We start from the raw sequence: 57671 nt of genomic DNA, 5'->3' as shown, positions 1-57671 counted from the left end.
GCGGCCCAGCGGTTCCCCGGCATCCGGCGACAGCACCAGCGTCACCGTGGCGGTCTCGCCCGGCATCAGCGGATCGAGGATCTCGGGCGAGACGAAGTCGATCCAGCCGAGCGGCGGGATGTCGACGCTGATCGGGTTCGACACGGTCGCGCCGCTGTTGGTCACCTCGAAGCTGACGAAGGTCTGCTCCTCGCGGATCGCGAAGGCGCGGACCGAGGACTGGACGATCTCGATGTCGGCGAGCGACACCACCGGGTCGATGCGCACGTTCAGGAGCGCCGAGGCGCCCTCGTCCGAGGTCACCTGCACCTGCATGTCGTCGAAGGCCAACGGCGTGCCCTCCGGCACGGAGACGGTCAGCTCCAGCTCGATGCTGCCATCGCCTGCCAGATCGGCGCTGTCCAGCGAGACCGCGCCGCTCCAGGCGGCCGGAAGGTCCAGCAGCGTGGCCTCCAGCCCGGTGAGGTCGAACTCGCCGAAATTCTCCAGCGTGAAGGAGAAGGTGCCGCTGGTCCCCTCGATGACCTCCAGCGTCCTGAAATTGTCGGCCCGGTCGAAGCCCATGCCGTAGACCGCGACCGTGTCGTCGGGGATCGGCGCCTCGGTCGGATCGTCGGGATGGCGCGCGGTCAGGCTCAGCAGCCCCGCCTCGCCCGACAGGGTCGCGAAGGTCGCGGACCAGTAGCCGTCGACATCGGTCAGCACCGTCGCCGTGCGGGCGAAGCCGCCGATTTCCGCGACGATCTTCACCACCGCATAGGGCTCGCCCTCGTTGGTGACGTAATCCACGGCCTGCCCGCGCAAGAGGAAGCCCTGCCCGGTCACCGCCTCTGTCACGTCGAGCGACGGATCGGCGATGGACACCGCGGTCAGCGTCGAGGTGTAGGCCGGCAGCAGCGCGCCCGGATCGCGGCTGGCGCCCACATTGTCGGTCTCGTCGGTCTCGATCTGCGCGTTCTTCGCATCGACATCGACCAGCAGGTAGTAGTCGCCCGGCACGCCCGGCATCTTCACCGTCGCGGTCTTCTCGTACCATTCGCCGGTGTCGAGCTGGCCCGAGAAGCTCAGCTCGCGCAGGAAGATGTCGTCCTCGTCCAGCACCTGGTCGGCGGACAGGTACAGCCGGTCGACCCAGTTCTTCCCGGCCGCCGTGGCGCCGCCCTCGTTGTCGACGCGGTAGCTGACCGACAGCCATTGCGAGGTCCGCCCGCCCGCGAAGGCGCCCGCCGCCGCCACCAGGTTCGGCGCGCCGTCGGTGCTCTCGACCGTGATCGCCGCCGTTGCCTCCGCCGTGCCGCCATTGCCGTCATCGACCGTGTAGGCGAAGCTGTCCGTCGCGGTCTGGCCGAAGACCAGCGCGTCGAAGGCCCCGTTCGGATCGTAGGAGAACGTCCCGTCAGCGTTCATCGTCAGCAGCGCGCCCGAGGGCAGCTCGATCGCAGTCCCGGGCGTGAAGGCCGCGCCGCCGATTTCGGTGACCTCCAGCGCGTCGCCGTCGATATCGGTGTCGTTGGCCAGCACGGCACCCTCCAGCACCGCGTTCTCGAAGGTCTCGAACGTGTCGTCGCGCGGCGCGGGATCGTCATTGACGCCCGAGACCGTGACGAAGACGCCCGCTGTGTCGGTGCCGCCGAAGGGATCGGAGACAGTGTAGTTGAACGTGTCGAGCCTCGTGCCGCCCGCGCGGATGCCGTCCAGCGCCCCCGAAGGGTCGTAGGTGAAGGTCCCGTCCGGGTTCATCGTCACCACCGCGCCGGAGACCAGCGTCACCGGCCCGTCGGCGATCGGCCGGCCCTCGACATGGGTGACCTGCAGCAGTTCGCCGTCGCTGTCGCTGTCGGTGCCCGCGCCGGTATCGTCGGTCAGGACATTGCCCGCGACGGCGCTTTCCTCGTCCGTGGCATAGGCATTGTCGGTGGCGACCGGGTCGGCGCCCTTGCCGGTGATGGTGATGACCACCGTGGCATCCTCGCCCGCCGCGCCGTCCCAGGCGGTGTAGGAGAAGCTGTCGGCCGCCTCCTCGCCCGGGGCCAGCCCGTCGAAGGCGCCGTTCGGATCGTAGCTGTAGCTGCCGTCAGCATTGACCGTGACCAGCGCGCCGGAGGCCAGCGCGACCGGGCTGCCGACCGCCTCCCCGCCGACGGCCGAGACGGTCAGCGCATCGCCATCCGGGTCGGTGTCGTTGTCCAGGACAATGCCGGTGGCCAGCGTGTTCTCGAACGCCGCGCCGGTATCATCCACGGGCGCCGGGGCGTCATTCGCGCCCTGCACGGTGATCCGCAGGATCGCGGTCGAGGCCGCGCCGGAGGGGTCCTCGATGGTGTAGGAGAACAGGTCCGATGCGCTTTCGGTCGATTTCAGCGTCTCGAAGGCGCCGTTGGGATCATAGGCGAAAGTGCCGTCCGCGTTCATCGTCAGCAGCGCGCCGGAGCCCAGAAGCACGGGCGTACCCGGCGTGTAATCCAGCCCGTTGACCTTGGTCACGGCCAGTGCATGGCCCTCGGCATCGCTGTCCGTGCCGTTGCCGTTATCGGCGGTCACGTCGCCGGACAGGACCGTGTCCTCGCCGGTCTGCACCTGGTCGTCGCGTGCCACGGGCGCGTCGTTGACGCCTGCAATCTGCATCGTGACGGTGGCCGTGTCCGTGCCGCCCGCCCCGTCCGAGACCTCGTATTCGAAGCTGTCGCTTCCGCTTTCTCCCTCGCCCAGGTCCTCGAAGGCGCCGTTCGGGTCATAGAACATCGCCCCGCCGGTCAGCACGGTCAGCAGCGCGCCGGAGGGCAGCGTGACCTGCACGCCGACATCCGCCGCTTCGCCGTTCACCGCCGAGACGTGCAGCGGATCGCCGTCCGGATCGCTGTCCGCCGTCGCGCCGCCGAGCCCCTGGATCAGGTTCGCCTGGACCGCCGCATCCTCGTCCGTCGCCACCGTGTCGTCGGTGGCCACCGGCGGCGCGCCGTTGCCGGTGACCCGGACGGTCACGGTCGCGGTGCTCTCCAGCCCGCCGCTGTCGCGCAGCGTATAGGCGAAGGTCACGTCCCGGGTGGAATTCGCGGGCAGGTCGAAATCGCCGTCGGTGTCGAAGCTCAGCGCTCCGGCCGCCGTCAGCGTGATCCGGCCGCCGCCTGGCAGGTCGTAGGGCACGCCCACCAGCGCGGCATTGCCGTCCACCGCGACGACGGTCAGCGTGTCCGCCCCGCCGATCGTGTCGGGATCGCTGTCCGCGCCGCGGCCGTTGTCGGCCAGCACTGAGCCCGAGAAACTGCCGGTTTCCGAAACGCCGAACGCGTCGTCCCGCGCGTCGGGCGCGTCGTTGCGCCCGGAGACCTGAAGGTACACGGTCGCGGTGGAGCCGAGCCCCGCCGCGTCCTCGATCCGGTAGGCGAAGCTGTCGGTGCGGGCGGTGCCGAGACGCAGCGCGTTCCAGCCCTCGGTCGGGTCGTAGGAGAAGGTGCCGTCGGCATTGACGGTCAGCGAAGCGCCCGACGCCAGCAGGATCGTGCCGCCCACTGCCGCGGCCGAGCCGTTGACCCGCGCCACCCGGATCGTGTCGCCGTCATCGGGATCGCTGTCTCGGCCCTGTCCGGTATCGTCGAGGATCACGTTGCCCGAGATCGCGGCATCCTCGTTCCCCGCATAGTCGTTGCGCCGCGCCGCCGGGGCGCCGTTCTCGCCGGTCACGGTGACAGTCGCCACCGCCTCGTCGAAGCCGCCCTGGCCGTCCTCGATCCGGTATCCGAAGCTGACATCCTCGCTGCCGCCGCCCGGCAGCGCGCCGAAGGCGCCATTCGGGTCGAACTCGTAGTCGCCGTTCGATTGCACCCGGACCCGCGCGCCCGAAGCCAGCGCGGTCCACTGTCCGACATTGGCAGCCAGGCCCTCGACCCGCGTCACCGCGATCGGGTCGCCGTCGGGATCGCTGTCAGGTCCCGAACCGTTGTCGAGGAAGAGGTTCCCGGAAAGCAGCGCCGAGGCCGCGGTCGTCGACGCGTCGTCCTGCGCCACCGGCGCCGCGTTGGTGCCGCCGACATTGACGGTCACCGTCGCTCCCGCCGTGCCGCCGCGCCCGTCGGAGACGACATAGCCGAAGCTGTCGCTGCCGTCGCCGGCGAAGGCGCCGTTGGTGTCGTAGGTGAAGGCGCCGTCCGCGGTCATGAAGACCGTGGCGCCCGACACGAGCGTGATCAGCGAGCCGGTCGCGGCATTGACCGTCTGGCCCTCGACCGAGATCACCGAGAGCGTGTTGCCGTCATCGGGATCGGTGTCGGCCCCGCCGGCATCCGGCACGCCGGCGATGACATTGCCGCTGGCCTGGCTGTCGGCCTGCACCTCGATCGCGTCGTCCCTGGGCTCCGGCCGGTCGTTCTGGCCGTCGACATGGACATAAGAGGTCACCGAGGCGCTGGCGCCATCGGAATCCGTCACCGTGTAGGCGAAGCTCTCGGTCGCGCTCTGCCAGTCGGCCAGCGACTCGTAGGCGCCCGCAGCATCCATCGCGATCGAGCCGTCTGCCAGCACCGTGATCTGCAGCCCCGCGCCAATCGTCACGGCCTGCCCGACATTGGCCGCCACCCCGTTCACCGCCGTGACCGTGAAGGCGTCCCCGCCCGGGTCGCTGTCGATGCCGTAGCCGTTGTTCAGGAACAGGTTGGCCGTCGCGGTGCCGTCCTCGGAAACGGTCAGGGTGTCCCGCCGCGGCACCGGCGCCGCGTTCTCGACGGTCACCTCGTAGCTGTCGGTTTCCTGCGAATTCGGCTGGCCGGCATTGTCGTTCACGGTCACCGAGACGGTGTAGCTGCCTTCGGCCGCGTAGGCATGGGACGGCAGGGAGGGCGTCTTCGAGGACGAGCTGTAGCTCGTCACCGGCGCGCCGTCGCCCCAGTCGACCGTATAGCTGTAGAGGTCGCTGTCGGGATCGGCGAGCACGATGCCCGGCCGCACCGCGGTTCCTTCGGTCACCGTCGTGTCGTTGAGCGCCGCCATCCCCGGCGCATCGTTGACCGGGGTCAGGTCGATGGTCGCCGTGGCCTGGCCGGAATAGCTGATCCCGTCGGACGCGAAGAACAGGAAGGCGTCCTCGCCGTCGAAATCCGCCTGCGGCGTGTAGACCAGCAGCCCGGCATCGAGCTGGCTGCGGGCGATCACCTGATCGGCCGCGACGGCAGCCCCGCCCAGCGTCAGCGCGCCGAAGCTCGGCAGCGAGGCGATGCGGATCTCGGCCAACGCCTGTCCGTCGGGATCGTCGAAGCCCGCGTCGAAGGCGTCGAGCCCCAGCACCTGGGCCTGGTCCTCGGGCCCGGAGAAGGCCGCGCCCGCCACCGGGGCGGCATTGCCGTAGACCTGGTAGAACACGCCCCAGCTGCTGCCGTCGCCGGGATTGCCGTCGCCGACCTCGGAGGCCCAGGCAACGGCGAAGCCGCCATCGGCAAGCGCCGCGATCGCGGGCTGCATCTGGTTGCCGCGGGTCTCGGAATTCACCAGGAAATTGCCGTCCAGCCGCGCGCCCGTGGCGTCGTATTGCTGGGCGAAGATGCCGGAATAGTCGTAGCTGCTGCCGGTCTCGGCATAGGGATGCTGGTCGCGCCAGGCGATGACGAATCCGCCGGTATCCAGCGCCGCGGCGAAGGCATGGTCCTGCGAGTTGGCCAACTGGTCGTTGACGCGGAACTCCGCCCCTGCAGGCGCGCCGTTCGCCCCGTAGAGCTGGGCATAGATGCCGGTGCCGCTGCCGTCCTGTGCCTGCGACTGCCAGGTGACGACGAAGCCGCCGCCCTTCAGCCCGGTGACCGCCGCGCCGTTCTGGGTCGAGGCGGTTTCCGTGTTCGCCCGGAACGAGGCCGGACCCGCCGCCGGATTGCCGGCCTGGTCGAGCAGCGTGCCGTCGCCCGCCACGCGCTGGAGGTACACGTCGCCGCCGTCGACGTCGGCAGAGGCGAAGGCCACGACGAATTCGCCGGTGGGCGCGAAATCCCCGTCCCTGAGCGCCGCGGCGCTCCAGCTGCGCTGGTCGTTCGCCACCGGTCCGCTGACGCGGAACTGGCCGCCATCCTTGGTGCCGTCCGCGTTGTAGAGCTGCGCCTCGACCGCGTAGCCGCTGCCGTCGCCGACGTCGGAATTGGCGTTCCAGACGACTGCGAAGCGGCCGCCGCCGAGCGCGACGATCTCCGGCGTGTCCTCGTTGCCGGAATTGACCGTGTTGACCTGCACCGGCGCGCCGCCGATGGGCTGCACCACTTCCGCCTCGGTCTCCAGGCCCGGATCGACGGTCACCACCTCGAAGCGGCGCAGGAACACGTCGTCCTGCGGCCCGCCGGTGGTGCCCGAGCGGTCCTCCCAGACCACGCCGAAGCTCATGCCGCCGAGCGCGGCGAGGCGCGGATAGACCTGGTCGGCCGTGGTCTGGCCCTCGGACACGTGGAACTCGCCGCCGATCCTCTCGCCCTCGGCCGAGAAGCGCTGGCCGTAGATCCCCCAGCCCGAGCCGTCCTGGGTGTAGGAATGCCAGGCCATGACGAAGGAGCCGTCCTCCAGCACTGCCATTTCCGGCTCGTACTGGCTGTTCGACGCGAAGGTGTTGGCCTGCCGTTCGCCCAGGACCGGCGCCGCGCCGTCGGGCGTCGGGTTCACCGTCACCTCGATCAGCACCGGATCGGCCATGCCGCCGTCCCCGTCGGTCAGCGAGACCCGCACCGTGCGGGTGCCGATCGGATCGTCGGAGATGTTGCGGTAGGTCAGCGCCTCGACCACCTTCTCCACCGCCTGGGCATCCGCCATCGCGTTGAAGCGGATCTCCAGCGGCTGGCCGCCGGTGCCGGGACTCTCGATCTGGCCGATGACCGTGCCGCCGACGGAGACGTCGCCGCCCGAGACCGCGACCCCGCCGCGGGCCGCCAGCCCGAACTGGTCCTGCGCGCCGTTGTCGGGCGCATTGATCTGGAACTGGTAGGCCGAGACCAGGTCGACCGAGACCACGGTCAGCAGCCCGCCGCCGAAATCGGCGCTGTCGGTGTCGGAGACCGCCGCCGCGCCGTCGATGTCCAGCAGCTGCGGCGCGGTGTTCACAAGCGACTCGTCGAAGGCCAGCGCGGAGGGCAGGCCCTCCAGCAGCGGATCGTCCTGGCTCGCGGCGCTGCCGCCGATCACCCGGGCATAGATGTCGTAATCCGTGCCGTTCACGTAGGAGGCGAAGGCGGCCACATAGGCATCGCCGTCCAGCGCGGCCAGCGCCACGTCGAGCTGGGTCGACGAGGTGCCGTCATGCAGCCGCTTCGCGCCGTCGGTCCGCGATCCGTCCGCCGCGTAATGCTGCGCCCAGACGTCCCAGCCGTCGCCGCCCGAACCGGAGCGCCAGGCGATGACGAAGCTGCCGTCACCGAGCGCGGTCACGTCCGGGTCGAGCTGCTGGCCCGCCGTGTAGTCGTTGACCCGGAAGGCATCGCCCTCGGGCGTGCCCGAGGCGCCGAGGATGCGCGCATAGACGCCTTCGTTCGACCCGTCCTCGCCCTGCGAAACCCAGGTGGCGACCAGGCGCCCGTCAGCCAGCGCGGCGATCGCGGGATCGTCCTGCGCGCCGGTCGCGACCTGGTTGACCTGCGCCGGACCCGCGCCCAGCTCGGTGCCGGTGCTGTCGAAGCGCTGCAGGAAGACGCCCCAGGACCCGTCGGTCGCGTCGGCGGTCTCCGCCCCGGCCGGAGCCTGCGACTGGTAGACCAGCGCGAAGCCGCCGCCCGCGGTGGCGCTGACGTCCGGAAGCCGGTGCGACGCGGTGCCGGTGGCTTCGCTCGACAGCATCCGCTCGGGACCGCGGAAGCTGCCGTCGGCCTCGATCTGCTGGCCGTAGATGCGGGGGCTGCCGGTCACAGGGTCGATGCCGCTCCAGACCACGACGAGACTGCCGTCCTCGAGACGCGCGATCTGCGGCTGGTCCTGCGCGCCCGAGGTGGTGCCGTTGACCCGCGTCTCGCCGCCGGTTGCGCTGCCGTCGGCGCCGTAGAGCTGAACGAAGATCCCGTCGCCCGAACCGTCGAGCCCGTTCAGGTCGGTCCAGACCACGGCGAAGCCGCCGCCCGCCAAGCCTGCCACCTGCGGTTCGTTCTGGCTGCCGGGAATCGTGGTGTTGACCTGGAACTCGGTGCCCAGCGGCACCCCGTCGGCGCCGTAGCGCTGGCCGAAGATGCCATGGGCATTCTCGCCCGGATTGTCCTGCTGGAGGGAGCGCCAGACCACGACATAGCCGGTGGCCGGATCGCCCTCCGCCATGCGCAGGGCCGCGACATCCGGCAGGCGCTGATCGTTCGGCGTGAAGCTGTTGGCCAGCATCTCCGGATCGGCGAACGGCGCGAGGTCGTCCCCGGGCGCCACCGTCACGGCCAGGTTGACCGTGGGCATCACCCCGCCGGCGCCGTCGCTGACCGTCAGGCCGAGCACGCGGCTGGCCAGCGGATCGTCGCTGGAATTGGCGTAGCCGAGCGCCTCGATCAGCGCCTCCACGCCCGCTCGGGTGGCATTGCCGTTCAGCGCGACCGAAAGCGGCCGACCCGCCTGTCCGTCCTCGCTGGTCGAAACGGTGCCGATCTGCAGCCCGCCGAACAGCACCGCATCGCCCGAGACCGCGATCTCTCCGCCCGGCACGATGCCCAGCACGTCCTGGCTCTGGTCGTCCGGCGCGGCATAGGCATCGACATGGGCATTGCCGGTCAGCCGCTCCAGCCGCAGCTCGCCGCCCGCGAAGACCGCGGTGTCGGCATCCGACAGCGAGACCGCCGGAGCCAGCAGCACCAGCCCGGCATTGACCTCCGCTTCCCCGAAGGCGACGTCCGCCACGCCGGTCAGCACCGGCGCCATGGACAGCGCGGCAGCACCGCCCGGCATGAAATCGCGGGCATAGACGCCGTAATCGCTGCCGTCCTGGCCGCTCGATGACCAGACCGCTCGGAAGCCGCCGCCGGGAAGGGCGACGATTTCCGGCCCGTTTTGCGTGTAGTTCGGGGCCTCGTTGACCAGGAAGGGCCCGTCGATCCGGCTGCCGTCGCCGGCATAGAGCTGGCCCTGGATCGACTGGCCGTTGCCGCCGGGTTCCGGAGCCGACGCGTCGTGCCAGATCACCGCGAAGGTGCCGTCCTCCAGCACCGCGACCTTCGGGTCGGATTGCTGGCCCGAGGTCACGCCGTTGACGCGGAACTCCTCGCTGGCCGGGCTGCCGTCGCGCGCGAAGATCCGCGCGAAGACGCCGTAGCTGCTGCCGTCATTCGCCGACTGGTCCTCCCAGACCACGACGAAGCGGCCGTCGGAGAAGGTCGCCACGTCGGGCCGGGTCTGCGTGCCCGCGACCGTCACGTTCGCCGCGATCTGGACGGTTTCGGGCACCGAGCCGGAGACCCCGTCCACCGGCGCATAGACCCGCGCCCAGACGCTCCAGCCCGAGCCGTCGCCCTGCCCTGCCGCCGTCGCCGCCGAGGCCCAGGCGACCACCGTGCCGCCATCGGCGAATCCCGCGATCCGCGGCAGGTACTGGTCGCTGTCGGCATCCTGGCTCACCCGCTGCTCGGGCGAGATTGCGGTGCCGTCATTGGCGAAGCTCGCCATGTAGGTGCCGTAGCCGCTGCCGTCCTGGTAGCGGCTCGCCCAGGCCACCGAGAAGCCGCCGGGGATCTGCGCGACCGCCGGGTGCAGCTGGTAGTCCGAGGTCTCGGCATTCACCGTGAAGGCAGGGCCCGAGGCCAGCCCGTCGGAGCCGTAGATCTGCGCCTGCACCGAGCTGGCCGAGCCGTCCGACGCCGCGTTGTCGTCGCGCCAGGCGATGACGAAGCCGCCATTGTCGAGCCCGGCCGCCATCGGATTGTACTGGCTGGCCCCGGCCAGGGTGTTGACCAGGAACTCGCCGCCGACCTTGGCGCCCGCCGCGTCGTAGCGCTGCGCATAGACGCCGAAGGCGCCGTCGGGCGTGTCCTGCGAGACCGAGCGCCAGGTCACCACCGTCCCGCCGCCGGCGAGCGCGGCGACATGCGCCTCGTGCTGCTCTCCGGCGGTGAAGGCGTTGACCCGCTGTTCCGGCCCGGCGGCCTGCAGGCCGCTGTCGGTTGCGGGCGACACCGAGATCGAGAAGGGCAGCGGCCCGGTGGAGCCGCCCGCCCCGTCATTGAGGATCAGCTCGGCCAGCCGCTGCCCGGCCGGATCGTCCGAGCCGTTGGCATAGCCGACCGCCTCGATCAGCGCCTCGACCGCGGCCCGGTCCGCCCCGGCCCCCAGCGCGATGCGGAGGTCTGCGCCGTCCTGGCCGTCGCCGAGGATCGTGCCGATCGCCGTGGCGCCGAAGAACACTTGGGGCCCGGAGACCGAGATGCCGCCGCGCGCGAGGACCGAGAAGCTGTCCTGCCGCCCGTCATCCTGCGGGCCGAGTCCCTCCAGGTTGCCGACCGCCTCAACCACCGAAACGACCAGCATGCCGCCGTCGAACATGGCGCTGTCGGGATCGGCCAGATCGAGCGCGCCGAACAGCGCCTGCGGTCCGGCATTGACCTCTTCCTCGCCGAAGGCCGCGTCCGCCACGCCTGCAACCAGAGGATCTGCGGACAGGCCCGCGCCGGTCGGGTCGCCGAACACCCTGAACCCGGTGGCGTCGTTGGCGCCGTCGCCGGCCGGGTTGGCACTGCCCTCCTCGCGCCAGCTGACCGCGAAGGCGTCATTGCCGAGCGCCACGATGTCCCAAAGGTACTGCTGGCTGCCGGCGCCGTCATGGGCGCGGAACTCGTCCGAGGTGGCGCTGCCATCGGCGGCATAGGTCTTTAGGATGACGTCGTAATTGCTGTCGGTCTGGTAGTTGGAGTTCCAGCCGACGACGAAGCCGCCGCCCGAAAGCGCGGTGACGACCGGCGCGTATTCGGTGGAATAGTCGAAGTCGTTGACCAGGAATTCCTCCGCCACGACCGTGCCGTCGGGCTGCAGGAGCGCGGCATGGATGCCGGAGCCGCTGCCATTGCCGGCATCGGACCGCCAGACGACGACGATGTTGCCATCCGCCAGCACCGCCACCGAGGGTTCGTGCTGGTTGCCGGCCGCGAAGCTGTTCACGGTCGTCTCGGTCGGGGTCAGGTCGGTCCCGTCGGGCGCGAACATGCGCATCTGGATCGAATAGCCGTCGCCGTCGCCGGCCGCGGTGCCGCTGGTATGGCTGAACCAGACCGCCACCACGTTGCCGCCGGCGAGCGTCGCAAGATGGGGCTGCTCCTGGTGGCTCTCGGTCTCGGCATTGATGCCGAACTCGCCGCCCGCAGGCTGGCCCGCACCGTCGAAGACCCGTCCCGCGATGCCGTAGCCGCTGCCGTCGGCAGTCCAGCTGCGCCAGGCGGCGAAGACCCCGCCATCCTGCAGCGACGTCAGTTCCAGCTGGTCGCGCGTGGAGTTGGCATGCTGCTCGACCTGGACCTGGCCGCCCTCGGCGGCGCCGTCCGCGGCGAAGGTCCTGAGCTGCAGGTTGTCGTGCAGGTAGCCCACGGCGAAGCGGCCGTCCTCCAGCGCGGTGACATCCTGCACGGTCGCGCTGCCCTGGCGGAATTCGTTGATCTGGAACTCGCCGGAAATCGCGTTGCCGTCGGGATCGAACAGCCGCCCGAAGACGCCCCAGTCATTGCTGCCGGGATTGTCCTGGCCATAGGAATTCCAGACCGCGACCAGGTTGCCGTTCGACAGCTGCGCCAGCCGGGCGCCGCTCTGCTCGCCCGCGGCATTGGCATTGATGTGGAACTCCGGCCCGGCAGGCACCGGCGCCTCGGCCACGGCGTCGATGGAGACGGCGATCCGTCCGGTCGATCCGGTGACGCCGCCGCCGTCGGAAACCTGGATCGTCAGGTCGGGGCGGCCGCCCTCGGTATCGCCGTCGCTCGACCAGGTGAGGTTGCGCAGGAGCGCCTGCACCGCCGCCTCGGTCGCCCCCGCGCCCAGCTCGATGCGGAAATCGCTGCCGAAGGCGCCGTCGGCGGCGATCGTGGCGAAGGCCGCGCCGCCGAAGGTGAGGGTCGTGCCGTCGCCGCCGATGCCGATCTGCCCGGCGCCGCCGCCCTCGTCATTGACCGCGATGCGGTCGCGGTAGCCATAGGGCCGGTTGGCCAGGTCATCGGGCGCGAAGCGGTAGGACACCGTCACCGCGCCGCCCGGCAGCCCTGCCGAAGTCACCGCGGAGAACACGGCATCCGGCGCGAGGAAGACCGTGTCCGCCGCTTCCGCGTCGCTCAGCGCGATCCCGGTGGCAACCTCGTCGATGCGCAGCTGCGGCGACAGCACGTCGTCCACCTGGATCAGCGTGGCGGCCCCGGCAACCTCGACGCCCCCAGGCGCCGACAGCCCCAGCGACACCAGCCGGGCGCCGAAATCGCCCGCCGCCGCCGGATCGAGCCCGTAGGACAGCGCCTCGATCAGCGCCTCGACGGCCGCCGCGTCGGCATTGCCGTTCAGCGCGATCTCGACCCCCTCTGCCGGCGCGGCCGCGGGCGGCGCCGAACTGGACACCCGCGCGCCGCCGGAATCCGGACCGGCCCATTCCAGCGACAGGCCACTGCTGCCGGCATTCTCGAAATAGGTCACGCCGATATCGTGGAAGCCCGCGCTCAGCGACACCGTCGCGGAGACCTCGACAGAACCGTGGACCCCGTCATTGTCGATGACCTGCGTGCCGTCGACGGTCAGCTGCGATCCGTCGTCGCTGCGCAGGTAGAAGGTGTAGTCCCCGGCAGTCTGGACGAAGATCGAGCCGTCCGCCGCGACGGCGAAATAGTCGCCGGGTCCGCCGGGATAGCTGGCGCCCGAATAGCTGACCGAGGCAACCGCCTCGACATGGTCCGGCGCGGCGCCGAAATCGACATCCGCCAGCACCGAGATCGGCTGCCCGACATTGAAATGCCGCACCACGAAGGGCCGGTAGCCCGCCTCGCCCGGCACCGCGGCCAGCTGGCCGATCTCCGTGCCCTCGTAGCGGATGCTGCTGCCCGAGACAGAGATCTGCCCTGCCCCGGTGCCGGTGTGGGCCACAGAAAGCGTCTCGCCCGCCAGCGAGGCGGGCAGCGCGGCCGACAGCACCCAGCCGCCGAAATCCGCCGCCCCGCCGGGATCGAAGGCGATGGCCGCATCGACAAGCTGCGGCGCGGCCTTCACGGCGGCGGTGGTGAAATGCTGGCCCGCGAACTGGGTCACCTGCGGCGCGGGCGGGCTGGTCACCGCCACCGCGTAATCCGCCGGGTCGCCGAAGATCCGCTGGTGCACGGCATAGCCGGACACGTCCGGCCCCTCTTCGGTGCCGCCGTAGTTGCTGTCCCAGGCGACCACGAAATCATCGCCGTCGAGCGCCAGCAGCGCCGGGCGCTGCGCGGTGTCCCCGCTTGTGCCGGTCGGCAGGCTGACGGTTTCCTCGCCGTCGATGCGCAGCCCGTCCGCGCCGTAGCGCTGGATGTCGACCGTGCGGTACTGCGCGTAGCTGCCCTGGTAGTCGTCGTCGTACCAGCCGATGACGAAGCCGCCCCCCGCCAGCGCCGCGACGGCGGGCTGCTGCTGGGTGCCCTCGGTGTTGCTGTTGACCACGAAGGGCGCGTCCAGCGGATTGCCCGCCGGATCGTAGCGCCGCGCCACGATCGACCAGCCGCTGCCGTCGTCGCCGGCCTGGGACTGCCAGACCGCGGCGAAGCCCCCATGCGTCCCGCCCGGTCCGGCCAGCGCCGCCACCTGCACGCCGCTCTGGTCGTTGCCGCCCGTGGCATTCAGCCGGACCTCGGCGAAGGCCTCGACCCCGGCGGCATCGAAGCCGCGCGCCATCGCGGCATAGCCCGATCCGTCGACGTTCTGGCTCTGGTAGCCCAGCACGAAGCCGCCATCCGCCGTCGCCGAGAGCGACGGATAGTTCTGGTAGCCCGAAGAGGTGCCGCTCAGCCGGGTCTCGGCCATCACCTCCGTGACCGGCGTGCCGCCGGCCGACAGCGCCAGGATCTTGCCGTAGATCCCGTCATTCGAGCCGTCCTGGCCGCGGGAGGTCCAGGCCGCGGCGACATTGCCGTCCGCCAGCGTCGCCAGCGCGGGCGACCACTGGTAGTTGGAGGCATAGTCGTTGAGCTGGAACTCGGCGACCGTCTTGGCGCCCGAAGCGTCGAAGCCCGCCATCATCACATGCGAGAGGCTGCCGTCACCTGCAGTGACCTCGTCGCTGCGCCAGGCCACGGCGAAGCCGCTGCCCCAGGCGGTGACCGCGGGCTCGAACTGGCGGCCTGCCGCGGCATCGTTGACCAGGATATCCCCCGCGCGCAGCGAGCCGTCGGCATTGTAGATCGCGGCACGGATGTCCTCGGTGCTGCCGCCGGTGGAATCGTCGGAATAGACCGTGACCCAGCCGCCATCGGCGAGGCGTGCCATGGCCGCATCGTACTGGTCGTCCGCCGCAAGGCCGTTGACCTGGGTGCTGCCCGGCACCGGCCCTTCGGCATCGGCTTCGGGCGCGACCGTGAAGCTGCCGCGTTCCTGCCAGGTCCGCCCGGCGCTGTCGGTCAGGCTGGCGGTGAAGGGGATCGCGGGGAAGACCGCGTCGGACGGGTTGGCATAGCCGAGCGCCTTGAACAGCGCTTCAACGGCTTCGGCCCCCGCCGCGGCATTGAAGGTCACGGTGACCGAGTGCTGGTTTCCCGAGAGCGCGCCGATCGCGATGCCCCCGTAGCTGACGGTGCTGCCCGCGACGCCGATCTGGCCCGGACCGCCGCCCTGGTCGATCACGCCGACGCTGTGCTGCGACAGCGGTTCGCGGTTGAGGTCGAGATTGGGCAGGTCGAGCGAGAAAACCAGCTGCCCGCCGTCGAAACCCGCGCCGTCCGGGACCGCCACGCCGACCAGTCCGTCCGCGTCGATCGCGGCCAGCCCGGCATTGACCGCGGCTTCCTCCAGCGCGCCCGCGGCGAAGCCCGCCACCTCGGGCCGGCTGTCGACGGTGAAGCTGTCCGGCGTGCCGAACACGGCCTGCATGACCGCAAGGCCGGAGCCGTCGCCCTCGCCCGCGGAACTCGAGGCAACCCAGGCCGCGACGAAGCCGCCGCCCTCCGAGAGCGGCCGGGCCGCAAGCGCAGGCTGGCTCTGGGTGACCGAGGTCGAAAGCAGGTTCAGCTTCTGCGCGCCGTCGATCCGGCCGCCATCTGCGCCGAAAAGCTGCACCACGGCATCGCGGTAGATGTAGACCGCGTCTCGGTTGGTGACGCTGTCGGCCTCGTAATAGGCGATGGCGAAGCCGCCATCGGCCAGCGCCGCGATCTCGGGCTGGTACTGGGTGTCGTAGATCTGGTCGGCCGCCAGGAAGGCATCGCCCTGCGCGGTGCCCGCGGCGTCGAACATCTGCGCGTAGACGCCCGCATTCGAGCCGTCGCTGCTGCCGGTCCAGGCGACGGCCCAGCTGCCGTCGGCCAGCTGCGCGACCGACGGGTCGCTGACCGTGCCGCCCGCCGACATCGCGGCGCGGGCGATCTGGCTCCCGGTCCCGTCATGGAGCTGCAGCACGATCTCGTTCGCCGCGGCGTCGCGGAAGGCCGCGCCGAAGCCGCCGCCCGCGCGCATGGCGATGGCGGGCTCGGTCTGGTCGCCAGCCGTGGCAGTGGTGTTGACCGGGATGTCGGCGGCATCGAGACCGCCGCCCGCGACGTTGAAGCGCCGCGCATAGATCCCGCCCGAGCTGCCGTCCTGGCCTTCCGAGCGCCAGATGACGGCAAAGCCGTCTTCCGTCGCCGCGATGGCCGGGGCGGTCTGGTTCCCTGCTGCCGCGGCATTGACCGTCTGCGACGCGCCGAGGGGCTGCGAGGCGCTGTCGAAGACCTGCATCGCGATCCGGCTGCCATCGCCGTCGCCCGGGCCGCCATCCTGCCAGACCACCGCGAAGCCGCCCGTCGACAGCGCCGCCACGTCGGGCAGCGACTGGTCCCCTGCGGGCGCGTCGTTGACCTCGATCACCGGGCCGAGCTCCGCCCCGCCGGCGGTGTAGCGCTGCGCGAAGACGGCCATGCCGCTGCCGTCATGGGCGGCGTCCTGCCAGACCGTCACCCAGCCGCCGTCCGCGAGCATCGCCACCTGGGGCCTTGTCTGGTCGCCCGCCGTCTGGAGGGGCACGGCCGCGTCGTCCGACAGGCGCTCCAGCGCCACGTCATCCTCGCGCAGCACCGAGATCCGCTGGCTCAGCCCGTCCACCGCCGTGCCGTCGGCGAATTCCAGCCCCACCCGCACGTCGAGCGCGGCCGCCGGATCGCCGGAGGCGTTCGCGACGGCCAGCGCCGCCAGGACGGCATCCAGCGCGGCCTGGTCCGCCGCAGCGTTGAAGGCGATCTCCAGCCTGCTGCCCGATTGCGAGACGGTGCCGATCGCGGTTCCGCCGAAGCGCAGCTCGCTGCCGGAAAGCCCGAGCTGCCCGGTGCCGTCGCCCTCGGAGATCACGCCGAAGGCGAACTGGTCCGGCCCGTCCTGCGGCAGGCGCGGCGAGAGCGGATAGCGCGCATCGGCCGGGATCGTGCCGTCCACCGACAGGACCGCACCGTCGAGCGAGGCGCCGCCGGAAAGGTCCACGCTCGCCACCCGGTCGGCATCGAGCGCCACGAAACCTGCATTCAGGTCCGCCTCGGCCATGCTGCCGCGCAGGTCCCAGCCCTCGAATTGCAGCACGCCCGACTGGTCGGACCCGTAGACCCGGTGCAGGATGCCGTAGCCGTCGCTGTCCTCGCCAGCGTTCGACTGCCAGGCGATGGCGAAGCCGCCGTCGGCAAAGGCCGTGACCGCCGGCGCCGACTGGTAGCCGGTGCTTTGCAGGTTGACCTTGAAATCGCCGTCGCGGCGGCTGCCATCGGCATTGTAGACCTGCGCGAAGACATCGCGGTACTGCTCGCCGCTCGTCCAGTCGTCATACCAGGCGACGACGAAGCCGCCGCCCGCCAGCGCCGCGACGACCGAGCTGTACTGGTTGCTGCCGGTGTAGCTGTTGACGATGAACTCTGCCCCGACGGCCGCACCGGCCGCGTCGTACATCTGGCCGTAGACGCCCCAGCCGGAGCCGTCCTGGTTCAGCGAATGCCAGACGACGACATGTCCCCCTGTGGCCAGGGCCGCGACCTGGCCGTATTCCTGCCGGTCGGCGGCCGTGGAATTCACCAGGTATTCGCCCGCCGGATCGGGCGTGCCGTCCGCCGCGAAGCGCCGCGCATAGATGCCGGTCTGCGACCCGTCGCCCTCGGCGCCGGAGGTGCCGGCGCTGTAGACGAAGACGATGTCGCCGTCCTCCATCTGCGCCGCGCGGATTTGGGTCTGGTCCGCCGCCATCGCCTGGTTGACCTGGAACAGGCCGGAGGAGGCGCCCGCCGCATCGAAGATCTGGGCATGGACATCGCCCAGGCTCGACTGCCAGGTGACGACCCAGCCGCCGTTCTCCAGCGCGGCGACATGGGGGACAGATTCCGTGTTGGTGCCGAAATAGGCCTGGGTCAGGTTCACCGCCGGCTCCGGCGTGCCGTCCGCGGAATAGCGCCGCATCAGCACGTCGCGGTATTCCGTCCCCGGGGCGGTCCGGTCGGAATACCACACGACGACGAAGCCGCCATCGGCCAGCCCTGCCGCCTCGGGCTGGAACTGGTTCGACGCCGTGCCCTCGTTGACCAGGAATTCCGGCCCGATCCGCCCGCCATCCGCGGCATAGCGCTGGCCGTAGACGCCGTGGCCCGATCCGTCGGAGCCGCCCTCGTCGGTCCAGACGATGACATAGCCGGACTGCGCCACGCCCGCGTCCAGCGCGCGCCCGGTGCCCCCCGCCCCTTCGAACAGCGCGGCGATGGACGGATTGGTCTGGTTGCCAGGGAAGGTGGTGTTGGCCACCCGCACCAGCGACGGCTCGGGCAGCAGGTCGGGTTCCGCCGCGATCTCGACGGAGAGCGGCACCGCCGCCGAGGCGATGCCCGAGGCTTCCTCAAGCGAGACTAAGAGCTGCGTCGAGGCGGCTGGATTGTCCGAGACGTTGTCGTAGGTCAGGTGCTCGATCAGCGCCTCGACCGCAGCGAGGCCGGCGGCGGCATTGAGCGCCACGGCCAGGTCGCGCCCGCCCTGCCCGTCCGAGACGACCGTTCCGATCACCGTGCCCTCGTAGGTGACGTCCGCGCCGGCCCGGCCGATCTGGCCGGCGCCGGTCCCTGCATCGAGGATGCCCAGCACATGCTGGTCGCGGCCTTCCAGCGGACCGCGATAGGTCTGCACGTCGCTCTGCAGAAGATGGCCGAAGACCAGGCGCCCGCCGCCGAAATCCGTGCTGTCGGCATCCGACAGCGCGACGGCCATGCCCGGATCGATCAGCTGCGGGCCGTCATTTTCGGCGACGCTGATGGTGGCGGGCAGGCCTTCCAGCTTCGGCGCGCGGTCCGCCCCGTCAATCGCGCCTTCGGGCCCGAAGAGCCGCAGGTAGACGCCGCTGCCGCTGCCGTCCTCGCCCGCCGCGGTCTGGAACACGGCGGCCATGACGCCGCCGCCGAGCCAGGCCAGGCGGGGGTTCTGCTCGTCGCCCGCTGTCACGCCGTTGATCTGGGTGATCCCGCCCGCGGCATAGCTGTCGGTCCCGGCGTCATGGGCGACCGCACGCAGGAAGCTGCCATAGGTGTAGTTCGCCGCCGGGCTTTCGCCGTTCTGGTAGGAATGGTCGTGCCAGGCGACGGTGAACCCGCCTGCGCCGTCGGCGACGATCGCCCGGCCGCGATCGGCCGAATAAGTATCGGCATTGATCGCAATCTCTCCGGAAGCGGCGGTGCCGTCGGCATTGAAGACCCGCGCCACGACCCCGTCATTGTCGCCGTCGCGGTTGCCCGACCACAGCACGGCGAAGCGGCCGTCCGACAGCGCGGCGACCTCGGGCTCGTACTGGCCGCCGGAGGTGGTAACATTGACCAGGAAGGGCGCGACCGTCTCGTTGCCGTCCGCATCGAGGATCCGCGCGAAGATGCCGTCGCTGTCGCCGCTGCCGTAGCCGCGCCAGACCGCCACCGCGCCGTCCCCCAGCGCCGCCAGCACCGGCGCGTTCTGGGTCTGGTTGTCGACGGTCCCGGAGAGCGAGAATTCCCCCGTCCGCACGGTCGCCCCGTCCGGCTCGTAGATCTTGGCGCGGACTTCGTAATAGCCTTGGTAGGGTGTCGGCGCCTGGTAGTAGGTGCCCCAGTCGTCGTACCAGGCCACCATGACCGCGCCGTCCGACAGCACGGCCAGCGCCGGCTGGCTCTGGTTGTTCGAGGTCAGGTCGTTCACCTGCGTATCGGGACCGAGCGGCACCAGGTTGGGGGAGAACCGGGCGAGAAATATGCCGCTGCCCGAGCCGTCCCGGGAATTGCCGTCGGCATAGGCCAGCACGATGTTGCCGTCGCCGTCGAGCGCGATCTGGGGGTCGGACTGGCTGCCCGCGGCAACCTGGTTCAGGCGCACTTCCTGTCCCAGCCGCTGCCCCGCAGCGGTGAAGCGCTGCGCGAAGATGCCGTTGCCCGAGCCGTCCGCGCCTGCCGAAGTGTAGACCACGACGAGATCGCCGGAGGGCAGCGCCAGGATCCGCTGCTGGCTCTGGTCGCCGTCAATGAATGTGTTAACCTTAATATCGGACGTAATAATATTCATTTCTCCCCCCCAGGAAAAACAATGCAAGTGCTGCCGCAAATCCGGTTCGATGGCCGGCAGCCTCCCCCCCGGGACTCCGCTGGCTCACGCCGAATTTACCCACCGTTAAATTAATTCCCACGTCGGAATTCAAGAATTGACAGGGTTGGACAGCTAAATTACCACCTGTTTTCCCCAGCTCGCGCCCCGCAGCGGACCCGGTCCGGACACCGCCGGACGGGCTATTTCCGGGTTGTCCTGGCCGTCCGGCCTCACAGTTCGTAGCTCTGGTGCATCTGCGGGATCTCGGTGCGCTCCGGGCCGAGCGCGCGGCACAGCGCCTCCAGGGCGCGGGTCTCGCCATGCACCAGAAAGGTCCTCTCCGGCGTCCCGGTCCGCGCGTGCCAGCGCTTCAGGTCGCCTGCCCCGGCATGGGCGGAGAAGCCGTTGATCGTGTGGATCCGTGCCCGGACGGGGATCTGCTCGCCGAAGAGCTTCACCTCCCGCGCGCCGTCGATGATGATCCGCGCCAGCGTGCCCGCCGCGGCATAGCCGACGAAGATCACGCTGCTCTCGGCCTTGCCGAGATTGTGCCGCAGGTGGTGGCGGACCCGGCCGCCGGTGCACATGCCGGACCCGGCCATGATGATCGACGGCGCGTCGCCGCGGTTCAGCAGCATCGAGTCGCGCGCCTCATGGACGAAATGCAGCTTGGGCAGGCGGAACGGGTCCTGTCCGTCGCGGATCATCCCGGCCAGCTCGGCGCGCATTGCCTCGGGGTGGCGGCTGAAGATCCGCGTGGCGGAGATCGCCATCGGCGAGTCCAGGTAGACCCGCATCGAGCTGCGCAGCCGCCCGTCCTCCATGCCCTGGCGCAGGAACCACAGCAGTTCCTGCGCGCGTTCCATCGCGAAGGTCGGGATGATCACCCGCCCGCCATGTTCGTCGGCGCGGTGGATCGCGGCGAGGAATTCCGAGACCGAGCTGTCCAGCGAGCGGTGGTCGCGGTCGCCATAGGTCGACTCCATGATCACCACGTCGGCATCCCCCGGCGGCACCGGCGGGTTCAGCAGCGGCCGGTCGCAGGGGCCGATATCGCCCGAGAACAGCACCCGCCGCTTGCGCCCGTCCTCGTCGAGCTCCAGCAGGATCGAGGCCGATCCGAGGATGTGCCCGGCGTCGAAATAGGTCGCGGCAATCCCGGGGAAGAGCTTGATCCTCTGATGGTAGCCGACCTTGCGGCCGAAGATGTCCACCGCGTCGAGCGCGTCCATCGTGTCGTAGAGCGGCTCGTAGTTGCCGCCGCGCTCGCCATGGCGGTGGTGCCGCCGCGCGTCCTCCTCGTGCAGATGCGCCGAGTCCAGCATCACCAGGCGCGCCAGTTCCGCAGTGGCCGCGGTGGAGATGATCTCGCCGCTGAAGCCGCGCTTGACCAGCAGCGGCAGCCGCCCGCAATGGTCCAGATGCGCATGGGTGAGCAGCACCAGGTCGATGTCGCGCGGCTCGAAGCCGAACTCCGCCGCGTTGTCCTCGTGAAGGTCATGCCCGCCCTGGAACATGCCGCAGTCGATCAGGATGCGGCGGCCGTTGCATTCGACCAGATGGCAGGATCCGGTGACCTCCCCGGCCGCTCCGTGGAACGATATCTTCATGGCAGCCCCTCCCCGGCGCATGGCTCGGGCCGGCCTGCAAGCGGCCGCCCTGCCCGTTCGTACCAGCGCAGGATGTCGTCCCAGATCTCCTGCGCGCTTTCGGCGAACCAGAACAGGTCCCGGTCCTCCGGATCGATCACCCCCTCCTCGACGAGGAAGTCGAAATCCACGGCCCGCTCCCAGAAGCTGCGGCCGACCAGCACCACCGGCACCGGCCGGATCTTGCGCGTCTGGATCAGGGTCAGCGTCTCGAACAGCTCGTCCAGCGTGCCGTAGCCGCCGGGGAAGACCACCAGCGCGCGGGCCCGCATCAGGAAATGCAGCTTCCTCATGCCGAAATAGCGGAAGCTGAAGCAGAGCTCGGGCGAGACATAGGGATTGGGATACTGCTCTTGCGGCAGGGTGATGTTCAGCCCCACGGTGCGGGCCCCGGCCTCGTGCGCGCCGCGGTTCGCCGCCTCCATCATGCCGGGGCCGCCGCCGGTCACGACCACCAGGCGGTTGCCGTGGCAGCCTTCCTGCCGCCCGACGATGCGGCCGAATTCGCGGGCCGTCTCGTAATGGCGCGACTTCTCCTCCAGGCGGCGGGCGACGGCCAGCCGTTGGGCAAGCGTGCCGTCCGCCGGATCCGCCGCAGCCGCGGCTTCCAGTTCGGCCACCCGCGCCGCCGCATGGACCGGCTCGCCGATCCGCGTTGCGCCGAAGACGACGATGGCATGGGCGATGCCGTGTTCCTCCAGCAGCGTCTCGGCCTTCTGGTAGTCGAGCAGCAGCCGGGTTCCGCGCATCCCGTCGCGGTGGAGGAAGTCCATGTCCTCGTCGGCGCGGCGGTAGTTCGGGGCGGCCATGATCCGCTGGACCAGTGCAGGCGCCTGCAAGTCCTCGCCGCTCGGCTTGGGGGCGCATCCCGGCAGCTCGACCGCGCGGCGGGTCTCGTGCGGGGGCTGCGGTTTCAGCGCTGCCTGCGGCTCGTCGCGTGCCATGTCAGAACCTCCGGGTCCGGAACAGTCCGGAGACTGCCTTCGGCGGGATCGACGCTCCGCCACTCGGAACTCCGCGGATGCGCGGGCACTGGCGGCACTCTGCGCCGGGACCGCGGCCAAGGGCAAGACGGCTCATGCAGTTTCGGAGGCGAGGCTTTCGCGCGGGGCTCCCATCCCCCCTGCCCTGCTGGGCCGCTTCCGGCCAAGGCTCGTGCGGACCAGCTGGCCGGGATCGAGTTCGCCGCTTTCGCACCGGTCGGTGAGCGTCCGCAGATAGCCGCCGGGATTGGCGATACTGTCATGGCGTTCAAGCACGGCGCCGAGCAGAATGGAGGCGGATGCCGGACCCAGCTTGCTGCAGCTTCTCTGCCATGCCCGGCTTGCGCCTGGAAGCATCCGTGCGGCGGCATCGAGACGGTGGATGAAGTCGGACTGATGGCCCCTGCCCTGCAAGAGGCTTGCGAGAAGCGGGAATGCCCTTTCGATGTCCTCTTCGCGCAGGCCGTCATCCTTTGCTTTGCGGGACTCAAGGGTATTTGGGGTATGGTGTTCTATGTGCTGCTCATTGCGGTCGGCGCTGTCGCCCGGAATCGCGGATCCGGAGGTCGTCGCGATGCACTCTGCCAGCTCGGCCCGCAGGTCCGTGAGCGCAGCCATGGCGGGCTTGCGGCGGAGGCGGCGCCGGAAATCGACCAGCGTCCCGTCGCAGATTCCGCCCCGCATCTTCAGCTGGGCCAGCAACTCGGCGCAGTCCCGTCGCAGCGTGTCGGTGCGGGCGTTCTCTTCCTCCACCTGGGCGAGCAGGGCCATCAGCCGGGCGTGGTTCTCCGCCAGAGGCGCCAGGTCGATGCCATAGGCACGCAGCGTCTCGCCGTTGCGGCCGGTGCGGCAGTAGCGCTTGCGGTTGGGCGACAGGACCCTGCGGACCAGCCCGCGCTCCTCGGCGCGGCGGATGCAGCGGTTCACGGTGCTGTCGCCGGACCGTCCCATCCGGGCGGCGATGGTCGCGTTGGCCGCAAAGACGATGCAGCGGCCCCCGGCATCCGTCGCGAGACGGTCGCCGGGCACGAAGCTGAGCAGCACGTCTAGGAAATGGATGTCGGTGCCGTTGAGGTCCAGGGCGGAGGCGCAGGCCTTGAGCGGGTCCATCAGGTCGCGCCACTTGTGCGGGGCGAGCGCCCCGTTGCCCGGTGCCGAAGGCAAGCCGGTGCCGCCCCGCCTGATGGCGGGTTCTGGAAAATGCGTCATCGCGATGTCACGGGACCGGGAGTGCGGGCAAAAACCAGCCATTCGCCCGACAGGCGTTGTTGACTTTGCGATTTCCGGGAGCCATCCTCAGGGTGCAAAACATGAGATGGGGCGTCCGGAGAAATCTGGCGCCTCTTTCTTTTCCGGCCTGCTGTGCCTCCTTGCTGCTGCTCGTTGCCGTCAATGACCGAGTCGGCTGTCCCGATTCTTGCGTCATTCCCGGAAGTTTAGGAGCCAATCCCGGATTTTGTCAAACGCTGGTGAATATCGGGACCGGAACTGTGTCCCCCGCCCCCATGCCGCTATCCCTAGCGGGTATCGGAGTCGATTTACCCAAGAATTGGCCGAATGCAACACCGTGGGGCAAATCCCGATATTCCGGAATTTCCGGGTTTTCTAATCAGCATATCCCGATATTCTGCCGCCAACGAAAATGGCGGGATCAGGGCAATGGACGACCATACCACACTGCGCATGATGAACGAGGCGAGCCTGCAGCAGCAGCAGGCGGTGCGCGAGCAGACCTTCTCTCCGGACGATACCAAGCAGCTCCGGCGATTCTCCACCTGGGAGGTGGCCAACTTCATCTTCGGGGTGAACCAGGACACGTTCCGCAAGCGGCTGATGGATCAGCCCGAGCTGCCCCAGGGCATGGTGGAGAAGTCGAACGGCCAGCGCTGGTTCACCATCGACGAGATCACCCGGCTGCGCCGCGGGCTGAAGTTCAAGAACAAGTCGCTGATGCCGCCGCGCCCGAAGGGCCGCGCGCTACGCATCGGCGTGTCGAACTTCAAGGGCGGCGTCGGCAAGACGGTGGTCGCCCAGCACTTGGCCCATGCCGCGGCGCTGGACGGCTACCGCGTTCTGGTGATCGACTTCGACCCGCAGGCGACGCTGACCCATTCCATGGGCCTCACGGCCGTCAGCGAGGAACAGACCGTCTGGGGCATCATGTGCCGCGACCTCTGCAAGGAGGCCGACCGGATCGTCGATACCTATGACGATCCCGACGACTGCCCCTACCCCGCCAGCTACGAGCTACCCGACGACGTCCAGTCGATCGGCCGCCAGAAGTTCTCGGACTTCATCCTGCCGACCTGCTGGGGCCGCTCGATACACATCATCCCCAGCTGCGCCAACGCGGCCTTCGTGGAATTCGCCTCGGCCCAGTACCGCAACCTGCATCCCGGCTGGACCTTCTTCGGCTGCGTGTCGCGCTATCTCGACGAGCTGCCCGAGGACGATTACGACCTGATCATCTTCGATTGCCCGCCGGCCATCGGCTACCAGTCCCTGAATGCGGCCTTCGCGGCGGACGTGCTCTACATCCCCTCCGGTCCCGGCTACTGGGAATACGACTCCACCACCTCCTTCCTGGGCCAGCTGGCCACCGCGATGGAGGACATCTCGGCGGGCTATGCCGGCCATGCCGACGGCGCACGTCTGAGCCTGCCGAAGGAGTTCCTGGCGATCCGGGTCCTGATGACCCGCTACGAGGCCTCCAACGAGCTGCACGAGGCGATGAAGCGGGCCTTCCACAATGTCTTTGCCGGGCGCGTCTGCGAGCATGCCATCGAGATGACCCGCGCGGTCGAGCAGTCCGGCCGGTTCCAGAACTCGATCTACGAGCAGGACTACCGCGAGATGACGCGGGACACGTGGAAGCGCGCGCGCAAGAGCTTCGACGAGGCCTACGAGGAATTCCGCGAGACGATCCTCTCAGTATGGCCGCGCGACGGCGAACTGAAGCGGAAGGCTGGCTGACATGGCGAAGTCCAAGTTCGACATCACCCCCGGCACCGCCCGCCGCCCGGCGCCCAAGCCCGATCCGGATGCCAAGCCCGGCCCGATGAGCGCCGCGATCCGCGAGACCGCGCGCGCGCTCGACCGGTCCGAAGAGGACCTCAAGCAGCAGCGCCGCCGCAACGCCGAGGAAGCGCGGCAATGGCGCGATGCGATGGATGCGGGGCTGGTGCTGCTGCGGCTGCCGCTCGATCTGATCCGTGCCGACGATCTGGCGCGCGACCGCTCCGACCTGGCGGGCGAGCTGAAGAGCCCGGAGATGGAGGAGCTGAAGCAGTCGATCCGCGCGCTCGGTCAGAAGGAGCCGGTGACGGTGCAGCAGGACGGCAGCGGCTATTCTCTGACCTCCGGCTGGCGGCGGCTGAACGCGCTGAAGATGCTGCTGGAGGAAACCGGCGATCCGCGCTTCTCGCTGGTGACGGCGAAGGTGGAGACCCAGGCGACCGGCCGGATGGACCGCTATGTCGACATGGTCACCGAGAACGTGGTGCGGAAGAACCTGTCGCTGTCCGAACTGGCGGGGCTGGCGATGGCGGTGGCGAACGATCCCGAAACCGGCGTCGCCGATGCCCGTGCGGCGGTTAACCGGCTCTACCACGCGCAGAGCCCGGCGCAGCGCTCCTATGTCAACGCCTTCGTCCGGCTGCTTCAGGACTTCGGCAGCGTCCTGATCGACCCGCGCGAAATCTCCCGGGATCTCGGCGTGCAGGTGGTCCGCGCGCTGGAGGACGGCAACGCCGCGGCCCTTCGCAAGGGCCTGGCCGCGGCGGAGGGCATGGAGGGTCAGCTGCGGCTGCTGCGCGACTTCATCGAGCGCACCGACCGCGCTCCGGATCCGCGCGGCTCGGGCCGCGGCTCCGCGGTGAAGACGGAGTTCCGCATGGGCGCCGCCAAGGTCACCGCCCGCAAGGGAGAGGTCCGCATCAAGTCGCCGGTCGACTATTCCGAACTGTCCCGCGACGTCCTCGAAGAGGCCTGCCGCGCCTTCGAGGAAGTGCTCCGCCGCAACGGGCGGGGCTGAGTTTAACGGCCGTTAAACCTGCCGGACGGACCCGCCGCAGAGATTTAACGGCCGTTAAAACCGCCGATGCCCGGCCTGCCGCAGGCGCCGGGACCCCGGGTCTTCCACATGCTTTCCCATTCGTCCCGACTGCGTGCCCGCAGGAGTTCCTGTATGCGCAGGTAGGGAGCTGCGCGATCGCGGCAGGCAGGCAGGTGCAGCGGGCGCCCGGCCGTCCTGAATTGCGCGCAGTCCGCCTTGAGGATGATTACCGGACATAAAGTGAGCATGCGAGCCTCGGCGGAAATGCAAGGCATCGCGCCGGACAAGCGCCGCCGGAGAGCGGGACCGGTCCCGATGGACCTCGCTCGCCCGGCAAGTGGACAGCCGCGGCGGCGTTTAGTCAAGCCGTGCCGCGCGCGCCGGTCGGGCAGTGTGGCGCGGCGCAGACAGGGCAGATTGCGGCAGGGCCTGTTTCCCGGCAAGGTGGAGACCCGGCGGCAACAGGCAGGACACATGGAACCAGATCTGTTCGAGCAGACCGCGAGCTACGGGCTCGACATCTTTCATTTCCTCAAGATCCAGCTGGGCGCGCTGCTGCGGCCCTGGGTCGGCTACCAGATCCTGATCGCGGCAACGCTGTTCGGACTGGCCCATTTCGCGGCCCGGCTGGCGGGGCCGCGGCTGCATGGCTGGCTGCGGACCCGGCAGGGCTGGCCGATGTGGCGGATGCGCACTGCGCTTGTGCTGATCCGCAGGCTGCGGGGGCTGATCTTCGTGCCGCTGATCTGGGGCACGATCTGGATGCTGCGTCAGACCACCTGGCCCAGCCGGTCCTTCCTGCTGACCATCATCGGCAACCTCGCGCTTGCCTGGATCGTGGTCGCGCTGGCAGCGCGGCTGATCGCCAACCGGGCGCTGCGTGCCGTGGTGCAGTACGGGGCGTGGATCTGGCTGACCCTGACAGTGCTGGGGCAGACCGACCAATTCGTCGCGCTGATGTCGGGCATCACCGTCGATCTGGGCAGCCTGACGATTTCGGCCTGGATGGTGGTGCAGGCCGCGGTGGCGGTGACGGTGCTGCTGGCGACCGCGCGCTTCCTGTCGCGGATCTCGGCAGCGCGGATCAACGCCAATGACGACATGAGCCCGTCGATGCGGGTTCTGACCATCAAGGTGGTGCAGCTGGCCTTCTACGGGACGGCCTTTCTCTTCGCGATGAAGGCGGTCGGCGTCGATCTCACCGGGCTGGCCGTGCTGTCCGGCGCGATCGGCGTGGGGCTCGGCTTCGGCCTGCAGAAGGTGGTGTCGAACCTCGTTTCGGGGATCATCATCCTGCTGGACAAGTCGGTGAAGCCCGGCGACGTGATCTCGCTGGGCGAGACCTTCGGCTGGATCAACGCGCTCGGCGCGCGCTACGTCTCGGTGGTGACGCGGGACGGGCGGGAATACCTGATTCCGAACGAGGACATGATCACCGGGCAGGTGGTGAACTGGTCCCATTCCAACGAATTCGTGCGGCTCGACATCTTCTTCGGCACGGCCTACGCCAACGATCCGCACGAGGTTCGGCGCATCGCGGTGGAGGCGGCGCTGTCGGTCAAGCGGGTGCTGGATACCAAGCCGCCGGTCTGCCACATCACCGGCTTCGGCGACAGTTCGGTAGACTATATCCTGCGCTTCTGGATCACCGACCCGACCGCGGGCCTGACCAATGTGCGCGGCGCGGTCTACCTGGCGCTCTGGGATGCGTTCAAGGCCGGCGGCATCGCCATCCCGTTCCCGCAGCGCGAGGTCCGGCTGCTCGACGGAGGGGAGCCGCGGCAGATGCAGGGAGGGCGGGGGGAATAAGGGGCGGCGACCCGGGGAGGAGGAGAGGGCCGCCGCCGATTTCCCGGGTTCAGGGAGGAGGAGGAACCCGCGGAAAACCATTTACTCGGTCACTCGTGACGTCGTTGTCCTCAAGTTAGGGCTAACGCTGCGCTGCGGCAACCCACAATCCTTCAGCCCTGCCATGCGCATAATGCATGCCTGCGAACGATTTCCGGCCGGAAATGCACGGGGGCAGCGCCTGCATGGCGCTGCCCCCGGCGTTCGGATGCCCGGCCGGATCAGCCGAAGACATAGGTTCCCGGTGCCGGGCCGAGGGATTTCGGTGCGGCCGGGGCAGGGACCGGAGCGCCGCTGCGCTCGGCCAGCCAGGACGCCCAGGCTTCCCACCAGGACCCCTCGCGCAGATCGGCATTGTTCAGCCAGCTGTCGGCGGACAGGTGCGGCGCGCCCTGCGGCTTGTCGAGCAGCCGGTAGTGGCGGCGCGGATGGCCGGGCTCGGAGACGATCCCGGCATTGTGCCCGCCGGAGGTCAGCACGAAGGTCACGTCCGTGTCGGTCAGCAGGTTGATCTTGTAGACCGAGCGCCAGGGCGCGACGTGGTCGGTCTCGGTGCCGACGGCGAAGATCGGCATGTCGAGATCGGTCAGGTTCACCGTGTGGCCGAGCACCCTCCACTGGCCGCGCGCCAGCTGGTTCTCCAGGAAGAGGCCGCGCAGGTATTCCGTGTGCATCCGCGCGGGCATCCGCGTGCTGTCGGCGTTCCAGGCCATCAGTGCGTTCTTCCCGGATTGCTGGCCCATCATGTACTGGGTGATGATCCGGCTCCAGAACAGGTCGTTCGACCTGAGCATGGTGAAGGCCCCGGCCATCTGCTCGGCATCGAGGTAGCCCTGCGTCTTCATGATGTCCTCGAGGAAGGACACCTGGGACTCGGAGATGAAGAGCGACAGCTCGCCGGCCTCGGTGAAATCGACCTGGGCGGCCATCAGCGTCATCGAGGCGACCGGCCGGAAATCGCGGTGCGCGACGTGCGCGGCCGTCGCCGACAGCAGCGTGCCGCCGAGGCAGTAGCCTGCGGCATGGACCTTGCGCTTGCCCTGCGAGACGAAGTCCAGCGCGGCAAGGGAGCCGTCGCGGACATAGTCGTCCATGCCCTTCTCGGCATCCTCGCGGGTCGGGTTCTTCCAGGAGATCATGTAGACCTCGAAGCCCTGCTCCACGAGGTACTTCACCATCGAGTTCCGCTGCTCGAGATCGAGGATGTAGTATTTCATGATCCAAGCCGGCACGATCAGCAGCGGCTCGGGCCGCACCTCGCCCGTCACGGGCGCGTAGCGGATCAGCTCGATCAGGTCGTTGCGGAACACCACCTCGCCCGGCGTGATGCCCAGCACCTCGCCGACCTTGTAGTCGGGGTCGAGCTCCTTCTCGCCGGTGGTCTGGTCCTTGAGATCCTCGAACCAGTTCTGGAACCCGCGCATGATGTTCTGGCCGCGTTCCGCGCGGGTCTTCTCCAGCACCGCGGGGTTGGTCCAGAAATAGTTCGACGGCGAGCAGGTATCGACGATCTGGCGGATGGCGAAATTGACGATCCGTTCGTGGCGCGGATCGGTGCCGTGCACCCTGGAGGTGGCTTCGTTCCACCAGGCCTCCTGCTTGAGGAAGCTGCGCGCCATCACGTTGAACGGGAACTTGCGCCATCCGGGCGCGGCGAAGCGGCGGTCCCGCTGCATCGCCGCCATCTCGGGACAGTCCTCCTTGCCTGCGATGCAGGCGGCCGGCAGGTGCAGCGTCTCGATCGCCTGGTCCCAGGCGAGGTTGTAGAGCTCGGTCTGCTTGTTGGGCGATCCCAGAAGGTGCATCCACCAGTCCAGCGTCGCCGTGCCGAGCGCGGCTGGGGAGAGCCCCCCGGTATAGCGGCCGATCGCGGCGTGGAATTCGCGGTCGCGATCGTTGCGGGCGGGGCGGACCGCATTGGCATCCGCGCCGGCGACCTTGTCATGCATCATCTACCTGTCCTCACCTCTTTTGGCCGGGCGGGCCCTGCCGGCCCGGCCTGGTACGCATCGCGGCTTCCGGTCCCGCCTTCACCGCCGCAGCCGGGGTGCTCCGTCCCGGCCGGAAACCACATGCCATGTGCGGCGCAACCGTAACATGACATGGCGCAAGTTGAAGATATCTTGGCTGCGGCTGTGCCGATTTGCGCGCCCGCGGCGGCCGCCGCGGGGCAGGGGGTCAGGTCAGCACGTAGCCCACCGGTTCCGGCATTCCGGGCAGGTCGGTCTCGCCCAGCCCATGGCGCATCGCGATCTCGATGGCGGTGGAATAGGCGGTCAGCGGCATGGCGTTCTGCTTGGCGGAGAAGGGCTCCTCCAGTTCCTCGGCCAGCGCGTCGAGGCCGAAGAAGGCATAGGCGACCAGCCCCGTCGCCAGCGGGGCCACCCAGCCCAGCGTGTCCGCGAACCCGAACGGCAGGATCGTGCAGTAGATGTACGCGGTGCGGTGCAGCAGCAGGGTATAGGCGAAGGGCACCGGCGTGTTGGCCAGCCGCTCGCAGCCCAGCAGCGACGCCGCCATCCGGTTCAGGCTCTCGTGCAGGACCAGCGCCTCGGCCGTGGTGAGCCGTCCGTCCCGCTCCAGCTGCGACACGGTCCGCCCGGCGCCGGCCAGCGCGTCGTCCGCGGTCTGCGCCTCGGGCCTGCCGCGCAGCTGCGCAGCCGAGCGCCGGGCGAAATCGGCCATTGCCATCAGGATGCCGCGCCGCTCCGGCATGCCCTCCAGCACCGCGGTCTGGCGCAGGATGTCGCGCGCGGTCTGCACCATCAGTCCCCAGAGCTTGCGCGCCTCCCACCAGCGGTCGTAGCAGGCGCTGTTGCGGAAGCTCAGGAAGATCGACAGGGCGATGCCGATCAGCGCGAAGGGCGAGGGATCGAGCGAGGGCACCAGCCCGGGAAGGTTGCGGTGGGCGAAGACCACGGCGACCGAGATCAGCACCACCGCCAGCACCTGGATCCAGATCTTCTGGATGACCGATCCCTTGAGGACGAAGAAGAGCCCCAGCATGTTGGGCCGCTTGCGGATGATCACGGGAAATCCCTTTCGCGCGGGCCGGCATGCCGGAGGGCCCGTCCGGCCCCGGGTGCCGGGTTGCCGATGGTTAGCGGCGGTGCCGCGCCGCGGCAAGCGGCCGGATCAGACCCGCGCTTCAATGACATGCGAGACATGCGGAAACCGCATGCCGGTGCCGTCGAAGCAGGGGCCGAGGCCGGCGAGGAAGTCGTCGACCGCCTGCGCGGCACGCTCGCCGCCGATCCCCGTGAGCTTGTCGCCGGTATGCATGCCGCCCATCGCGCCTGCCGCGAATTCGCGGGCGTCGGGGTGGTGCAGCTCCATCGCGACGCTTTCCAGGGCGACGTCCCGGAAGCCGGCCCCGGCAAAGAGCTGCAGGATTTCCTCCGCGTCGGGCAGTCCGCAGATCGCCCGCACCGCCGCAGCCGCTTCCGGTCCGGCATGGCGGGCCAGGGCGGCCTCCTGCGCCTGCAGCATCGGGTTGGCCTCCAGCTCCCGCTGCACGCAGAACACCGCGCGTCCGCCGGGACGCAGCACGCGGTGCAGCTCGCGCAGCGCGGCGGGCCGGTCGGGAAAGAATTGCAGCGCCTGCTGGCAGAAGGCCACGTCGAAGGCATCGTCCCCGAAGGGCAGGGCGGCGGCATCGGCCTCCAGCCATTCGGCCTGCAGCCCCTGCGCCTCCGCCTGCATCCGCGCGACCTCCAGCATCCCGGCGCTGTGATCTGCCGCGGCGAGCCGGCCCCCGCCGCCGCGACGGGCGGCGGCCTCGCGGGTGACGGCGCCGGTGCCGCAGGCCAGGTCGAGAATGTCCTCGCCCGGGCGCGGCGCGCCGCGGCGCACCAGCTCGCGCGCCCAGGGTTCGAAGATCACCGGCACGAGCACCGACTGGTAGCGTTCGGCGAATGCCGCGCCTGGACCGGCAGTTCCTGTCATTTGCGTCCCTCCACCTTCCGTGGCGGCAACTCTAGCACGGTTCCCCCGGCCGGTCGCGCGCAAGCGCTCAGAGCCAGCGGCGCAGCACGAAGAACAGGAAGATCGCCAGCGAGGACCCCACCATCAGCGCCAGCGAGACCTCGAACCCGGCCAGCCAGTGCAGCATCGGCATGTCCTCGAAATTCATCCCGAAGATCGAGGCGATCAGCGTCGCGGGCAGGAAGATCGTCGCCACGATGGAATAGTAGCGCGCGTTGTCGTTCTGGCTGAGGCTGATCAGCCCCATGGTCGCGTCGATGGCGAGGCTGACCCGTCCGTTCAGCGCGTCGGCATGCACGGTCAGCGCCTCGACGTCGCGGTCGGCATTCTTCAGCCCCTGCTTGCGGCTGAAATTCACCCGGTTCTCGACTCGCAGCTGCTCCAGATGGACCAGAGTGCGGCGCAGGATCAGCAGGTTCAGCCGGATGTCCGACAGCGCCTCGCCCATCCGGCCGGTGGCGCGGATCAGCGCGCGCAGCTCGCCGGCATCTTCCATGTCCTCGTCCTTGAAGACCAGCTGCGCGGTCTTGTCGAGCTCGCGGTCCCAATTCTCCAGAACGTCGGCGATATGGCCGACACCGAGCGCCATCAGCGCCACCGCCACGTCGCCCGGGGTGAAGCGCCGCGCCAGCGAGAAGCCGTTCCACAGGTTCGGCCCGTGGAAGCGCACGGTGACGATCCGCGTCTCGCTGAGCAGGAAGGTGACCGGGGCGAAGCTGTCGTCGCCGTCGCCCGAGGGCTCGGTCAGCATCACCGTCAGCATGTCGGCCTCGCCCTTGCGGGTCAGCCGCTGCGAGGGTTCGATCTGGCCCATGTCCTTCAGGCGCGGGATCTCGAAGCCCAGCTCGCGCATCCGATCCGCATCGGCCTTGCCGGGGTTGTAGAGATCGATCCACAGCGCCTCGGCCAGATCCGCCCTCGGATCCATGGAGCGCAGTCCGGTCTCTTCGACGCGGTAGGCGGATACGGTCATGGGCAGTCGGTCCTTCTATGCCTGCCGCGGCGCGGCGGCCGGATGCGCGGGGCGGGTCTTCCGGCCCAACGGCCGAGCGGGGCAGGGGGGGCGGCGGCCGGTCACGGCGCGCGCTCCGGAGGCGGCCGCAGCCGCGCCATGGCCAGCACGTCCTCCAGCCGGCCCTCGCAGAGCGTGTCGGCGCGCAGGCGTCCCTCCTCCTCGAAGCCCGCCTGGCGGTAGAGCGCGATGGCCGCGGCATTGGAGGCCATCACTTCGAGGCTGATCCGGGTCAGGCCGTACCAGCTGTCGGCCAGGTCGAGCAGGGCGCCGAGGATCGCCCGTCCCGCGCCGCGCCGCCAGGAGGCGTCATGGACGAAGAGGAAGACCTCGCCCTTGTGGCGCTGCCGTCCCTGGCCGAGGACGAGCGCGCCCTGTCCGATGGCGCGCCCCTCCAGCTCGGCTACGACATTGTGCATGCCGGGCGGCGGCTCCAGCAGGCGGCGGCGCAGGAACTCCTCGCCGGTGAAGGGCAGGCGGAGCGTGCCGCGGCGCACGCCGGGCTGGTTCGCGGCCTCGGTCAGGGCGGGGATGTCCGCGGCCAGCGGCGCGCGTATCGTGACCCTGCTCGCCGCCGCGCGGCGTTCCCGGTCCGGGCCGTCCTGCATCCTGCCTTCCCTTCCTGCTCTGCCTCTGCGTTCCGTCCGCCGGGCCGCGACTGGCGGTCCGGAGCGGCGCACCGGGAGGATGGCGCGGGCGGCAAGGGCTGGCAACGTGCAACTGCGGCGGCCGTGCGCGGCAATGCGGCCCGGCGGTGCCGGAGGCCGGAGGGCGCGGAAGCGGCACAGGCGCACGAAAAACCGGCGGCTCCACCGGAATCAGGGATTTTTCGGGCGGCATCCGGGACGGAAACGGCGCCGCCCAAGTTCTTTCGATCCGGCGTTGAGGTAGCGAATTACCGGAGTGAATCGCTGGGACCTCATTTTCCCGTGACGCTCCCGAAATTCCGAAAAAATGCGCGGCCAAGACTCGAAACAATGACGGGAAAATGGTTAATTTTGATCCTAAGATAGTTTCCTCATGAAATACAATTCTCTGAAAAAAGAGGAACTTTTCCATCCGAGGATGTTTTCCCTATGCGCAGGTCCAAGATTAACTAGTTCCGCTAGTTCAATGTTTACACAAAGTCATCTCAAAGCTATTCCTCCGAACAGGCCCTGACGGAAAGCAGCCGGACAATTTCCCGCGAAAACAACGTGGGACGGCGTCTTTCCGGGAGTTTCGGACATCCCCGCCCGACGTGGCGGCCAGACCGAGATTTCCGGAACTTCCATAGGGAATTTGGAACCAGGACTGCGCAAGGAACGAATTGAGACGTGAAACGGTGCCCATAGGGAATTGACGCCTGCGCAGGGACAGTCCCCCGCAATCTGAAAAATTAAATCGAAACTTCGCGATCCAGCCCTCGCGTCCCTTTCAGGGGCAGCGATGCTCTCGACCTGCAATGTGAGTGAAATGACCTACTTCAGCTGCTTCTACAACTACGCGCCGCAATTCACCAATCTCGTACAAGGCGCCAAGCTCAGCGTCTACGAGAACAGCACCTTCGTCTACGACATCAATGCAAAGGACTCCAACGGGGATTCCTTCAGCTATTCGATCTGCGGCGGCGACGATGCGGATTTCTTCACCATCGATCCGAAGACCGGCATGCTGTCGTTCAAGAGCAGCATGGACTACGAGAACCCGCTCTCGAAGAGCGGCGACAACGTCTATGAAGTCACCATCAAGGTGAAGGACTGCTACGGCGCCTATTCGCTGCGCACGATCCAGGTCGAGGTATGCGACGTCAAGGACGCGCCGGACACCAACGGCTGCATCGTTCTGGAAGCCGAAGATTTCTACTCCGTGGGCTTCAAGACCGCCTGCGCCCCGAACGCCTCCGACGGCGAGATCGTCAAGCTGGCCTGCGACTCGGGCGCCATCGCCACGCATTTCGAGGGCGACAGCGGCAAGTACAAGCTCTCGCTCTTCGCCCAGGACGAGAATGACGGCGTCTCCAAGCTGCTGGTCTATGTCGGCGGCAAGCTGGTCGACACCGTCTATCTGGACAAGCAGACCGACGGCTGCGGCGACGACGCGGGCCAGTTCTCCGAGATCGACCTCGGCGAGATCGACATCGCCAATGGCGACCTCATCTACATCGAGGCCTACAGGAACGGCGGCGAATACGTCCGCATCGACAAGCTGTGCCTGCAGCCGGTCTCCGAGGCCTGCACCGAGACCGTGACGATCGCCGCCGAGAATTTCGAGGGCGGCACCTACGGGTGGAACACCTGCAAGACGGCCTACGACTCCGACCTCGGCAAGTTCCTCGGCACGTTCGGCAAGTGCGAATACCCGTCCAAGACCTTCGCGGTTCCCGCGGATGCGGAGTCGGTGAAGGTCGGGTTCGACCTCTACGTCATCGACAGCTGGGACGGCGAGCACATGTACGTCAAGGTCGAGGACACGATCGTCGACCTGGGCAGCTTCGGCTGGTGGTTCGCCGTGGGCAGCCGCAGCGGCGAATGCGGCGGCATCAAGTTCACGGTGGATACCGTCACCGGCCCGACCCACCTGACCGGCCAGAACTGCGCCGACTACTTCAAGGACCAGGTGGTCCATGTCACCCTCGAGGTGCCGGCCGACAAGATCTCCGGCAATGACCTGACGCTGACCTTCGGCGCCAGCCTCGACGAGGACCGCTCGAACGAAAGCTTCGGCATCGACAACCTGCTGATCACCGCGGAGGTTCCCTGCGATGCCGATCCGGCGGATGCCGTCGTCGGCGGCCGCTACTTCGTCGATGCGGACGGCGACAACACCGAGTGGAATTCGGACGCCAACACCTGGGAGAACGGCGTCGCCAACGCGACCGTCTACCTGATCCAGAACGGCGAGGTCGTCGCGACGACCAAGACCGACGGCTACGGCACCTACCAGTTCACCGGGCTGAAGGCCGGCACCTACGCCGTCTCCTTCGAGGATCCGGAATCCGCCAAGGGCGCGGGCTATGTCTTCGTCGAATCAAATGTCGGCGATGACGGCGCGGACAGCGATGTCGTGACCATCGCGGGCAAGGGCACCACCGCCACCTTCGAGGTCGGCGAGTCCTGCACCGTCTGGAACGTCGATGCCGGCATCAAGGATCCGGCCACCGCCGAGATTGGCAACCTCGCCTTCCTCGATGTGGACAAGGACGGCGTCTACACCGCCGGCATCGACCAGGCGAAGGCCGGGGTCGAGGTCACGCTCTACGACGGCACCGGCAACGTGGTCGCGACCACCACCACCCTGGCCGACGGCAGCTACCGCTTCTCCGGCCTGACCGCAGGCAGCTACCAGGTCGGCTTCGCCGCCATCGCGGGCCTCGCCTTCACCCTGGCCAGCCAGGCCGCGGCGGATGCCGTGGACAATGACAGCGACGCCAACATCCTGACCGGCCTGACCGACGTGTTCGACCTGGCCATCGGCGAGGTCGAGAACGACATCGACGCGGGCTATGCCACGGTCAACACCGCCCCCTATGCCGGTGCCGACTCGGCGGCGACCTGCGCCAACGAGCCCCTGGTCCTGTCGCTTCTGGACAATGACGGCGATGCCGACGGCGACTCGATCTCGCTGGTCTCGATTGCCGGCCAGTCCGACCTGTCGGGCCCGGTCTCGGTCAGCGGCACCGCGACGGTGACCGGCACCGACGGCTCTGCCGGCCAGGTGGCCTTCTCCGGCCTGACCGTCACGCTGGCCGACGGAAGCGTGACCATCGACGGCGACAGCGCGTTCGAGTTCCTCGGCTATGGCGAAACCGCGACGGTCACCATTTCCTACGGCATCTCCGATGGCCAGGGCGGCACCGCCGAGGGCGCGCTGACGATCGAGTTCTGCGGCGCCGCGGAGACCCTGGAGGAAATCGACGCGACCCTGCCGTCGCTCGTGACCTACCAGATCGCCAGCGCCGTGAAGGCCTATGACGGCGTGGCCTACCAGTCCTGGGCCTATGACATGAAGATGTCGGCGACCGGCGACGCGCGTCTCGACGGCGTCGTCTTCACCGAGGCCTACTGCCTGAGCTACTCCGACCCCGTGTCCTCCGCGGCGAGCTTCGACACCGCCGCGCTGCTGACCGGCAACCTCTACACCGCCGCCTCCGCGGACCTGCCGGACAACCTGTTCAATGCCGGCCAAATCGGCTCCAACGGCGAAGCGGCAGCGGACAACCTGGACCTGATCACATACATCCTGAACCAGGACTACGAGGACCAGGGCTATACCGGCTGGGAAGTCCAGTTCGCGATCTGGTCGCTGACCGACAACTTCGCCTATTCGACCTATACCACCCGCTATCCGAGCTTCGGCGATGCTGCCGACGTGGCGGACATCGTGGCGGATGCGGTGGCCAATGGCGAGGGCTTCGAGGCCGGCGAGGGCGACATCATAGCGCTCATCATCGATCCGAATCCGGAAACGGCGACCAACGGCCAGCCGTTCATCGTCGGCGCCGAGTTCGACTCCTTCGACTGCATGTGCTGAGGCAAGTCCCCGGGCGGCGCCCGGGGACGGCACCAGGGTGGCGCTCCCTGGTTCTTGTCGGTCCGGAGGCGCCAGAACCGGACCTTGTAAGGAAACATCATGAAGTACGCCCTTCTCGCCCTCGCCGCCGCCTCCATCGCGGCCCCCGCGCTCGCCTCCGATTTCGGCGACGTCCAGGTCCCGGAAATCGATGCAGCCGCCGGGGTTGCAGCCGTGGCCGCCCTGGGCGCCACCGTCGCCATGCTGCGCGAGCGCTTCAAGCGCTGACCCCGTCCGCGTAAACCGGATGTTCGCAAAGGCCGCGTAAGTGGCCTTTGCTTTTTCGCGCGCAGCGGGTCCGCCTGCCGTGCGGACACCGAGCCCTGGGGAGACCGGACATGGCTGCCAACGATTTCCGCGGCCCCGCCGGCCTGCGGCCGCGCGGAATGTGGGTGCTGGCAGCGGCCGTCTTCGCCGGGCTGGCGGCGATCAGCCTGGGCTACGGGCCGGGCTACGATTTCGACTGCCGCGCCAAGCTGCCCGCCTGGGTCTGCCAGGCGCTGTCGCTGGCCGTGCCGCGCGTGCTCTGCGCCCTGTCGCTGTGCGGGCTGCTGGCGGCGCTGCGCCCCGAATTGCGGCGCGGCCTATCCGCCATGGTCCGCCCGTCCCCGGCGCCGCTGGGCCTTGCGGCGCTCGCCGCGGGCTTCCTCTTGGTGCTGGCCCCGCTCCTGTGGCTGTGGCTCTCCGGGGTCCTGCTGCCGGTTCCGGCGCTGCTGGCCTGCTGGGGCGCGGGCATGTCGGCCGGGCTCCTCGGCGGCGCGCTGGCCGTGTTCGATCCGGGCCTCGCCGGGCGCAAGCACCTCCCTGGCCTGGTCCTGCCCTTTGCCTTCGCCGCGGCGTTCGGCCTGGTGCTTCCCGATCTGGCGCTGGCGATCCAGCCGGCCTGGAAGATCGACGCGGTGACGCGCATCACCTTCGGCGGCGTCGTCTGGCTGCTGGAACTGATGGGCCAGAACGTCACCTCCGACCTGGCGGAGAAGGCGATCCGGATCGACCGTTTCGGCGTCCTGGTCGGGCCGCAATGTTCCGGGGTCGAGGGCTTCGCGATCATCTCGGCCTTCACGCTGTTCTATCTGGCGCTGTTCCGCGGCCAGCTGATCCTGCGCCGGGCCTGGCTGCTGCTGCCGGTCGCGCTGCTGCTGAGCTGGGCACTCAACATCCTGCGGATCACCCTTCTGATCCTGGTCGGCCGCCACGTGTCGCCGGAACTGGCAGCGAACGGCTTCCACAGCCAGGCCGGCTGGCTCGCCTTCCTCGCGCTTGCGCTTGTCGTCGCATTGGCGGCGCATTCGATCCCCTGGCTGCAGCGCGATCCGGCTGCCGTGCGTCCCGCGCGCCCCGGATTCTTCGACGATCCGGCCGTGGCGATGATCCTGCCCTTCGCGGCCTTCATGGCCACGGCCAGCCTGGTGCCCGCCCTGTCCGAAATCCCCGAGCTGCTCTATCCGGGGCGCGCCGCAGCGGTCGCGGCGGTGCTGTTCCTCTGCCGCCGGCCGCTCCTGGCGCTGGCCTGGCGGGCCGACCCGGTCTCCATCGCGGCAGGCCTCGCCATCGGCGGGATCTGGATCGCCACCGCCCCGGCGGCGGCGGCCGGCGACACGGCGCTGAGCGCGGCGCTGGCCGGTCTGGGACCGGCCGCCTTCTGGGGATGGGTTGCCTGCCGGGTGCTCGGCACATCGCTGCTCGTCCCGGCAGTCGAAGAGCTGTTCTTCCGCGGCTACCTGCAGTCCCGCCTGGCGCTCGGCCCGGGTCCGGCCTGGCGGTGGGGCGCCATCGCGGTTTCGGCGCTGCTCTTCGGCCTGCTGCATGACCGGATCATCGCGGGAACCGCCGCCGGCGCGGTCTTCGGCCTGCTGGCCCTGCGCCGCGGCGGGGTGGCGGATGCGATTCAGTCCCATGCGGCGGCAAATGCGGCGATCGCGGCGGCCGCCATGCTCTCCGGGGCCTGGCATCTGATCTGACCGCGACCGGCCGGGCGCAGCGTTTTTCAGCAGAATGCCGGTTCGGCGGCGGCCCCGCGGCCCCGAAAGCTGCAACAAAATGCTGCACCTGCATAATTCGCTCGAACATATTCACGAAACTGACGCAAGCTCCCCCTAGCAGATCGGTGCCGGTACCGAAACTTTCTGTTCCGGGGGAGAGGAATGAAGACAGCGATTACCCCAGCCCGTGCCGCGGAGATGATCCCGGACGGCTCCAGCCTCCTGATCGGCGGCTTCATGGGCGTTGGCACGCCCAACCGCCTGATCGACGCCCTGGTCGCTGTCGGCCGGAAGGATCTGACGGTCATCGCCAATGACACGGCCAAGCCCGGGGTCGGCATCGGCAAGCTGATCAGCGCGGGTGCGGTGTCCCATGTCGTCGCCTCGCATATCGGGCTGAACCCGGAGACCCAGGCCCGGATGATCTCGGGCGAGATCGGCGTGGAGCTGGTCCCGCAGGGCACGCTGGTGGAGCGGATCCGGGCCGGCGGCGTCGGGCTCGGCGGCGTCCTGACCACCACCGGCGTCGGCACGCCGGTCGAGGAGGGCAAGGACAAGCTGGAGATCGACGGCACGACCTACCTTCTGGAACGCCCGATCAAGGCCGATTTCGCGCTGATTGCGGCGCGGCAATGCGACTATACCGGCAATCTCGAATACACGCTGACCGCGCACAACTTCAATCCGATCATGGCGCTGGCAGGCGAGACGGTGATCGCCGAGCCGGACCACATCCTGCCGGTCGGGGCGATCCCGCCGGACGCTGTGAAGACCCCGGGCGTGCTGGTCCACTACATTCTCGAGAGGAAGCACTGATGGACGCCAAGGAACGCATTGCCCGCCGCGTCGCGCTCGAGGTGAAGGAAGGCACGCTGGTCAATCTGGGGATCGGCCTGCCCTCGCTGGTGGCGAACTACCTGCCGCCGGACGTGCATGTCCATTTCCAGGCGGAAAACGGCGTGATCGGCCTGGGCGCGCGGCCGCCCGAGGGGATGGAGGACCGGGACCTGACCGATGCCGGCGGCGGCTTCGTCACCGCGGTGCCGGGCGCGGCCTCGATCGACAGTGCGATGAGCTTCGGCCTGATCCGGGGCGGACACCTGGACATGACGGTGCTGGGCGGGCTGCAGGTCGACGAGCGCGGCTACCTGGCGAACTGGATGGTGCCGGGCAAGATGGTGCCGGGCATGGGCGGCGCGATGGATCTGGTGGCGGGCGCCAAGAAGGTCGTCGTCGCGATGGTCCATGCCGCCAAGGGCGATCCCAAGATCGTGCCGGAATGCACGCTGCCCTTGACCGCGATGCGCCGCGTCAGCCTGATCGTCACCGAGATGTGCGTGATAGAGCCGACCGGGGCCGGGCTGGTGCTGCGGGAGCTTGCCGAGGGCGTCAGCGTCGAGGATGTCCGCGCCGTGACCTCGGCCGCGCTGCTCCTCGAGGGCGAGCCGAAGGTGATGCCGCTGGCATGACGGAGACGGCCGGAATTCTCGAGCTGAGCCGGGCGCTTGTCTTCGCGTCCCGCGCCCATGCCAACCAGCGCCGCAAGGGCGCCGCGCAGGAGCCCTACGTCAACCACTTGATCGAGGTCATGGAACTGGTGGCGCGGGCGACCGATGGAGGCGACGTCGAATTGATGATTGCCGCGCTCATGCATGACGTGCTCGAAGATACCCCTGTCACCGCGGCGGAGCTGACCGCCGCCTTCGGCGCGCGGGTCACCCGCATCGTCGAGGACTGCTCGGACGACATGAGCCTGCCCAAGTCCGAGCGGCGCGAGCACCGGATCGCCTCGATGCCGGGCAAGCCCGCGGATTCGCGCATGGTCAAGATGGCGGACGTGATCTCCAACATCCGCGCGGTGGTGATCTCGGCCCCGGCCGGCTGGACCGCGGACCGCAAGCTGCAGTACCTTGCCGACTGCCGCCGCCTGGTGGAGGCAGGGAAGGGCGCCAGCGCGCGACTCGAGGAAATATTCCGCCAGACCGCCGCGGATGCCGAGGACGCGATCCGCAAGGGCAGCGGCATGGCCATCGACGGCGTGCCCGAGGCGGTGCACGAGCTGGAGAACACCATCGGCCAGCCGGTGCACAAGGTCTACATGGCCAATACCTCGGCCAGGAAGCTGACCGACGAGGATCTGGAGCATCTGGGACGGCTGATCGCCAGCCAGTTCCCCTCGGGGACCATCGAGAAGGGCCATGCGGTCTATGACGGCCGCATGCGCGAGGTCTTCATGGCCTATATCCGCACCGACAGCCCCTCGGCGATCGTCGCCTTCGCCCAGCGGGTCTGCCTCGAATTTCAGCAGAGCTTCGCCGGAATCGAGGTCGGCGGGCGGTATATCCGGGTCTATGCCGACGATACCGGCTAGAATTTGCACGGGCCGGGCCGGGTCCGGCCCGTGACGTAACGAGGAACAGCGCGCCCGCAGGGGCGGCGCAAGACGCGAAATGGAGTGAGGCCGATGTTTTCCCTGGAAGGCCAGAAGGCCCTTGTGGTCGGGGTTGCCAATGACCAGTCCATCGCCTGGGGCATCGCCAGGGCGCTGAAGCAGCAGGGTGCCGACCTGGCCGTGACCTACCTGAACGACAAGGCGGAGAAATATGTCCGTCCGCTTGCCGAGGAGCTGGGCGCCACGATCATCGAGCCGCTCGACGTGGCCGAGGATGCCGAGCTCGACGCGCTGTTCGGCAAGATCACGGCCGAGTGGGGCAAGCTCGACACGCTGGTGCATTCCATCGCCTTCTGCCCGAAGGAGGATCTGCACGGCCGGGTGGTCGACTGCTCGCGCGAGGGCTTCGGCATGGCGGTGGACATCTCGGTCCATTCCTTCCTGCGCATGGTCCGCAAGGCCGAACCGCTGATGCCCAAGGGCGGTACCTGCATGACCGTCAGCTACATGGGCTCGGGCAAGGTGGTCGACCATTACAACGTGATGGGCCCGGTCAAGGCTTGCCTCGAGTCCGTCACCCGCTATCTGGCGGCCGAGCTGGGCCCCAAGGGCATCTCGGTCCATGCGCTGAGCCCCGGACCGCTGAAGACCCGCGCGGCCTCGGGCATCGCGCATTTCGACGAGCTTCTGAACAAGGCCGCGGACCGGGCGCCGACCCATGCCCTCGCCACGATCGAGGATGTCGGCGCCTATGCGGCCTTCCTGGCCAGCCCGGAGGCGTGGAACGTCACCGGCGGGCTCCACCATATCGACGGCGGCTACAACATCGTCGGCTGACCGCCTCCGACGCCGCACAGGGGATCTGACCCATGAACGTTCTGAACACGCTTCAAGACCCGACGGAGATTTTCGACGCGATCGAAGCGAGGGCCGACACGGTCCGCGTCGCGGCGTCGGCGCATGCCTCCCGGGGCACCGCCTATCTGGAGAAGCAGGCCGAGGACATCTCGGACAAGGCGATGGAAATCGCCGAGGTCCTGGCGCGGCGCGCCAGCGAGGAAAAGGGGCTGGGCGCGGCCTGGACCGAATATGCCAAGGACGCGCTGCAGCGCTACATTCTGTTCGTCGACGCGCTGCGCCAGCGCAGCGACACCGTGGTCGAGCACAACAAGAAGGGCGCCCCGCCGGTCCTGGTCTATGACAGCGAGCTGGTCATGGACGGCGCGTCCCTGCCGCGGCCCTGCAACTACTTCCTGCTGCGCATCCTGCCGCCCGAGGGCGTGACCGTCGATCCGTCCAAGCGCCCCTATGTCATCATCGACCCGCGCGCCGGCCACGGCGCCGGGATCGGCGGCTTCAAGCAGGACAGCCAGGTCGGCGTGGCCTTCAAGGCCGGCCACCCGGTCTATTTCGTCGCCTTCCGCCAGATGCCGGAGAAGGGCCAGACCATCGCCCGCGTCGCCGAGGCCGAGGCCGCCTTCCTGCGCGAGGTGCAGAAGCAGCATCCCGACAGCCCGCTGCCGGTGGTGATCGGCAACTGCCAGGGCGGCTGGGCGACCGCGATCCTCGCCGCGACCAATCCCGACATCACCGGCCCGATCGTGCTGAACGGCGCGCCGATGTCCTACTGGTCGGGCAAGATCGGCCAGGACCCGATGCGCTATTCCGGCGGGCTGGCGGGCGGCGTGCTGCCGGCGATGCTGTCGGGCGATCTCGGCGGCGGCATCTTCGACGGCGCCGACCTCGTGGACAATTTCGAGAAGCTGAACCCGGCGCGGAACTATTTCGGCAACTACTTCGACCTCTACCAGAATGTCGACAAGGGCGTGCCGCGGTACCTGGGCTTCGAGAAGTGGTGGGGCGGGTTCTACCTGATGACCACCGAGGAGATCACCTGGATCGTCGAGAACCTGTTCGTCGGCAACAAGCTGGCCAAGAACATGGCGCAGCTGGAGCCGGGGCGGAACATCGACCTCAAGCAGATCAAGTCGCCGATCATCTGCTTCGCCTCGCACGGCGACAACATCACCCCGCCCGGCCAGGCGCTGAACTGGATCATCGACACCTATACCAGCGAGCTGGAGATCGAGATCCAGGGCCAGCGGATCCTCTACATGGTCCATGACCAGGTCGGCCATCTGGGCATCTTCGTCTCCTCCTCGATCGCCAACCGCGAGCACAGCCAGATGGCCGAGACGCTGGCCAATATCGAGGCGCTGGCGCCGGGGCTCTACGAGATCATCATCGAGGACGTGGTCGGCCACGACCAGGAGAAGAGCTTCAAGCTGTCGATCGCCAAGCGCGGTTTCGACGACATCATCGCCGAGACCGGCGACCGCTCCGAAGAGGTCGCCTTCGCCGCCGTCGCCCGCGGCTCCGAGGCCCTGGCCGAGGCCTATGACGCGACGGTCCGGCCGATGGTGCAGGCGATGGGCTCCGACAAGCTGGGCGACCTGCGCCGCCGCACCCATCCGCTGCGGGTGGTGCGCACGATGTTCGCCTCCGACGTGCCCGGCATGGCGCTGCTGGAGCAGGTCGCCGCGAAGGTGAAGGCGGAACGCACGCCCGCGCCGGTGACCAACCCGTTCCGCCAGATGGAGATGCTCTGGGGCCAGATGGTCGAGACCGGGCTGAACGCGATGCGCGACATGCGCGAGTTCCAGCAGGAGATGAGCTTCCTAGGGCTCTATCTCGGTCCGCTGGCGATGCATTACGGCGCGCACCGCAACTACGAGCGCGCGCGCAAGGATCCGGGGCTGCTGGGCCAGTCGCCCGAGGTGCAGATCATCCTGAACGCGATGTGCACCGGCGGGCTTTCCGAGGGGCTGATCCGCATGCTGGTGATCATCGCGGGCACCCGCGGCGACGTGCGCGCCGACCGGCTGGCCCGCTCGCTGGAGACGCTGCACAAGCGCGCGCCGCTGAAGGAGCTGAGCGCGCAGCAGCGGGTGGAGATCATCCACCACCAGACGGTGATCGCGCATTTCGCCCCCGTGGGCGCGCTGGAAACGCTGCCCGACCTCTTGAAGACCGCGGCCGACCGCAAGGCAGCGATGCAGGCCGTTGCCTATGTCGTCGGCTCCGAGGACGAGATGGCGCCCGAGACCCGCTCCATGATGGAGCGGTTCCGCAAGATCCTGGGGCTGCCGGAAGACGGGGGCACGAGCTCCTCGGCAGCTGCGGCGGAGTGAGACGAGACCATGAACATGCTGCGCAACACACCCTATGACAGGCTGGAAATCGGCATGGAGGCAGAGGCGCACCGGCTCTGCGTGGCCGACGACCTCTTCGTCTTCGCCCATGCCTCCGGCAACTTCAATCCGCTGAACCTGCCCGACCAGGACGGCGACGGCGACGGCAAGCCCGAGGCGGTGGCGCCCTCGATGTGGATCGGCGCGCTGATCTCCGGCGTCCTGGGCAACAAGCTGCCCGGGCCGGGCACGGTCTACAAGTCGCAGACCCTGCGCTTCCTCGGCCGCGCGATGGCCGGGGACGAGCTGGTCGCCAAGGTGAAGCTGGTCTCCAAGGGCGAGGGCCGCGTCGTCTGCTTCGAGACCCGGGTCGAGAAGATCGACGGCACCGTGCTGGCCGAGGGCGAGGCCGAGGTCTACGCGCCCGATTTCGAGGCCAGCATCGACAGCGGCCAGGTGCCGGGCCTGACGGTGCAGAGCCACCGCCATTTCGACAAGCTGCTCCTCGAGGCCGAGGGGCTGGACCCGATCCCGACCGCGGTCGTGGCACCGGAAGAGGCGAATTCGCTGGGCGGGGCGATCCTCGGCGCCGAGCACGGGCTGATCACCGCCATCCTGATCGGCGACGAGGTCAAGATCCGCGCCGCGGCGGCCTCGCTGGGCAAGGACCTGTCGGGCTACGAGGTGATCCACGAGCCGAACCACAAGGCGGCGGCCGCGCTCGGCGTGGCGATGATCCATGACGGCCGCGCGAAGGCGCTGATGAAGGGCCATCTGCACACCGACGACCTGCTGGGCCAGGTGGTCAAGCGCGACGGCGGGCTGCGCGTCGGCCGGCGCCTGAGCCATGTCTTCGTCATGGACGTGCCCGGGCTCGACCACCTGCTGACCGTGTCGGACGCGGCGATCAACATCGCGCCCGATCTCGACACCAAGGTCGACATCACCCAGAACGCCATCGACCTGATGCGCTGCCTCGGCGTCGAGGTGCCGAAGGTCGGCGTGCTGTCGGCGGTCGAGATGGTGAACCCCAAGATCCCTTCCACGCTGGATGCGGCGATCCTGTCGAAGATGGCGGAGCGCGGCCAGATCCGCGGCGGCATCGTCGACGGGCCGCTGGCGATGGACAACGCGATCGACGCCGAGGCCGCGCGCACCAAGGGCATCACCTCGATGGTCGCGGGCAAGGCCGACATCCTGATCGCGCCGAACCTGGAGGCGGGCAACATGCTGGCCAAGGAGCTGACCTATGTGGCGCATGCCGAGGCCGGCGGGCTGGTGCTGGGCGCGCGCTGCCCGGTGATCCTGACCAGCCGCGCCGACGGCGACAAGGCGCGGCTGGCCAGCTGCGCGATCGCCGCGCTCTATGCTGCGCGCGCGGCGATGCTCTGACGACGGAGGCTGACCGGCCCATGAAATACATCCTGACGCTGAATGCGGGTTCGTCCTCGCTGAAATATTCGGTCTACCGCACGCAGGCGGGCGCGGGGCTGGAGCTGCGCGCCGTCGGCCAGGTCGACCGGATCGGGTCGGAGAACGCCACGCTGATCCTGAAGCGGGAGGGCGAAAGGGACTCCCGCGAGCTGGGCGAGGCGGACCATGCCCGCGCCGTCGAGGCGATCCTGGAGATCTGCGAACCCCACATGCAGGGCGCGCCGGTGGCCGGCATCGGGCACCGGATCGTCCATGGCGGCACGCTGTTCGACAAGCCCGCGGTGCTGAATTCCGACATCCTCTCGGCGCTGCACCGGCTGGTGCCGCTGGCGCCGCTGCACCAGCCGCACAACCTTTCGGCCGTGCGCGCGGCGATGTCGTCCTTCCCGGACGCGGTGCAGGTGGGCTGCTTCGACACCGCCTTCCACCGCTCGCAGCCCTGGGTGGACGACACCTTCGCGCTGCCGCGGGAATATTACGACAAGGGCATCCGCCGCTACGGCTTCCACGGGCTCAGCTACGACTACATCACCGGCGAGCTCGACCGGATCGACCCGGACGACCACCACCGCAAGACCGTGGTGGCGCATCTGGGCAACGGCGCCTCGATGTGCGCGGTCAAGGGCGGCAAGTCCGTCGCCTCGACCATGGGCTTCACCGCGCTCGACGGGCTGCCAATGGGCACGCGCTGCGGCCAGCTCGACCCGGGCGTGCTGCTCTACATGATCGCGCAGGAGGGCATGGGCCACAACCAGATCCGCGACCTGCTCTACACCAAATGCGGGCTTCTGGGCCTGTCGGGCATCTCCAACGACATGCGCGAGCTGGAGGCCTCGACAAGGCGCGAGGCGAAGGAGGCGATCGACTACTACGTCTTCCGGATCCGCCGCGAGCTGGGCGGGCTGACGGCGGCGATCGGCGGGCTGGAGACCCTGGTCTTCTGCGGCGGCATCGGCGAGAACTCCGCCACCATCCGCGGCAAGGTCTGCGAGGGGATGGAATGGCTGGGCATCGAGATCGATCCCGGGCTGAACGCGGCGGGGGCCGGCATCATCTCCACCGGCCGGGTCACGGTGCGGGTGATCAAGACCGACGAGGAGCTGGTGATCGCCCGGGCGGTGGATGCCGCGCTGGCCGCCTGAGAGCCGCGCGGGAACGGGCCTCCCGTTTCCGTGATCCTTGCGCTGGATCAAATCTTATTGCTGCAATCGGCGTACAATCTCCCTTGCGACCATAGGGGGAGACACATCATGGCCCGGACAACCGATAGGGGTGTCCCCGCCGATTGCACGGTCCTGACCGCCTGGAGTGCATTGCAGCAGACCGGGATGACGACCGCCGCAACGGCGATGGACATCTGGATGAACACCGTGAACGCGATGTACGGCAACTACATCGCCTTCCTGAACGAGCGCACCCAGCAGAACCTGGCAGCGGTGCAGCATCTGCTGGGCAGCCAGAATGCGGGCGAATTCCTCGCCTGGCAGCAGGACTTTGCCGAGAAGGCGCTGGAATCCTGCCGCGACGAGTCCGAGGAGCTCGCAGAAATGGCCGAGTCGGGCATGCTGGCCATGGCCCGCGAGGCCCGCGGCGGCGGCGGTGCGCTGCAGGAATCCGAGGCTGTTCCCGTGTAGAACGGGGCCGGGCCGCCCGCGGAAGCGCAGGAAGGCCCGACCCGGCCGGCGGCAGCGCGCCGTCCCGGCCGGACGATGTCGGGCCAGCCCGGACCTCCGCCGGGAGGCGCGGCGTCAGGGGCGCGCTCGGGTGCGCTCCGTCCGGGCTGCGTGGCAGGGCATGCCGCCGCGGTTCCCGGCGCCGTCGCCGGACATGCAGGCGGGGCGGTCGGGATCGGTGGCCCGGTAGACGGCCAGCGACTGGCCGACGCCGCGTTCGGGATCGAGGCAGAGCCGCGCCGCCAGATCGGCGACGCTGCGCCGCGAGACCGGCTCCACGGCATTGGGCAGCGTTTCGCCGCGCCGCGCGATGCCGTAGGCAACTTCGTCCTCGTCATTGAGCCAGGCCGGGCAGATCAGGGTATGCGCCACCCCGGCCCCGTCGATCAGCTTGGCCGCGCGGCGGTGCGGCGCGAAGCCGGCGCCCAGCTGCATGCCCGGCACGTCGCCATGGACGCCGAGCGCCGACGCGAAGATCAGCCGCCGCAGCCCGGTGCGCCGCATCGCCGAGAGAATTGCCTCGGCCTGGGAATCCACCGCGCCGGAGAGATTGGCGTAGACCACATCCTGTCCGTCCATCGCCGCCTCCAGCATCAGCGGATCGAGCACGTCGCCCTCGTAGACGCGCGTGCCGTCCCCGGCGGTGGCCAGCGCCCGCGTCGCATCGCGCAGGAACAAGGTCATCTTCGCGCGGCCGTCATCGCGCAGGATTTTGGCAACATGGCGTGCAATCTGTCCGTTCGCCCCGAGAATCAATACCTTGGTCACGGCCACTCTTCCTTATGCTGAGGATCTCCCCGGGTTTCACGGCGCAGGCGCCGCTTTCCGCCGCGCGGGACGGGGATCACACGCAGATGTTAGCACGGAAATCGTACCGCGTCCAGAAAGCGGAGGTAACCTCCGTTTCATGCAGCAAAGAACACGTTTCCGGGAGCGGCCGAGAGCCGGAAATCAGCTGGTTGCCGGAGCCGGGCCATCGAAACAGGCCGGGGCGGCCTCGCGGATCGCAGGCAGGTCGGAGAGGATCATGCGCAGGTGGTGGCGCATCTGCGCCTCGGCCTCGGCGGCCCTGCCGGCCTCGATCGAGTCAACGATTCCCTCGTGCTGGTCGACCAGCGTGCCGATCGGGAAATGGGTGGCCGCGAGATAGCGGATCCGGTCCATCTGGCGGTTCAGCCCGGCGATCATGGTCCAGGCGCGCGGGCGGCCTGCGGCCTCGGCCATGCTGCGGTGGAAGAGGTTGTCGAGCGGCAGGAACTCGGCCGAGCTGCCCGCGCCGAGCGCGCGCTGCGCGGCGACCTGGCGGCGGAGTTCGTCCACCAGGCCCGCGGGGCGCTCCTCCGCGCAGAGCCGGACCAGGTCGGCTTCGATGGCCTCGCGCACGAAGCGGGCATCGAGCAGCGCGTCGAGCGAGATCGGCCGGACGAAGGTGCCGCGCTGCGGGCGGACATCCAGAAGGCCCTCGTCCGAGAGCTTGATGAAGGCCTCGCGCACCGGCTGCCGCGAGACGCCCATGAGCTTGCCGATCTCGGTTTCGGTCAGGCGCGTTCCGGGGCAAAGGCGGTTTTCGATGATCGCGGCGCGCAGGATGCGCACCAGCTGCGGCACCACCGCCAAGCTGGGATCCAGCGATTCGGCACCGAAGGCCTTGTGATCCATGCGCATCTCTCCGATCCAATGCATGCCCCACTGGCATACTAGTCAACAATGGCGGCGGATGCTAGTCTCGGTGCCCGGACGGGCTGCCTTCGCGGCGGCGGGACGGGAACGGAAGGGAGGTGCCGCGATGCGGCAGACATGGCGCTGGTTCGGTCCGCAGGACCGCGTGGGCATCGACGACATGATGCAGGCCGGGGTGGAGGGCGTGGTCTCGGCGCTGCACCATGTGCCCACCGGGGCGGTCTGGAGCCCGCAGGACATCGCCGCGCGCCAGGCCCAGATCGGGCGGCGCCGCGACGGCCGGCCCTCGGGCCTGGCCTGGGAGGTGGTCGAGTCGCTTCCCGTGTCGGAAGAGATCAAGAAGCAGAAGGGCGGCTGGAAGGACCATCTGGAGGCCTGGAAGACGTCGATGCGGCACCTCTCGGCGGCCGGGATCGAGGTGATCTGCTACAATTTCATGCCGGTGCTGGACTGGACGCGGACCGACCTAGCCTGGGAGCGGCCCTCGGGCGCCCGCTGCATGCGGTTCGACCTCGCCGATTTCGCGGCTTTCGACATCCACATTCTCGCCCGCCGGGGCGCGGCGGAAGATTTCCCCGAAGAGGTGGCGGCGGAGGCCGCGCGCCGCTTCGCGGAGATGTCCGAAGCCCGAAAGGGTCAGCTGGCCGGGAATGTCGTCTTCGGCCTGCCCGGCGCGGCGGAGAGCTTCTCGCTGGAGGACGTGCGCCGCCATCTCGCCGAGTATGACGGCATTTCCGAGGAGCGGCTGCGCGCCAACCTGGTGGATTTCCTCTCCGAGGTCGCGCCGCTGGCGGAGGAACTGGGAATGCGGCTGTGCTGCCATCCCGACGATCCGCCCTTCCCGCTGCTGGGCCTGCCGCGGATCATGTCGACCGAGGCGCAGTACCGGAAGGTTCTGCAGGCGGTGGACCTGCGCGCCAACGGCGTGACGCTCTGCACCGGGTCGCTGGGCGCGCGGCCGGACAACGACCCGGTGGCGATCTTCCGCGCGCTAGCGGACCGGGTGCATTTCCTGCACCTGCGCAATGTCGCGATCGAGGGCACGGCAGTGATGAACTCCTTCTTTGAGGACGACCACCTGTCGGGCCATACAGACATGGCGGCGATGGTTGCGGCCGTGGTGGCGGAGGAACGCCGCCGGGCCGGTGCCGGGCGGGCCGACCATTCGATCCCGATGCGTCCCGACCACGGCCAGGACATCCTCGACGACATCGGGCGGCAGGCGCAGCCCGGCTATCCGGCGATCGGACGGCTGAAGGGGCTGGCCGAGCTCCGTGGTCTCTGCCGCGCCTTCGAGCATCCTCTGGCTGGCGGAGCTTCCTGAATCCGGGTCGGCCTGGAAAAGACTTCATTGACAGCGGTTTGATGGAATCCCGGCCTTCGCGCCGGGATTTTTTCCGTCCGGGAGACGGAAAAATGCGCCTGCGGGCGTAGGGTGCCGCCCCGGGCGCCGTATAGCAGGTATCAATGACAGACATGGAGCATGTCATGAAGCTGAAACCGCTGGCCCTTTCCGTTCTTCTTCTGGGCGCGCCGGCCTTCGCGCAATCGAACCTGATCGGCGTCTACGACGCCAATGGCGACGGGGTGCTGTCGCGCGAGGAATTCACCGCGGCGCAGAAGGATGCCTTCGCGTCCATGGATGCCGACGGCGACGGCGCGGTCACCCAGGCGGAGCTCGCGGCACTGGCCGCCAGCCATGGCCGCAAGGCCGACGGGTCGCGGGTGATGAGCCGCGACGCCGACGGCGATGGCGCGGTTACCGAGGCCGAGTTCCTGCAGGGTGCCCAGGGGTTCCAGCGGTCCGACCGCAACAATGACGGCGTGCTGGGCGCGAGGGAATTGCAGCGCGTCTCCGCCGCCATGGCCCGCATCCAGGGCTGATCCCTTTTTCAACCTCCCCTTCCGAAAGGACTTTTCCATGAAGACCATCGCACTCTCCCTCGTCCTGGCAGCTGCAGCGGGCGGCGCCGCTTTCGCGCAGTCGACCACGGTCACGCTCGACAATGGCGGCGTTATCGCCAGCGACCGCGACTGCATCCGCGGCAACGGCGTCGCGGCCTGCGAGAAAAGCACGACCGCGACGACCGCGGGCGGCCAGAGCGCGTCGAAGACGCGGCTGCGCACGGCAGACAGCACCGGCGTGACCACCTCGGTCAGCGGCACCGGTCCGAACGGCCAGACGACCGGCCGGGTCAAGCAGATCTCGCGCTGAACCCGGGCCGGGAATGACTGCCGCACCCGGTCCCCCGCAAGGGGCGCCGGGTGCGGCAGGGGACGGATGCATGACGGCAGCCGCGGAGGAACCGAGGGAGATCATGGCGGCGCTGGCCCGGGGCGAGCGCCAGGCCCTGATGCGCCTGATCGCCCTCTACGGGCCGGGGCTGCGGCGCTACATGGCGGGCGCGCTGCACCAGCCGGGCGAGGCGGAAGACGTCGCGCAGGAGCTGTTCCTGCGCGCATGGAAACATGCCGGGAAATACGACCCCGCCAAGGGCGCGGTCTCGACCTGGCTCTACCGGATGGCGGTCAATCTCTGCATCGACCATAACCGGCGGACGCGCTTCCGCCGCTTCGTCGGGCTGGAGGACATGCCCGAGCCGGAGGACGTCACCCCCGGCGCCGAAGGCGGGCTGGCGGCACGCCAGCAGCTGGACCGGGTGCGCGGCGCAATCGCCCTGCTGCCCGAGCGGCAGCGCAGGGCGATCCTGCTGAAGGCGGCCGGAGAGCTGTCCACGGCGGAAATCGCGGCGGCGCTCTCGGTCAGCACGGGCGCGGCGGAACAGCTGCTGGTGCGGGCACGGGCGGCATTGAGACAGATGGTGGACGGGGAGGACCGGACATGACGCAGGATCGGAAAGGCGGTCGGATGGACACGGAGGAAGACGACACTTTCGACAGGGCCCTGGCAGGGATGCTGCGGGAGCCCGGCGACAGCGACGTGGCGCTGCTGTCGCGGTCGGTGATGAGCGCGCTCGGCGACGGCGGCGCGGGGCAGGGGGCCGGACTCCCCGCGCGCGAGCTGGCCCATGAGCCGCTGCCCTGGGCGGCCGGGCTGGGCGGGCTGCTGCTGCTCGGGGCCGGGCTGGGCTATGCGCTGCTGCCGCGGCTGGCGGGCGACGAGCTGCTGGTGATCTTCGCGCTGCGGGACCTGGCCTCCGCGCTGGGAGGGCTGTGATGGTCCGCCGGGCAATGCGCCTGCGCCGCGGCCGGCTGGTGCTGGTCTGCGTGCTGGTACTGTCGCTTCTCGGCAATGCCGTGACCCTGGGCGCGGTGCTGCGGTTCCGCAGCCTGCAATCCGAGCTGCTCGGCGATGCCGGGACCGCGGCCTTCTACCCTCCGCCAGTCCGGCGCGCCCTGCGCGACGCGCTCGGGGCGCAGCGCGACAGCCTGATGCCGCTGCTGCATGCCGCTGCCGAGGCGCGGGCCGGGGTCGTGGCGGCAGGCACCGCGGAGCCCTTCGACCGGGCGGCGACCGAGGCGGCAATGGCCAGCTTCCGCGCCAGCGTCGATGCGCTTCTCGAAGGCGCGCAGCACATGGTGCTCGACACGCTGGAAGCCGAAGCCGCGAAGGACGGCTGAGACAGGGATGCCCCCGCCTCGCGGGGGTCCCGGACCGGCGGCGCCTCCTGTCCCCCGCAGGTGCCGCCGGTCCGGCCGGCGCCCCGCGCTCAGGGGCCGAAGATTCCGCCGGCGATGGCGCGGGCCAGTTCCGGGCCCAGCGGCTGGCCGCTGAGCAGCCGGTACCAGAAGGCGCCGTGCAGAAAGGCGGCCATGATCTCCGGATCGCGCCCTGCGGGCAGCTCGCCCAGGCGCTGCGCCTCGGCGAGGAAGGCGACCGCCAGGGCCTCGCGCGGCAGCACGAAGCGCTCGCGGAACATCCGGCAGAACTCGGGGTCCGACTGGGCCGCGGCGATCAGGCTGCGCAGCGTGCCGTCCTCGGCCGCGAGATGGTCAAAGACCTCGTTCAGGAACCGTTCCAGCTCGTCCCGCCCGGACCGGCCCTGCCCGGCAGCCGGCGGGGCCACGCGCGTCCCGGCATCCTCGAAGAACGCCTCCATCACCAGGTCGGCCTTGGTGTTCCAGCGGTTGTAGAGCGACTGCCGGGCGACCCCGGCTTCCTTCAGGATCGCTGCGACCGGGACGTTCTGATAGCCCCTCTCGCGCACGAGCCGCAGCGCCGCCGATTTCAGCGCGGCCCCCACCTTCTCGTCGCGCGGCCGGCCGGGCGGGACTGTTCCGGTTGCCATGCACATCCCCCTGTTCACGTGCGCACATGTTTTGCCGCTGGTAAATAGACTATGGTCTACTAAATGCTCCGGCAAGTGGCGGCCACAGCGCCGCCCCAGTCCTGTTCACATTTTTCAGGGAAGGGTTTCCATGGAAAAATCACGTCCGATCTGGGCGGTGACGGCCGTGCTGGCCCTGCTCGCGGTATTCCCGCCGATTGCCACCGACATGTATCTTGCCGCGATGGGCGATCTGGCCGATGCCTTCGGCGCTTCGCGGTCTGCTGCCGAGCTGTCGCTGTCGCTGTTCTTTCTCGGCCTCTGCGTGGGCCAGCTTCTCATGGGGCCGCTGATCGACGGCTTCGGCCGCAAGGGGCCGCTTCTGGCCGGCGTGCTGCTGTTCACCGCGACCTCGGCCGGGCTGCTGCTGACGCGCGACATAGCGGTCTTCAACACGCTGCGCTTCTTCCAGGCGGTCGGCGCCTGTGCCGGCATGGTGGTCGGCCGCGCGGTTGTCAGCGACCTGCATGCCGGGCGCGCCGCGGCCAAGATGATGACCGTTCTGGTGATGCTGATGACGCTGGGTCCGATCTTGTCGCCCTCGATCGGCGCGCTGCTGCTCGGCACGTTCGGCTGGCAGTCGATCTTCGTCGCCATGGTCGCCGTGGGCCTGCTGGCCCTTGTGCTGGCGCAGGCGGTCCTGCCCGAGACGCTGCCGCCCGGGAAGCGGGTGCCGCGTCCCTTTGCCGGCGCCTCCGGCAATGCCGCGATGCTCCTGCGGCGCAGGGCCTTCCTGCTGCCGGCGCTTGTCGCGGGCTTGATCCAGGGCGCCATGTTCGCGTTCATCACCGGTTCCTCGGGCGTGTTCCAGGGGGTGTTCGGCCTCGGCAGCACCGCCTATGGCGTGCTCTTCGGCCTCGTGGCCGCGGCGCTGGTCATCTTCGGGCAGGTGAACAGCTGGCTCCTGAACCGGCATGAGCCGCAGCGGATCGTCGATGCCGGGCTCCCGGTCTTCGTTGCAGCCGCAGCCGTGCTGGCGGCAGTGTCGTCCGGCGGGCCGCTCTGGCTGGTGCTGCTTCCGCTCTGGGTGGCCATCGGCATGGTCGGGCTGCTCTCCGCCAATGCGATGTCGATCACCATGGCGGCAAGCGGCGGCGGAGCGGGCATGGGGTCGGCGCTGCTCGGCGCGGTGCAGTTCGCCATCGCGTTCGTGGTCTCCAGCGGCGTCGCCCTGGCAGGGAGCGGGAGCGCCCTGCCGATGAGCCTCGGCATCCTCCTTCCCGGCACCGCGGCGCTGGCGCTGTGGGTTGCGCTTCGCCGGCGCGGGGTGGTGGCGGCCGGGAGCGCCGCCTGATCCCGGCCGGTTTTTCCGCGTGCGGGCCCGCCCGCCTCGTGCCACAAGAAGGACATGACGGGATCTCAGACCGAAAGGACCCACATGATGCCGATCCGGAGGAGCCTGCCCGCCGTCCTGCTTCTTGTTCTGGCCGCCGGATGCGGCGGCCCCCGGGGCACGGCCGTTCCGACCGCGCCCCTGACCTCCGCCGACCTCTCGGGATTGCTGGGCATGTCCTACAACCCTGCCATCGACCAGATGCGGGCGCTTGGCTACGAGAGCGTGCGCGCGCGCGGGGCCACGAGCTACTGGTCGGAGCCGCGCAGCGGCCGCTGCACGCGCATCGGAAGGTCGCGCGGCCGCGTGACCTCGGTGACGATGCTGTCTCCGGGCGAGTGCTGACCGCGCGCAACGCAGGCCCGCGCCGCGCGTGACCTCGGAGCGACAGCCTTCGGGCTGCAAAGCCGGAGGCTCGCGCGCCAACAGGCAGGATGCGCCCGGGCGTTCCGGCGTCAGAAAGCACAGGACACTCAGCCGGGCGTATCGCCGGGGGCGGGGTGGAGCGTCCGCCTGTTTTCCTCGGCCTGCCGCCGTGCCGGATGGAGCCATGGGACCGCCGCAGGTCGCCCGTCGCGGCGGTTCCGGCCTGTTCTGGAAAAGGTGGTCAGGCCGCGGGCAATGCAGCCGCTTTCGGAACATCACCGCACCTTAGCCGGTGCAGATGGTCATCGGGGATGTGGGGCAGAGCCGACCGCGGACCGCAAAGGCAATCACGGTGCCGATCGCCCGGCTCCCGAGGACGCTGGCCAGCCGCAGGGCCTTCTTCCGGCTGGCGGCCGACCGGCTCGAAGCGGATTGCGGCCTGCCGCAGGGCGACCTGATGATCAACATGGTGACGGCCTCCGAGAGCGGCTGGTCCTTCGGCTCGGGAAAGGCGCAGTTCCTCGGCGGCGAGCTGTGATTTGAAAGGGCCCCGCCGGGATCACCTGGCGGGGCTGGAGTGTCCGGCGGGTTTCCGCGCCCGCCGGGATGCCGTCAGCCGAACATCGTGTCCGGGATGAAGGTCGCGATGGCGGGGAAGGCGATGATCAGCAGCAGTCCGAGGACCATCGCCAGCAGGAACGGCGTCACGCCCCGGAACACCGTCGTCAGGGCCACCTCCGGCCCGGCCACGCCGCGCACCACGAAGACGTTCATGCCCACCGGCGGCGTGATCATCCCCATCTCGATCACGATCACGGCCACCACGCCGAACCAGACCGGGTCGAAGCCGAAGCCGGTGATGACCGGGAAGACGATCGGGATGGTGATGACCAGCATCGACAGCCCGTCCATGAACATCCCCAGCACGACATAGGCCAGCAGGATCACCGCGAGCGTGCCGTAGGGGCCGAGGCCCAGCGTCTGCAGCTCGGCGCCGAGGGTCGCCGGGATATGGGTGATCGCCAGGAACGGGTTCAGCACGTTGGCGCCGATCACCACCATGTAGAGCATCGCCGAGGTCTTCAGCGTGTCGAGCACGGCCGCCTTGAACCCCGCCCAGCCCAGCCGCCGCTGCACCAGCGCCATCAGGATCACCAGCCCGGCGCCGATGCCGGAGGCCTCCACCGGGGTGAAGACGCCCAGGTAGATGCCGCCGATCGAGACCAGGATCACGCCGAAGAGCGGCCAGGCCTCGGAGGACACGCGGATGCGCTCGGCCCAGGTGAAGACCGGCCCCTGCGGCCCGGCCGCGGGGTTCAGCGTCGCGACCAGCCAGATCACGCCCATGAAGAGCGCGGCCAGCAGGATGCCCGGCAGGATGCCCGCCATGAACAGCCGTCCGATCGATTCCTCGGTCAGGATCGCGTAGAGCACGAAGCCGGTCGAGGGCGGGATCAGGAAGCCGAGCGTGCCGCCCGCCGCGACCGAGCCGGTGGCGAGGCTGTCGGCATAGCCGAGGCGCTTCATCTCCGGCAGGGCGACCTTGCCGAGCGTCACGGCGGTGGCGACCGACGAGCCCGAGACCGCCGAGAAG

36 protein-coding genes (1 of these 36 running past the window's edge) are annotated in these 57671 nt (G+C 69.2%); 23 read left to right on the top strand and 13 right to left on the bottom strand.

Translation table 11 applies throughout. From position 1 onward, the window contains the following. The 4 genes from HCC78_RS18250 to repC form a co-directional block, all read right to left on the bottom strand. Positions 1–19635, bottom strand: part of the annotated coding region (locus tag HCC78_RS18250) for an Ig-like domain-containing protein (RefSeq protein ID WP_172330235.1) (this coding region is incomplete at its 3' end). Its footprint begins 5221 nt before the window's first position; 19635 of its 24856 annotated nt are in view. A 251-nt stretch (positions 19636–19886) separates the two neighbouring features. Then, a complete protein-coding gene (locus HCC78_RS18245) occupies positions 19887–21266 on the bottom strand; it encodes an MBL fold metallo-hydrolase (protein ID WP_172330234.1) in 1380 nt (459 codons plus the stop codon). Then, a complete protein-coding gene (locus HCC78_RS18240; protein WP_172330233.1) occupies positions 21263–22249 on the bottom strand; it encodes a TIGR00730 family Rossman fold protein in 987 nt (328 codons plus the stop codon). The genes HCC78_RS18245 and HCC78_RS18240 overlap by 4 nt, the downstream gene beginning before the upstream one ends. A 132-nt stretch (positions 22250–22381) precedes the next feature. Beyond that, the gene (gene repC, locus HCC78_RS18235; protein WP_172330232.1) at positions 22382–23497 is read right to left on the bottom strand and encodes a plasmid replication protein RepC; all 1116 of its coding nucleotides are present in this window, start codon (positions 23495–23497) and stop codon (positions 22382–22384) included. 450 nt (positions 23498–23947) lie between these two features. On the opposite strand from repC, the gene HCC78_RS18230 reads away from it, so the two are divergent. The 3 genes from HCC78_RS18230 (at position 23948) to HCC78_RS18220 (ending at position 28151) form a co-directional block, all read left to right on the top strand. Next, positions 23948–25261, top strand: a complete 1314-nt coding sequence (locus HCC78_RS18230; protein ID WP_172330231.1) for an AAA family ATPase — start codon at positions 23948–23950, stop codon at positions 25259–25261. Between the two features lies 1 nt (position 25262). Further along, complete coding sequence (locus HCC78_RS18225) at positions 25263–26321, top strand: ParB N-terminal domain-containing protein (RefSeq protein WP_172330230.1); 1059 nt, start codon at positions 25263–25265, stop codon at positions 26319–26321. A 495-nt stretch (positions 26322–26816) separates the two neighbouring features. Beyond that, positions 26817–28151, top strand: a complete 1335-nt coding sequence (locus HCC78_RS18220) for a mechanosensitive ion channel family protein (RefSeq protein WP_172330229.1) — start codon at positions 26817–26819, stop codon at positions 28149–28151. Positions 28152–28411: 260 nt separating this feature from the next. On the opposite strand, the gene HCC78_RS18215 is transcribed toward HCC78_RS18220, so the two are convergent. The 5 genes from HCC78_RS18215 to HCC78_RS18195 form a co-directional block, all read right to left on the bottom strand. After that, complete coding sequence (locus tag HCC78_RS18215) at positions 28412–30142, bottom strand: alpha/beta hydrolase (protein ID WP_172330228.1); 1731 nt, start codon at positions 30140–30142, stop codon at positions 28412–28414. Positions 30143–30368: 226 nt separating this feature from the next. After that, on the bottom strand, positions 30369–31220 hold the full coding sequence (locus tag HCC78_RS18210; protein WP_172330227.1) for a bestrophin: 852 nt from the start codon (positions 31218–31220) through the stop codon (positions 30369–30371). 105 nt (positions 31221–31325) lie between these two features. Next, entirely contained in the window at positions 31326–32135 is an 810-nt protein-coding gene (locus tag HCC78_RS18205) for a class I SAM-dependent methyltransferase (protein WP_172330226.1), read from the bottom strand. 67 nt (positions 32136–32202) lie between these two features. Further along, positions 32203–33147 (bottom strand): CorA family divalent cation transporter, encoded by a 945-nt coding sequence (locus HCC78_RS18200; protein ID WP_172330225.1) that lies wholly within the window; start codon positions 33145–33147, stop codon positions 32203–32205. A gap of 101 nt (positions 33148–33248) precedes the next feature. Then, positions 33249–33794, bottom strand: a complete 546-nt coding sequence (locus HCC78_RS18195; protein WP_172330224.1) for a GNAT family N-acetyltransferase — start codon at positions 33792–33794, stop codon at positions 33249–33251. 847 nt (positions 33795–34641) lie between these two features. Between HCC78_RS18195 and HCC78_RS18190 the strand changes: the two genes are divergently transcribed. The 11 genes from HCC78_RS18190 to HCC78_RS18140 all read left to right on the top strand — a co-directional run bounded on the left by HCC78_RS18190 (position 34642) and on the right by HCC78_RS18140 (position 48370). Then, positions 34642–37698 (top strand): SdrD B-like domain-containing protein, encoded by a 3057-nt coding sequence (locus HCC78_RS18190; protein ID WP_172330223.1) that lies wholly within the window; start codon positions 34642–34644, stop codon positions 37696–37698. Positions 37699–37797: 99 nt separating this feature from the next. Beyond that, on the top strand, positions 37798–37965 hold the full coding sequence (locus tag HCC78_RS18185; RefSeq protein ID WP_172330222.1) for a hypothetical protein: 168 nt from the start codon (positions 37798–37800) through the stop codon (positions 37963–37965). A 110-nt stretch (positions 37966–38075) separates the two neighbouring features. Then, a complete protein-coding gene (xrtE, locus tag HCC78_RS18180; protein ID WP_172330221.1) occupies positions 38076–39698 on the top strand; it encodes an exosortase E/protease, VPEID-CTERM system in 1623 nt (540 codons plus the stop codon). A 183-nt stretch (positions 39699–39881) separates the two neighbouring features. Then, positions 39882–40535 carry a 3-oxoacid CoA-transferase subunit A gene (locus HCC78_RS18175; protein WP_172330220.1) on the top strand — a complete coding sequence of 218 codons (654 nt, stop codon included), beginning with the start codon at positions 39882–39884 and terminating at the stop codon, positions 40533–40535. Continuing rightward, complete coding sequence (locus HCC78_RS18170; protein WP_172330219.1) at positions 40535–41188, top strand: 3-oxoacid CoA-transferase subunit B; 654 nt, start codon at positions 40535–40537, stop codon at positions 41186–41188. Before HCC78_RS18175 ends, HCC78_RS18170 begins: the two co-directional genes overlap by 1 nt. Next, positions 41185–42090 carry an HD domain-containing protein gene (locus HCC78_RS18165; protein ID WP_172330218.1) on the top strand — a complete coding sequence of 302 codons (906 nt, stop codon included), beginning with the start codon at positions 41185–41187 and terminating at the stop codon, positions 42088–42090. The genes HCC78_RS18170 and HCC78_RS18165 overlap by 4 nt, the downstream gene beginning before the upstream one ends. A 93-nt stretch (positions 42091–42183) precedes the next feature. Continuing rightward, complete coding sequence (gene fabI, locus HCC78_RS18160) at positions 42184–42948, top strand: enoyl-ACP reductase FabI (RefSeq protein ID WP_172330217.1); 765 nt, start codon at positions 42184–42186, stop codon at positions 42946–42948. A 32-nt stretch (positions 42949–42980) separates the two neighbouring features. Further along, on the top strand, positions 42981–45302 hold the full coding sequence (locus tag HCC78_RS18155; RefSeq protein WP_172330216.1) for a DUF3141 domain-containing protein: 2322 nt from the start codon (positions 42981–42983) through the stop codon (positions 45300–45302). A gap of 15 nt (positions 45303–45317) precedes the next feature. Further along, positions 45318–46694 carry a bifunctional enoyl-CoA hydratase/phosphate acetyltransferase gene (locus HCC78_RS18150; protein WP_172330215.1) on the top strand — a complete coding sequence of 459 codons (1377 nt, stop codon included), beginning with the start codon at positions 45318–45320 and terminating at the stop codon, positions 46692–46694. A 20-nt stretch (positions 46695–46714) separates the two neighbouring features. Beyond that, positions 46715–47878, top strand: a complete 1164-nt coding sequence (locus tag HCC78_RS18145) for an acetate/propionate family kinase (RefSeq protein WP_172330214.1) — start codon at positions 46715–46717, stop codon at positions 47876–47878. 108 nt (positions 47879–47986) lie between these two features. Further along, a complete protein-coding gene (locus tag HCC78_RS18140; RefSeq protein ID WP_256368277.1) occupies positions 47987–48370 on the top strand; it encodes a phasin family protein in 384 nt (127 codons plus the stop codon). A gap of 114 nt (positions 48371–48484) precedes the next feature. On the opposite strand, the gene HCC78_RS18135 is transcribed toward HCC78_RS18140, so the two are convergent. Further along, positions 48485–49177 carry an NAD(P)H-binding protein gene (locus tag HCC78_RS18135; protein WP_172330212.1) on the bottom strand — a complete coding sequence of 231 codons (693 nt, stop codon included), beginning with the start codon at positions 49175–49177 and terminating at the stop codon, positions 48485–48487. A gap of 183 nt (positions 49178–49360) precedes the next feature. Beyond that, positions 49361–50068: a GntR family transcriptional regulator gene (locus tag HCC78_RS18130; RefSeq protein WP_172330211.1), complete on the bottom strand. Its 708-nt coding sequence runs from the start codon at positions 50066–50068 to the stop codon at positions 49361–49363. A gap of 127 nt (positions 50069–50195) precedes the next feature. On the opposite strand from HCC78_RS18130, the gene uxuA reads away from it, so the two are divergent. From uxuA to HCC78_RS18100, 6 genes are all read left to right on the top strand, one after another. After that, complete coding sequence (gene uxuA, locus HCC78_RS18125) at positions 50196–51413, top strand: mannonate dehydratase (protein ID WP_172330210.1); 1218 nt, start codon at positions 50196–50198, stop codon at positions 51411–51413. Between the two features lie 143 nt (positions 51414–51556). Then, a complete protein-coding gene (locus tag HCC78_RS18120) occupies positions 51557–51973 on the top strand; it encodes an EF-hand domain-containing protein (RefSeq protein ID WP_172330209.1) in 417 nt (138 codons plus the stop codon). 37 nt (positions 51974–52010) lie between these two features. After that, positions 52011–52304 (top strand): hypothetical protein, encoded by a 294-nt coding sequence (locus tag HCC78_RS18115; RefSeq protein ID WP_172330208.1) that lies wholly within the window; start codon positions 52011–52013, stop codon positions 52302–52304. A 70-nt stretch (positions 52305–52374) separates the two neighbouring features. Next, positions 52375–52935, top strand: a complete 561-nt coding sequence (locus HCC78_RS18110) for an RNA polymerase sigma factor (RefSeq protein ID WP_172330207.1) — start codon at positions 52375–52377, stop codon at positions 52933–52935. Positions 52936–52958: 23 nt separating this feature from the next. Next, on the top strand, positions 52959–53267 hold the full coding sequence (locus HCC78_RS18105) for a hypothetical protein (protein ID WP_172330206.1): 309 nt from the start codon (positions 52959–52961) through the stop codon (positions 53265–53267). Beyond that, positions 53267–53671: a periplasmic heavy metal sensor gene (locus HCC78_RS18100; RefSeq protein ID WP_172330205.1), complete on the top strand. Its 405-nt coding sequence runs from the start codon at positions 53267–53269 to the stop codon at positions 53669–53671. The genes HCC78_RS18105 and HCC78_RS18100 overlap by 1 nt, the downstream gene beginning before the upstream one ends. An 89-nt stretch (positions 53672–53760) precedes the next feature. Here HCC78_RS18100 and HCC78_RS18095 read toward each other — a convergent pair whose 3' ends face one another. Then, positions 53761–54339, bottom strand: a complete 579-nt coding sequence (locus tag HCC78_RS18095; protein WP_172330204.1) for a TetR/AcrR family transcriptional regulator — start codon at positions 54337–54339, stop codon at positions 53761–53763. 130 nt (positions 54340–54469) lie between these two features. On the opposite strand from HCC78_RS18095, the gene HCC78_RS18090 reads away from it, so the two are divergent. The 3 genes from HCC78_RS18090 to HCC78_RS18080 all read left to right on the top strand — a co-directional run bounded on the left by HCC78_RS18090 (position 54470) and on the right by HCC78_RS18080 (position 56615). Next, positions 54470–55672: a Bcr/CflA family efflux MFS transporter gene (locus tag HCC78_RS18090; RefSeq protein WP_172330203.1), complete on the top strand. Its 1203-nt coding sequence runs from the start codon at positions 54470–54472 to the stop codon at positions 55670–55672. Positions 55673–55726: 54 nt separating this feature from the next. Next, a complete protein-coding gene (locus HCC78_RS18085) occupies positions 55727–56056 on the top strand; it encodes a hypothetical protein (RefSeq protein ID WP_172330202.1) in 330 nt (109 codons plus the stop codon). 319 nt (positions 56057–56375) lie between these two features. After that, positions 56376–56615 (top strand): tautomerase family protein, encoded by a 240-nt coding sequence (locus HCC78_RS18080; RefSeq protein WP_172330201.1) that lies wholly within the window; start codon positions 56376–56378, stop codon positions 56613–56615. 74 nt (positions 56616–56689) lie between these two features. Here the strand turns inward: HCC78_RS18080 and HCC78_RS18075 are convergent. Beyond that, positions 56690–57671, bottom strand: a 982-nt coding sequence (locus tag HCC78_RS18075) for a TRAP transporter large permease (RefSeq protein ID WP_172330200.1), incomplete at its 5' end; no start/stop codon positions are given.

The organism is Mangrovicoccus sp. HB161399, from assembly GCF_013184745.1.
Classification (GTDB): Bacteria; Pseudomonadota; Alphaproteobacteria; order Rhodobacterales; family Rhodobacteraceae; genus Mangrovicoccus.
Note: the sequence above shows the minus strand (reverse complement) of the source record. Positions and strands in the feature narration are given on the sequence as shown.

Excerpts from the sequence above, each read along its gene's own strand:
- HCC78_RS18095 (WP_172330204.1), bottom strand. The coding sequence starts at position 54,339 with ATGGCAACCGGAACAGTCCCGCCCGGCCGGCCGCGCGACGAGAAGGTG.
- HCC78_RS18130 (WP_172330211.1), bottom strand. The coding sequence starts at position 50,068 with ATGGATCACAAGGCCTTCGGTGCCGAATCGCTGGATCCCAGCTTGGCG.
- HCC78_RS18240 (WP_172330233.1), bottom strand. The coding sequence starts at position 22,249 with ATGGCACGCGACGAGCCGCAGGCAGCGCTGAAACCGCAGCCCCCGCAC.
- HCC78_RS18190 (WP_172330223.1), top strand. The coding sequence starts at position 34,642 with ATGACCTACTTCAGCTGCTTCTACAACTACGCGCCGCAATTCACCAAT.
- HCC78_RS18105 (WP_172330206.1), top strand. The coding sequence starts at position 52,959 with ATGGACACGGAGGAAGACGACACTTTCGACAGGGCCCTGGCAGGGATG.
- HCC78_RS18140 (WP_256368277.1), top strand. The coding sequence starts at position 47,987 with ATGGCCCGGACAACCGATAGGGGTGTCCCCGCCGATTGCACGGTCCTG.
- HCC78_RS18230 (WP_172330231.1), top strand. The coding sequence starts at position 23,948 with ATGGACGACCATACCACACTGCGCATGATGAACGAGGCGAGCCTGCAG.
- HCC78_RS18170 (WP_172330219.1), top strand. The coding sequence starts at position 40,535 with ATGGACGCCAAGGAACGCATTGCCCGCCGCGTCGCGCTCGAGGTGAAG.
- HCC78_RS18100 (WP_172330205.1), top strand. The coding sequence starts at position 53,267 with ATGGTCCGCCGGGCAATGCGCCTGCGCCGCGGCCGGCTGGTGCTGGTC.
- HCC78_RS18220 (WP_172330229.1), top strand. The coding sequence starts at position 26,817 with ATGGAACCAGATCTGTTCGAGCAGACCGCGAGCTACGGGCTCGACATC.
- HCC78_RS18155 (WP_172330216.1), top strand. The coding sequence starts at position 42,981 with ATGAACGTTCTGAACACGCTTCAAGACCCGACGGAGATTTTCGACGCG.
- HCC78_RS18145 (WP_172330214.1), top strand. The coding sequence starts at position 46,715 with ATGAAATACATCCTGACGCTGAATGCGGGTTCGTCCTCGCTGAAATAT.
- HCC78_RS18200 (WP_172330225.1), bottom strand. The coding sequence starts at position 33,147 with ATGACCGTATCCGCCTACCGCGTCGAAGAGACCGGACTGCGCTCCATG.
- HCC78_RS18185 (WP_172330222.1), top strand. The coding sequence starts at position 37,798 with ATGAAGTACGCCCTTCTCGCCCTCGCCGCCGCCTCCATCGCGGCCCCC.
- HCC78_RS18085 (WP_172330202.1), top strand. The coding sequence starts at position 55,727 with ATGACGGGATCTCAGACCGAAAGGACCCACATGATGCCGATCCGGAGG.
- repC (WP_172330232.1), bottom strand. The coding sequence starts at position 23,497 with ATGACGCATTTTCCAGAACCCGCCATCAGGCGGGGCGGCACCGGCTTG.
- HCC78_RS18195 (WP_172330224.1), bottom strand. The coding sequence starts at position 33,794 with ATGCAGGACGGCCCGGACCGGGAACGCCGCGCGGCGGCGAGCAGGGTC.
- HCC78_RS18215 (WP_172330228.1), bottom strand. The coding sequence starts at position 30,142 with ATGATGCATGACAAGGTCGCCGGCGCGGATGCCAATGCGGTCCGCCCC.
- HCC78_RS18225 (WP_172330230.1), top strand. The coding sequence starts at position 25,263 with ATGGCGAAGTCCAAGTTCGACATCACCCCCGGCACCGCCCGCCGCCCG.
- HCC78_RS18090 (WP_172330203.1), top strand. The coding sequence starts at position 54,470 with ATGGAAAAATCACGTCCGATCTGGGCGGTGACGGCCGTGCTGGCCCTG.
- uxuA (WP_172330210.1), top strand. The coding sequence starts at position 50,196 with ATGCGGCAGACATGGCGCTGGTTCGGTCCGCAGGACCGCGTGGGCATC.
- HCC78_RS18175 (WP_172330220.1), top strand. The coding sequence starts at position 39,882 with ATGAAGACAGCGATTACCCCAGCCCGTGCCGCGGAGATGATCCCGGAC.
- HCC78_RS18150 (WP_172330215.1), top strand. The coding sequence starts at position 45,318 with ATGCTGCGCAACACACCCTATGACAGGCTGGAAATCGGCATGGAGGCA.
- HCC78_RS18115 (WP_172330208.1), top strand. The coding sequence starts at position 52,011 with ATGAAGACCATCGCACTCTCCCTCGTCCTGGCAGCTGCAGCGGGCGGC.
- HCC78_RS18080 (WP_172330201.1), top strand. The coding sequence starts at position 56,376 with ATGGTCATCGGGGATGTGGGGCAGAGCCGACCGCGGACCGCAAAGGCA.
- HCC78_RS18245 (WP_172330234.1), bottom strand. The coding sequence starts at position 21,266 with ATGAAGATATCGTTCCACGGAGCGGCCGGGGAGGTCACCGGATCCTGC.
- xrtE (WP_172330221.1), top strand. The coding sequence starts at position 38,076 with ATGGCTGCCAACGATTTCCGCGGCCCCGCCGGCCTGCGGCCGCGCGGA.
- HCC78_RS18120 (WP_172330209.1), top strand. The coding sequence starts at position 51,557 with ATGACAGACATGGAGCATGTCATGAAGCTGAAACCGCTGGCCCTTTCC.
- fabI (WP_172330217.1), top strand. The coding sequence starts at position 42,184 with ATGTTTTCCCTGGAAGGCCAGAAGGCCCTTGTGGTCGGGGTTGCCAAT.
- HCC78_RS18205 (WP_172330226.1), bottom strand. The coding sequence starts at position 32,135 with ATGACAGGAACTGCCGGTCCAGGCGCGGCATTCGCCGAACGCTACCAG.
- HCC78_RS18165 (WP_172330218.1), top strand. The coding sequence starts at position 41,185 with ATGACGGAGACGGCCGGAATTCTCGAGCTGAGCCGGGCGCTTGTCTTC.
- HCC78_RS18110 (WP_172330207.1), top strand. The coding sequence starts at position 52,375 with ATGACGGCAGCCGCGGAGGAACCGAGGGAGATCATGGCGGCGCTGGCC.